This is a genomic window from Pseudomonas sp. NPDC090752 (assembly GCF_055584805.1).
In genome coordinates, this window is sequence record NZ_JBVJLI010000015.1 from 54,103 (window position 1) to 108,374 (window position 54,272).

55 protein-coding genes and 1 pseudogene (2 of these 56 only partly in view) are annotated in these 54,272 nt (G+C 63.6%); 29 read left to right on the forward strand and 27 right to left on the reverse strand.

What is annotated here, in order from left to right; all coding sequences use genetic code 11:
- Nucleotides 1-49, forward strand: the end of a protein-coding gene (locus ACZ6YA_RS19350; protein WP_465898699.1) for an HvfC/BufC N-terminal domain-containing protein. The gene continues 707 nt to the left of window position 1, outside the view; 49 of the gene's 756 nt are visible here — the last part of the coding sequence; its start codon lies off the left edge, out of view; the stop codon is at nt 47-49.
- A gap of 10 nt (nt 50-59) precedes the next feature.
- On the forward strand, nt 60-527 hold the full coding sequence (locus ACZ6YA_RS19355) for a DoxX family protein (protein ID WP_465898700.1): 468 nt from the start codon (nt 60-62) through the stop codon (nt 525-527).
- Between the two features lie 10 nt (nt 528-537).
- Here ACZ6YA_RS19355 and ACZ6YA_RS19360 read toward each other — a convergent pair whose 3' ends face one another.
- Genes ACZ6YA_RS19360 through ACZ6YA_RS19375 form a run of 4 tightly spaced genes read right to left on the reverse strand, consistent with a single transcriptional unit; the run spans nt 538 to nt 3,954 of the window.
- Nucleotides 538-1,068, reverse strand: coding sequence for a PqiC family protein (locus ACZ6YA_RS19360; RefSeq protein ID WP_465898701.1), 531 nt, complete (start codon nt 1,066-1,068; stop codon nt 538-540).
- A 24-nt stretch (nt 1,069-1,092) separates the two neighbouring features.
- Nucleotides 1,093-2,733, reverse strand: coding sequence for a PqiB family protein (locus tag ACZ6YA_RS19365; RefSeq protein WP_465898702.1), 1,641 nt, complete (start codon nt 2,731-2,733; stop codon nt 1,093-1,095).
- Entirely contained in the window at nt 2,717-3,361 is a 645-nt protein-coding gene (locus ACZ6YA_RS19370) for a paraquat-inducible protein A (protein ID WP_465898703.1), read from the reverse strand. The genes ACZ6YA_RS19365 and ACZ6YA_RS19370 overlap by 17 nt, the downstream gene beginning before the upstream one ends.
- Nucleotides 3,358-3,954: a paraquat-inducible protein A gene (locus ACZ6YA_RS19375; protein WP_465898704.1), complete on the reverse strand. Its 597-nt coding sequence runs from the start codon at nt 3,952-3,954 to the stop codon at nt 3,358-3,360. The genes ACZ6YA_RS19370 and ACZ6YA_RS19375 overlap by 4 nt, the downstream gene beginning before the upstream one ends.
- Before the next feature lie 277 nt (nt 3,955-4,231).
- Between ACZ6YA_RS19375 and ACZ6YA_RS19380 the strand changes: the two are divergent.
- Nucleotides 4,232-4,629: pseudogene (locus tag ACZ6YA_RS19380) on the forward strand (OmpP1/FadL family transporter); the annotation flags it as partial.
- A gap of 44 nt (nt 4,630-4,673) precedes the next feature.
- On the forward strand, nt 4,674-5,342 hold the full coding sequence (locus ACZ6YA_RS19385) for a DUF3313 domain-containing protein (RefSeq protein ID WP_465898705.1): 669 nt from the start codon (nt 4,674-4,676) through the stop codon (nt 5,340-5,342).
- 38 nt (nt 5,343-5,380) lie between these two features.
- On the opposite strand, the gene ACZ6YA_RS19390 is transcribed toward ACZ6YA_RS19385, so the two are convergent.
- Entirely contained in the window at nt 5,381-6,952 is a 1,572-nt protein-coding gene (locus ACZ6YA_RS19390) for a mechanosensitive ion channel family protein (protein ID WP_465898800.1), read from the reverse strand.
- 56 nt (nt 6,953-7,008) lie between these two features.
- Complete coding sequence (locus tag ACZ6YA_RS19395) at nt 7,009-8,109, reverse strand: AI-2E family transporter (RefSeq protein WP_465898706.1); 1,101 nt, start codon at nt 8,107-8,109, stop codon at nt 7,009-7,011.
- Nucleotides 8,110-8,510: 401 nt separating this feature from the next.
- On the opposite strand from ACZ6YA_RS19395, the gene mrdA reads away from it, so the two are divergent.
- Entirely contained in the window at nt 8,511-10,403 is a 1,893-nt protein-coding gene (gene mrdA, locus ACZ6YA_RS19400) for a penicillin-binding protein 2 (RefSeq protein ID WP_465898707.1), read from the forward strand.
- Here the strand turns inward: mrdA and ACZ6YA_RS19405 are convergent.
- The 6 genes from ACZ6YA_RS19405 to ACZ6YA_RS19430 all read right to left on the reverse strand — a co-directional run bounded on the left by ACZ6YA_RS19405 (nt 10,381) and on the right by ACZ6YA_RS19430 (nt 16,919).
- On the reverse strand, nt 10,381-11,775 hold the full coding sequence (locus ACZ6YA_RS19405) for an amino acid permease (RefSeq protein WP_465898708.1): 1,395 nt from the start codon (nt 11,773-11,775) through the stop codon (nt 10,381-10,383). The genes mrdA and ACZ6YA_RS19405 overlap by 23 nt on opposite strands.
- Before the next feature lie 186 nt (nt 11,776-11,961).
- Nucleotides 11,962-12,678, reverse strand: a complete 717-nt coding sequence (locus ACZ6YA_RS19410; RefSeq protein WP_465898709.1) for an ABC transporter ATP-binding protein — start codon at nt 12,676-12,678, stop codon at nt 11,962-11,964.
- On the reverse strand, nt 12,675-13,448 hold the full coding sequence (locus ACZ6YA_RS19415; protein ID WP_465898710.1) for an ABC transporter ATP-binding protein: 774 nt from the start codon (nt 13,446-13,448) through the stop codon (nt 12,675-12,677). The genes ACZ6YA_RS19410 and ACZ6YA_RS19415 overlap by 4 nt, the downstream gene beginning before the upstream one ends.
- The gene (locus ACZ6YA_RS19420; RefSeq protein WP_465898711.1) at nt 13,445-14,692 is read right to left on the reverse strand and encodes an ABC transporter permease subunit; all 1,248 of its coding nucleotides are present in this window, start codon (nt 14,690-14,692) and stop codon (nt 13,445-13,447) included. The genes ACZ6YA_RS19415 and ACZ6YA_RS19420 overlap by 4 nt, the downstream gene beginning before the upstream one ends.
- Before the next feature lie 10 nt (nt 14,693-14,702).
- Nucleotides 14,703-15,641, reverse strand: a complete 939-nt coding sequence (locus tag ACZ6YA_RS19425; RefSeq protein WP_465898712.1) for a branched-chain amino acid ABC transporter permease — start codon at nt 15,639-15,641, stop codon at nt 14,703-14,705.
- A 129-nt stretch (nt 15,642-15,770) separates the two neighbouring features.
- Complete coding sequence (locus ACZ6YA_RS19430; protein ID WP_465898713.1) at nt 15,771-16,919, reverse strand: branched-chain amino acid ABC transporter substrate-binding protein; 1,149 nt, start codon at nt 16,917-16,919, stop codon at nt 15,771-15,773.
- A gap of 325 nt (nt 16,920-17,244) precedes the next feature.
- Between ACZ6YA_RS19430 and ACZ6YA_RS19435 the strand changes: the two genes are divergently transcribed.
- From ACZ6YA_RS19435 to ACZ6YA_RS19450, 4 genes are all read left to right on the forward strand, one after another.
- Nucleotides 17,245-17,970: a FadR/GntR family transcriptional regulator gene (locus ACZ6YA_RS19435; protein ID WP_465898714.1), complete on the forward strand. Its 726-nt coding sequence runs from the start codon at nt 17,245-17,247 to the stop codon at nt 17,968-17,970.
- Between the two features lie 79 nt (nt 17,971-18,049).
- The gene (locus ACZ6YA_RS19440; protein WP_465898715.1) at nt 18,050-19,357 is read left to right on the forward strand and encodes a substrate-binding domain-containing protein; all 1,308 of its coding nucleotides are present in this window, start codon (nt 18,050-18,052) and stop codon (nt 19,355-19,357) included.
- A 160-nt stretch (nt 19,358-19,517) separates the two neighbouring features.
- Nucleotides 19,518-20,555 (forward strand): TerC family protein, encoded by a 1,038-nt coding sequence (locus tag ACZ6YA_RS19445; protein ID WP_465898716.1) that lies wholly within the window; start codon nt 19,518-19,520, stop codon nt 20,553-20,555.
- Between the two features lie 127 nt (nt 20,556-20,682).
- The gene (locus ACZ6YA_RS19450; protein WP_465898717.1) at nt 20,683-22,038 is read left to right on the forward strand and encodes an SPFH domain-containing protein; all 1,356 of its coding nucleotides are present in this window, start codon (nt 20,683-20,685) and stop codon (nt 22,036-22,038) included.
- A 48-nt stretch (nt 22,039-22,086) separates the two neighbouring features.
- Here ACZ6YA_RS19450 and ACZ6YA_RS19455 read toward each other — a convergent pair whose 3' ends face one another.
- Nucleotides 22,087-23,316 (reverse strand): acyl-CoA dehydrogenase, encoded by a 1,230-nt coding sequence (locus tag ACZ6YA_RS19455; protein WP_465898718.1) that lies wholly within the window; start codon nt 23,314-23,316, stop codon nt 22,087-22,089.
- A 139-nt stretch (nt 23,317-23,455) separates the two neighbouring features.
- Here ACZ6YA_RS19455 and ACZ6YA_RS19460 point away from each other — a divergent pair, with 139 nt between their 5' ends.
- Nucleotides 23,456-24,382: a LysR family transcriptional regulator gene (locus ACZ6YA_RS19460; RefSeq protein WP_465898719.1), complete on the forward strand. Its 927-nt coding sequence runs from the start codon at nt 23,456-23,458 to the stop codon at nt 24,380-24,382.
- Between the two features lie 156 nt (nt 24,383-24,538).
- Nucleotides 24,539-25,693, forward strand: coding sequence for a cysteine desulfurase family protein (locus ACZ6YA_RS19465; protein ID WP_465898720.1), 1,155 nt, complete (start codon nt 24,539-24,541; stop codon nt 25,691-25,693).
- A gap of 23 nt (nt 25,694-25,716) precedes the next feature.
- On the opposite strand, the gene nfsB is transcribed toward ACZ6YA_RS19465, so the two are convergent.
- A complete protein-coding gene (gene nfsB / locus ACZ6YA_RS19470; protein WP_465898721.1) occupies nt 25,717-26,370 on the reverse strand; it encodes an oxygen-insensitive NAD(P)H nitroreductase in 654 nt (217 codons plus the stop codon).
- 105 nt (nt 26,371-26,475) lie between these two features.
- Here nfsB and ACZ6YA_RS19475 point away from each other — a divergent pair, with 105 nt between their 5' ends.
- The 3 genes from ACZ6YA_RS19475 to ACZ6YA_RS19485 are packed head-to-tail and all read left to right on the forward strand — an operon-like array spanning nt 26,476 to nt 28,898.
- Nucleotides 26,476-27,375 carry a LysR family transcriptional regulator gene (locus ACZ6YA_RS19475; protein WP_465898722.1) on the forward strand — a complete coding sequence of 300 codons (900 nt, stop codon included), beginning with the start codon at nt 26,476-26,478 and terminating at the stop codon, nt 27,373-27,375.
- Between the two features lie 57 nt (nt 27,376-27,432).
- Nucleotides 27,433-28,263, forward strand: a complete 831-nt coding sequence (locus tag ACZ6YA_RS19480) for an AraC family ligand binding domain-containing protein (RefSeq protein ID WP_465898723.1) — start codon at nt 27,433-27,435, stop codon at nt 28,261-28,263.
- A gap of 50 nt (nt 28,264-28,313) precedes the next feature.
- The gene (locus ACZ6YA_RS19485) at nt 28,314-28,898 is read left to right on the forward strand and encodes a LysE family translocator (protein ID WP_465898724.1); all 585 of its coding nucleotides are present in this window, start codon (nt 28,314-28,316) and stop codon (nt 28,896-28,898) included.
- A gap of 54 nt (nt 28,899-28,952) precedes the next feature.
- On the opposite strand, the gene ACZ6YA_RS19490 is transcribed toward ACZ6YA_RS19485, so the two are convergent.
- Both ACZ6YA_RS19490 and calA read right to left on the reverse strand, forming a co-directional pair.
- On the reverse strand, nt 28,953-30,152 hold the full coding sequence (locus tag ACZ6YA_RS19490) for a sugar transporter (protein WP_465898725.1): 1,200 nt from the start codon (nt 30,150-30,152) through the stop codon (nt 28,953-28,955).
- Nucleotides 30,153-30,317: 165 nt separating this feature from the next.
- The gene (calA, locus tag ACZ6YA_RS19495) at nt 30,318-31,370 is read right to left on the reverse strand and encodes a vanillin reductase (protein WP_465898726.1); all 1,053 of its coding nucleotides are present in this window, start codon (nt 31,368-31,370) and stop codon (nt 30,318-30,320) included.
- 180 nt (nt 31,371-31,550) lie between these two features.
- On the opposite strand from calA, the gene ACZ6YA_RS19500 reads away from it, so the two are divergent.
- Nucleotides 31,551-32,456, forward strand: coding sequence for an AraC family transcriptional regulator (locus ACZ6YA_RS19500; RefSeq protein ID WP_465898727.1), 906 nt, complete (start codon nt 31,551-31,553; stop codon nt 32,454-32,456).
- A 26-nt stretch (nt 32,457-32,482) separates the two neighbouring features.
- Here ACZ6YA_RS19500 and ACZ6YA_RS19505 read toward each other — a convergent pair whose 3' ends face one another.
- Nucleotides 32,483-33,079 (reverse strand): TetR/AcrR family transcriptional regulator, encoded by a 597-nt coding sequence (locus ACZ6YA_RS19505; protein ID WP_465898728.1) that lies wholly within the window; start codon nt 33,077-33,079, stop codon nt 32,483-32,485.
- 93 nt (nt 33,080-33,172) lie between these two features.
- Between ACZ6YA_RS19505 and ACZ6YA_RS19510 the strand changes: the two genes are divergently transcribed.
- The 4 genes from ACZ6YA_RS19510 (at nt 33,173) to ACZ6YA_RS19525 (ending at nt 37,831) form a co-directional block, all read left to right on the forward strand.
- Nucleotides 33,173-33,784: an NAD(P)H-dependent oxidoreductase gene (locus ACZ6YA_RS19510; RefSeq protein WP_465898729.1), complete on the forward strand. Its 612-nt coding sequence runs from the start codon at nt 33,173-33,175 to the stop codon at nt 33,782-33,784.
- Between the two features lie 39 nt (nt 33,785-33,823).
- Entirely contained in the window at nt 33,824-34,330 is a 507-nt protein-coding gene (locus ACZ6YA_RS19515) for a sigma-70 family RNA polymerase sigma factor (RefSeq protein WP_465898730.1), read from the forward strand.
- Nucleotides 34,327-35,316 (forward strand): FecR family protein, encoded by a 990-nt coding sequence (locus tag ACZ6YA_RS19520; RefSeq protein ID WP_465898731.1) that lies wholly within the window; start codon nt 34,327-34,329, stop codon nt 35,314-35,316. Before ACZ6YA_RS19515 ends, ACZ6YA_RS19520 begins: the two co-directional genes overlap by 4 nt.
- A 79-nt stretch (nt 35,317-35,395) precedes the next feature.
- Nucleotides 35,396-37,831 carry a TonB-dependent siderophore receptor gene (locus ACZ6YA_RS19525; protein ID WP_465898732.1) on the forward strand — a complete coding sequence of 812 codons (2,436 nt, stop codon included), beginning with the start codon at nt 35,396-35,398 and terminating at the stop codon, nt 37,829-37,831.
- Between the two features lie 6 nt (nt 37,832-37,837).
- Here ACZ6YA_RS19525 and thpR read toward each other — a convergent pair whose 3' ends face one another.
- Nucleotides 37,838-38,383, reverse strand: a complete 546-nt coding sequence (thpR, locus tag ACZ6YA_RS19530) for an RNA 2',3'-cyclic phosphodiesterase (RefSeq protein ID WP_465898733.1) — start codon at nt 38,381-38,383, stop codon at nt 37,838-37,840.
- A gap of 157 nt (nt 38,384-38,540) precedes the next feature.
- On the opposite strand from thpR, the gene lpxO reads away from it, so the two are divergent.
- The 3 genes from lpxO (at nt 38,541) to ACZ6YA_RS19545 (ending at nt 40,504) form a co-directional block, all read left to right on the forward strand.
- On the forward strand, nt 38,541-39,440 hold the full coding sequence (gene lpxO, locus ACZ6YA_RS19535; RefSeq protein ID WP_465898734.1) for a lipid A hydroxylase LpxO: 900 nt from the start codon (nt 38,541-38,543) through the stop codon (nt 39,438-39,440).
- 71 nt (nt 39,441-39,511) lie between these two features.
- Complete coding sequence (locus tag ACZ6YA_RS19540) at nt 39,512-39,856, forward strand: carboxymuconolactone decarboxylase family protein (RefSeq protein ID WP_465898735.1); 345 nt, start codon at nt 39,512-39,514, stop codon at nt 39,854-39,856.
- Between the two features lie 78 nt (nt 39,857-39,934).
- Nucleotides 39,935-40,504 (forward strand): GNAT family N-acetyltransferase, encoded by a 570-nt coding sequence (locus tag ACZ6YA_RS19545; protein WP_465898736.1) that lies wholly within the window; start codon nt 39,935-39,937, stop codon nt 40,502-40,504.
- Between the two features lie 6 nt (nt 40,505-40,510).
- Here the strand turns inward: ACZ6YA_RS19545 and ACZ6YA_RS19550 are convergent, their stop codons facing one another.
- On the reverse strand, nt 40,511-41,413 hold the full coding sequence (locus tag ACZ6YA_RS19550; RefSeq protein WP_465898737.1) for a LysR family transcriptional regulator: 903 nt from the start codon (nt 41,411-41,413) through the stop codon (nt 40,511-40,513).
- A gap of 121 nt (nt 41,414-41,534) precedes the next feature.
- On the opposite strand from ACZ6YA_RS19550, the gene ACZ6YA_RS19555 reads away from it, so the two are divergent.
- The gene (locus tag ACZ6YA_RS19555; RefSeq protein ID WP_465898738.1) at nt 41,535-42,605 is read left to right on the forward strand and encodes an AbrB family transcriptional regulator; all 1,071 of its coding nucleotides are present in this window, start codon (nt 41,535-41,537) and stop codon (nt 42,603-42,605) included.
- On the opposite strand, the gene dddP is transcribed toward ACZ6YA_RS19555, so the two are convergent.
- Both dddP and ACZ6YA_RS19565 read right to left on the reverse strand, forming a co-directional pair.
- Entirely contained in the window at nt 42,602-43,948 is a 1,347-nt protein-coding gene (gene dddP, locus ACZ6YA_RS19560; protein WP_465898739.1) for a dimethylsulfonioproprionate lyase DddP, read from the reverse strand. The two genes, ACZ6YA_RS19555 and dddP, sit on opposite strands and share 4 nt — an antisense overlap.
- A 133-nt stretch (nt 43,949-44,081) precedes the next feature.
- Nucleotides 44,082-44,561 carry a VOC family protein gene (locus ACZ6YA_RS19565; protein ID WP_465898740.1) on the reverse strand — a complete coding sequence of 160 codons (480 nt, stop codon included), beginning with the start codon at nt 44,559-44,561 and terminating at the stop codon, nt 44,082-44,084.
- A 242-nt stretch (nt 44,562-44,803) separates the two neighbouring features.
- Here ACZ6YA_RS19565 and ACZ6YA_RS19570 point away from each other — a divergent pair, with 242 nt between their 5' ends.
- Nucleotides 44,804-46,153, forward strand: coding sequence for a hypothetical protein (locus ACZ6YA_RS19570; protein WP_465898741.1), 1,350 nt, complete (start codon nt 44,804-44,806; stop codon nt 46,151-46,153).
- 173 nt (nt 46,154-46,326) lie between these two features.
- Entirely contained in the window at nt 46,327-46,977 is a 651-nt protein-coding gene (locus tag ACZ6YA_RS19575) for a TIGR04211 family SH3 domain-containing protein (protein ID WP_465898742.1), read from the forward strand.
- Nucleotides 46,978-47,027: 50 nt separating this feature from the next.
- Here the strand turns inward: ACZ6YA_RS19575 and ACZ6YA_RS19580 are convergent, their stop codons facing one another.
- A complete protein-coding gene (locus ACZ6YA_RS19580; RefSeq protein WP_465898801.1) occupies nt 47,028-47,291 on the reverse strand; it encodes a hypothetical protein in 264 nt (87 codons plus the stop codon).
- A gap of 93 nt (nt 47,292-47,384) precedes the next feature.
- Entirely contained in the window at nt 47,385-48,305 is a 921-nt protein-coding gene (locus tag ACZ6YA_RS19585; protein ID WP_465898743.1) for a LysR family transcriptional regulator, read from the reverse strand.
- A gap of 124 nt (nt 48,306-48,429) precedes the next feature.
- On the opposite strand from ACZ6YA_RS19585, the gene ACZ6YA_RS19590 reads away from it, so the two are divergent.
- Together ACZ6YA_RS19590 and ACZ6YA_RS19595 are read left to right on the forward strand one after the other, a co-directional pair.
- On the forward strand, nt 48,430-49,164 hold the full coding sequence (locus ACZ6YA_RS19590; RefSeq protein WP_465898744.1) for an SDR family NAD(P)-dependent oxidoreductase: 735 nt from the start codon (nt 48,430-48,432) through the stop codon (nt 49,162-49,164).
- Nucleotides 49,165-49,182: 18 nt separating this feature from the next.
- Entirely contained in the window at nt 49,183-49,389 is a 207-nt protein-coding gene (locus ACZ6YA_RS19595) for a tautomerase family protein (RefSeq protein WP_403127545.1), read from the forward strand.
- 7 nt (nt 49,390-49,396) lie between these two features.
- Here the strand turns inward: ACZ6YA_RS19595 and ACZ6YA_RS19600 are convergent, their stop codons facing one another.
- Nucleotides 49,397-50,278: a LysR family transcriptional regulator gene (locus ACZ6YA_RS19600; RefSeq protein WP_465898745.1), complete on the reverse strand. Its 882-nt coding sequence runs from the start codon at nt 50,276-50,278 to the stop codon at nt 49,397-49,399.
- 117 nt (nt 50,279-50,395) lie between these two features.
- Here ACZ6YA_RS19600 and argC point away from each other — a divergent pair, with 117 nt between their 5' ends.
- Entirely contained in the window at nt 50,396-51,337 is a 942-nt protein-coding gene (argC, locus tag ACZ6YA_RS19605; RefSeq protein WP_465898746.1) for an N-acetyl-gamma-glutamyl-phosphate reductase, read from the forward strand.
- A gap of 81 nt (nt 51,338-51,418) precedes the next feature.
- Entirely contained in the window at nt 51,419-52,105 is a 687-nt protein-coding gene (locus tag ACZ6YA_RS19610; protein ID WP_465898747.1) for a GNAT family N-acetyltransferase, read from the forward strand.
- A 113-nt stretch (nt 52,106-52,218) separates the two neighbouring features.
- Here ACZ6YA_RS19610 and ACZ6YA_RS19615 read toward each other — a convergent pair whose 3' ends face one another.
- The 3 genes in view from ACZ6YA_RS19615 to ACZ6YA_RS19625 are tightly spaced (each overlapping or abutting the next) and all read right to left on the reverse strand, a layout consistent with a single transcriptional unit that may run on beyond the window.
- Nucleotides 52,219-52,974 carry an ABC transporter permease gene (locus tag ACZ6YA_RS19615; protein WP_465898748.1) on the reverse strand — a complete coding sequence of 252 codons (756 nt, stop codon included), beginning with the start codon at nt 52,972-52,974 and terminating at the stop codon, nt 52,219-52,221.
- Nucleotides 52,974-54,179: an ABC transporter substrate-binding protein gene (locus ACZ6YA_RS19620; protein WP_465898749.1), complete on the reverse strand. Its 1,206-nt coding sequence runs from the start codon at nt 54,177-54,179 to the stop codon at nt 52,974-52,976. The genes ACZ6YA_RS19615 and ACZ6YA_RS19620 overlap by 1 nt, the downstream gene beginning before the upstream one ends.
- Nucleotides 54,166-54,272, reverse strand: partial view of an ABC transporter ATP-binding protein gene (locus ACZ6YA_RS19625; protein WP_465898750.1) — the 3' end only. It continues 715 nt past the right edge of the window; 107 of the gene's 822 nt are visible here — the last part of the coding sequence; the start codon falls outside the window, past its right edge — the gene reads right to left on this strand; its stop codon occupies nt 54,166-54,168. The genes ACZ6YA_RS19620 and ACZ6YA_RS19625 overlap by 14 nt, the downstream gene beginning before the upstream one ends.

Sequence of the window (54,272 nt, forward strand, 5' to 3'; positions counted from 1 at the left end):
CGGTCGCCTGCTGCAAGACCAGGTTTTTCGCCCACTCTCGTTCGCATGAAGGAATGGCCATGGACACCCTGCGCTCCACTGCCCCGGCAATTAGCTTGCGCCAACGCTGGAACGGCCTGGCCGACCGCCTGCAACGGCTGCTCAACGACAACCTGTTGTGCCTGGTCGCACGACTGGGCATCGCCTCGGTGTTCTTCATGTCAGGCCGCACCAAGGTCGAAGGCTTTCTGAGCATCACGCCCAGTACCTATGAGTTGTTCCAGAGCGAATATGCGCTGCCCTTGGTGTCACCGTGGCTCGCCGCCCATTTGGCGACCTATGCCGAACACCTGTTCCCGCTGCTGCTGGTGCTTGGCTTGTTCACCCGACTTTCGGCGCTGGCCCTGCTCGGCATGACTACAGTGATCGAATTGTTCGTCTACCCTGACGCCTGGCCGACCCACCTGTCCTGGGCGGGCCTGCTGCTGTTGCTGCTGGCCAAGGGTGGCGGTGCGTTGTCGCTGGACCATCTGTTGCGGCTGCGCTGAGTGGTATTGTTCAGGACCTTGGGCAACCCGAGGCACTCCCTCGCACGGCGCGGGCAAGCTTCTGCAGGTTAACCTGCTGAGCGCCGACCAGGCTGCCGACGCTGTTCTGCGCGGGGGTCTGCACCGACGTTCGACAGGTCATCTCGTTTTGCCCCGGGCGCTGCAGGCGCCACACCGCTTCCAGCAGCGCGTACTGCCCAGGCACCGAGTCGAAGCGCTGCACCTCCACCCGCAACACAGCGCGCGGCGTGCCGCCAACCGGCCCTCCCAACTGGTCCTGCAAGGCACTGCGGAACTCATCGACCAGGTTGGCGCCCCACCATTCGGTCTCAAGGATCACAAGGCCACTGGTGCCTTGGCGTATCACCAATTGCGGGCGATCCACCTGGGGTGGCAGGCTGACCCGCTCGACCAGAATCGTCTCACCCGCACCACGGTTCGGCTGCGCAGCCACCAGGGTGTGGTAATTGTTCGGCGCGCTGCGGCAGCCCGCGGTCAGCACCACCAGCGTGGCCAGCAACAGGGTAGGCAGCGTGCGCATCGGCTCTCACTCCTTGGGGCGTGGTCAGGGTTGCACGTCGTCCGCGCCTGCGGCTTTCGGCCGCCCGCGAATCAGCGATTCGGGATGACGGCCGAGGTAATCTGCCAGGTCGCGCAGCGAGCGTGACATGCGCTCCAGCTCCTGCAGCGTGTCTCCCAGCTTTTCCCTTTGCGGCGAGTTTTCGTCGATCGCCGAATTGGCCGTGCGCAGGGTCTTCTGCAGTTCGCTCAGCGTGTTGGTTACCCCCGGCAGCGTCTGCCCATCGACGCGCTTGAGCGTGGCGCGTAACTCACGCAGCGTACCGTCGAGGTTGCCGGCAATACTTTCCAGCGGCAGCTTGCCGATGCGTTCCACCACACCCTGCAACTGCTCCTGGAGTTTTTCCAGGCTGCCGGGCACGGTGGGGATGACGATGGGGTCGGCACTCATGTCGAAGGCGACCTTGGGCGCGTCCGGATAGAAGTCCAGAGATATGAACATCTGGCCGGTGATCAGGTTGCCGCTGCGGGCCTGGGCGCGCAGGCCGTGCTCGACGAATGAGCCGATCAGCTGTCGGGCCCCGGCGGCGTCGCCCTCGGTATGGTTGAACACCTTGAGCATTTTCTGGTGCACCGGGCCCAGGCGCTTGGGGTAGATGGCCGCATCGACCACCACCGGGAAGATCTGTTTTTTCGGGTCGTAATCCAGGGTCACCGAGGTCACCCGGCCGAATTCCACACCCTTGAATTCGACCGGTGCGCCGACCGCCAGCCCGCGCATCGACTGGTCGAAGCGCAGGCGTAGGTATTGCGGGCTACCGGTCGGCGGTGCCAGGGCCGCATCGCGGTCGGCGAACAGTTCGAAGGCCTGTTGATCAGCCGCAGGTTCGGCGACGGCGGCATATTCGGGGGTGCCGAAGGCCAGCCCACCCATGAGGATCGACGACAGCGACTGGGTCTCGACTTTCAACCCGTTAGCGCCGATCTGCATGTCGATGCCGCTGGCATTCCAGAAGCGTGTATCCAGCGTGACGAAGGCGTCGTAGGGCGACTGCACGAAAATATCGATGTCCACCCCCCTGCCATCGGGCTTGATGGCGTAGGACACCACCTCGCCCACCGGGATTCTGCGGAAGTAGATCGATGAACCGATATCCAGCGAGCCCAGGTCATTGGCGCTGAGCACAAAGCGCTTGCCCTTCTCGCCATAGGTGATCGGCGGTGGCGACTCAAGCCCGACGAAGTTTTTTTCGGGCTTTTTCGACTCCCCGGCATCGGCGCCGATAAAGCTGCCCGAGAGCAAGGTATCGACCCCGGAGATGCCCCCGGCGCCGATGCGCGGGCGCACCACCCAGAAGCGCGCACCTTCGGTGGCGAACGACTCCGCCTCTTTCGACAACTCGACCTTGGCATCTACGCTCTTGTGGTCTGCGGCCAGCTCCACCGACGTCACTTCGCCGATCACCACGCTGCGGTAGCGCACCTGGGTCTTGTTCGCCACCAGGCCCTCACCACTGCGAAACGAAATGCTGATCACCGGCCCCTGTTCCATCCAGTTGCGCACTACCAGCGAAGCGCCGACCAGCAGCGCCAGGATCGGCACCACCCACACCAGCGAGACATTCAAGCGCCGTGTGCGGACCTGGGCCTGGCCGGGGCCAGCGCGGTTGTCAGTTTCCAGCGCCATCGCCATGCTCCCCGTGGTGTGGTTGGTCGTCCCAGATCAGACGTGGGTCGAAGCTCATGGCCGAGAACATGGTCAGCACCACCACCATGCCGAAAAACAGGATGCCTGGGCGTGGCTCGATGGTGCCCAGCCCACGCAGCTGGACCAGCGCCGCCACCAACGCCACCACCATGACGTCGAGCATCGACCAATAGCCAATCAATTCGACGCAGCGAAACAGTTGCGAACGTTGGCGGCGCGCCCATTGGCTGCGGCGCTGGGCGGTGAAGAGCAACAGCCCAAGGGACACGAACTTGATCGCCGGCACGCCGATACTGGCGATGAAGATGATCAACGCGATATCCCAGGCGCCCGCCTCCCAGAATTCCAGCACCCCGCCGACGATGGTGCTGTCGCTGCCCTGACCGAGCATTTCGGTGTTCATCACCGGCAATGCGTTGGCCGGGATATAGAAGATCAACGCGGCAAACAGAAAGGCCCAGCCGCGGGTGATGGCGTTGGCCTTGCGTCGGTGCAACGGCGCGCCGCAGCGGTCGCAATGGTGCTGATCAAGGCGCAGGGCGCAGGCCTGGCCACAGCCGTGGCACAGGCACAGGTTCATCTGGTCGGCCAACGCCGGCGCGCTCATACCTGCGCCCACAAATCGCGGATGTCGCGACCCGCGATGAAAATCAGCAACACACTCAGCGCCGCCAGGGCGATCAGGCCGATACCCGGGATCACGTCGAGCAGGCCGGCCAACTTGATCACTGCGACCATGGCGCCGAGCAGGCATACCTCCAGCATGCTCCACGGCCGCAGGCCTTCCAGCGCGCGCATGCAACTGGCAAAGCCAGGGGCGCGACGCCCGCCCACCGCGAAGCCCAACACCCAGCACAACAGGGCAATCTGCAGCACCGGGGCGAAGATGATCGCCAGCGCCAGCACCAGGGCGATGAAGGTGATGCTGCCGTGGCTGAGGATCAGTACCGAATCCCACAACGTTGCCGAATTGCTGATGCCGCCCATGCTGATGGTCATCACCGGGTAGGCGTTGGCAAACGCCAGCAGCACGCCACCGGTCACGCACAGGGCCAGGCGCCGTTGTACGTTCAAAGGGTTGTGGCGGTACAGCACACCGCCGCAGCGCAGGCACAGTGCACTTTGGCGACGTTGCAGGGGGGCGCGCTGATAAACAGCGTCGCAGTATTCGCAAATGACCACATCATTCGCCTGGGCCATGCATATCCCCACCGGAAATGGCGCTTGCCTGGCAGGCAATACTAGTCAACTGCCAGGCAACCTGCTTTTTTTTCGCTGTGCAGGCGTGCGTGTTTGTTGCCTGGCCCGGCCAAACTTGCGCGACAAGGTGCGTCGTCTAAAGTATCAAGTCTGATAAACAGCGGTCGCTGGTCAGGAGCGTGTGAAATGAGCTACCGCCCGCGTGAGCTTGGCAAGCACGCCCTTGTTATGGCCTTTACAGCGCTGCTTTATGGCAATGACGCGTGGGCGGGCGGCATCCTCATTTGGCGACGTCGGCGTCGAGGTCGACAGCAATGCCGGTGGCACCAGCCGCACCGTCGACCGCAAGTACAAGGACACCTGGCACGCCTCGCTAGGTGCGCAATACCAGGCAACCCCACAGTGGCGCTGGAGCATGGGGCTGGGCTACGACAGCTCGGCGGTCGATGACAAGGACCGCACGGTCGACAACCCCATGGGCGAAGCCTGGCGGTTCGCGGCTGGGGTCAACCACCAGGTCGACGAGGGCCTCGATCTGCACCTGGCCTATACCCTGGTCTGGCTCGGCGACATGGACGTCGAGCAGACCAAGGCGCGCTCTGGCAATTCGTTGTCCGGCAGTTAGACAACAGCGCTCTGCACATCGTCGGCGGCGGCGCGACCTGGCGTTTCTGAAGTGACCCCGCACGGCACCGATCATTGTGAGAAGGAGAAGCTGCATGAACACCAAGTCGTTGGCTGCATCGCTGTGCCTGGCAACGCTCATGCTGCAGGGCTGCGCTAGCAAGTATGTGGAGTCCGATCAGTATTCGGGCTTTCTCAAGGACTACAGCGTCCTGAAAGAGGACAAATCGCCCTCGGGTGCACCGGTCATGCGCTGGATCAAGCCTGGCGTGGACGCCAAGCACTACCGCAGCGTGTACATTGAGCCCAGCCAGCTCTATCCCAAACCGCAACCGACCGAGAAAGTCCCGCAGTCGACGTTGCAGGGCATCACCGGCTATTACGACCAGACCCTCAAGAACCACTTCTCGCAGGTCTTGCCGCTGGCCACCAGCCCTGGCCCTGGGGTATTGGTGGTGCGCCCGGCGATCACCGCCGTGAGCGCCAAGACCAAAAGCCTGCGGCCGTATGAAGTGATCCCGATTGCGCTGGTGGCTGCGGGCATCAGCACCGCGACCGGGATTCGTGACCAGGACACCAGCATCGCCACCGAGGCCGCTTTCCTGGACGGTGACACCAATGAGGTGGTCGCCGAGGTTGTGCGCAAAGGGGCTGGTACCGAACTGGAAAACTCGTCACAAGTCATGCAGGCCAAAGACGCCAAGGCCGTGCTCGACGGCTGGGCCAAAGACATGGTCAGTTCGTTCCAGGCCTTGAGAAAATAACCCCCCTACCACTGCAGGGTCGCCCCTGCAGTGGTTACTCAAGGCTCATCCGCGCTTTGCCCTTTCGCCGGTGCCGTGTACCACTTGTCCCGGGGCACCCATTTCTCCTGTGCGGGGTCACCCAGGTAATGTGGCGACATGATCTGCACGCCGTATTCGTTGAACACGTCCTGAATGTTGGCATGCAGCAGGCTCAATAGCTCCGCGCGCGGCCGCGGCTCGCTGGGCACGGCCTGGGCTACCAGGCGGTATTCGGGGTAGAAGTCCGACAGCCCGGTCTGAAACACCTGCGGCTTGGGCGTGTCGAGAATGCCCTCGGTGCGCTGGGCCGCCGCCACCAGCATCGCTTCTACCTGCCGCCAGGGCGTGTCGTAGCCGATGGTCACCACGGTATCGACGATGTAGCCACGGCCCTGCACCGCTCGTGAATAGTTGCGCGTGACGGAACCGGTGATCATCGAGTTGGGCAAGGTCAGCACCTCGCCCAGGCCGGTGCGGATGGTGGTGTTGAACATCCCTACTTCGGTCACCGTCCCCTCGTTGTCGCCGACCCGCACGTACTCGCCGGTTTTCAAGGTGCGCGAATAGGTCAGGATCAACCCCGCCGCCGCCTGCCCGACCATGCTGGAGGCGCCCAGCGAGATCATCAGCCCGAGCAATACAGACAGGCCTTTGAACGCGTCGGTCCCCGAGCCTGGGAGGTACGGGTAGGCCATCACCAGCGCGAACAGCCAAATAGCTAGCGACGTCAGCCGCACGGTTGGCTGCAGGGTTTCTTCGGTCAGCCAGTTGAGGGTGCCCGGCCGTGCCATGCGCTCCAGCACGCGCCGGCTAAAGCCACTGATGCCGCGGGCGATGAAAAAGATCAGGATGGCTACGGCAATCCCCGGGATGGCCTGGAGGATGCCATCGAGCAGGTATCGCAGCAGGTCGAGCAGGTGCACGTTGAGTCTCTCGCCCCACGGCCGGGTATAGGGGAACTGCGAGAGCACCAAACTCAGCCACTGGTAGCCCAGCAACAACACCACCACCCAATAGAACAGGCCCAGCAGGCGGTCGATGATCCGGTAGACGTATTGCATGTCGAACAGCGGCATCTGGCCGACGCGAATCTGTCGGGCCCGCTCGCGCATCAACTGCGGCAAACGCCCGCGCAGCTTGCGTCGGGCCAGGTTGGCGGCCTTGACCAGCACCAGGAAAATCAGCGTGGCCAGGGCCGACAAGCCAAAGGCCTTGAGCAGAAAATGCAGGTTGCGCGCCTCGCCAGACTCGTCGACCACCTGGCGCAGCACCGCAGCGGCCTGCTCGGCGGCATCGCGGGTGTCGGCGCCGCTCAGCTCCAGGTCCTGCGGCGCGATGATGAAGGCGCGCCGGTTGCCCAGCAGCACCAGATAACTGCTTTGCAGCGGGTCGAGGCTGACGTTCAGTTCGTCGGTGCCCCGCAGCGCTTCTTCGATCACCGCTGTGGCCCGCTGAGCCCGGGCAGCCGGGGTTTCCCCAAGCAAGGTGGCGTGGAAGGTGAATATGCTGCGGTTGGCGATCGTCAGCTCCGCGGGCTCAGCGGGTAAGCCAGCGGGGGTAAGGGTGGCGGCGTCGTTGCCCTGCCCCATCGCAGGCAGCAGGGCCAACAGCACCCACAACACGCGAAGCAACGCTGGCCCCATGATCAATCTGGCTCGACCGGTGCCACGGGAGCGCTGGCTGGCCCGTCATCGACCCACTGCCAGAACAGCATGTAGCCAACCGCCAGGATCACCGGCCCGATGAACAGGCCAATGATGCCGCCAGCGACCATGCCGCCCAAGGCGCCGATCAGCACCACCGGCATCGGTACGTTCACCCCGCGCCCCAGCAGCAAGGGTTTGAGGATGTTGTCGGCCATGCCCGCCAATATGCTGTACACGGCGAACACCACACTGGCGACGCTGACGCCCTCGGTGAAGAACACGAAGCACACCACCGGCAAGGTAATCAGCAGCACCGGCAGTTGCATGATCCCCAACAGCAGCACTACCAGTGCCAGCAGACCGGCGCCGGGGATGCCCATGACCACGAACCCGACACCCACCAGCACCATCTGCACGAAGGCGATGCCGACCACACCCTGGGCCACCGCACGGATGGTCGCAGTGCACAGTGCGGCGATCTCTGGGCCGCGCTGCGGCCCGGAAATCCGCGTGCCGATACGCACTGCGCTGCGTTCGCCGTTGTCGCCGTAGGCCATGACGATGCCCGACAGTATCAGCGCACCGAGAAACAGCAGAAAGCCCGTGCCCACGCCGGCCAGCTTGCCCAGTACGACCATGCCAAAGCCTTTGAGGTGGGGTGCTACGCTTTGCGCCAGGCTGCTGACATCGGTCGCCGCCTGCTGCCACAGGGCGAACAGCTGGGGCCCGATCAATGGCCAGGTCTGTACGTCTGGGTTGGCCGGTGGAATGTGCCACGCGCCACTTTCGAAAAGCTCCAGGCCCGCACGCACCGACTCGCCGATGGACACCGCCAGCAGGTAGACCGGCACCATCAGAATCAACAGGGTCACCACCACGATAAGGGTAGCGGCATGCCCGGGCTTGAGCCCCAGACGATGGCGCAGCCGGCCGTGCAAGGGATAGAAGGTGATCGCCAGGATCACCGCCCAGAGCATCAGGCCAAGGAAGGGGTGGAAGACTTCGTAACAGGTGACCACCAGTGCCGCGACCAGCCCGGCACGAATGAACACGTCCAGCAGCGCACGGGAGAAATCCCGTCTGACAGGAATAGGTACCATCGGATTCTCCAGGTAGGCCTATTACCGCTCCATGGGGCCTGTGGGTGCCAGGCCCTTGGGCGCACGGTGGATGCAGCACTGCTTCACCCTAGTACAGGTCGAGCGCTTTTGCGCTACAGCAGCGGTTGGCTACCTCGTACAGGGCGCATGAACAAATCTTCATATTCACGGTGAACGCCCTTATCGCGGGGTGAAACGCCGGGCGCGGCGACTGCGGCGGCGGCGCTTGCCTTGAGGGCCGGCGCCAGCCCGCGTAGCATCGCCGCCCCGCATCCTTGTGGGAGCCGGCTTGCCGGCGATTCGAGTGCATTGCACTCGTCTACATCCATGTTGGCTGGCCTGGCGTATCGCCGGCAAGCCGGCTCCCACAGCTTTCGCGTTCAGCCGACACACCACTGCCCATGCCCCAACCGATCCCCCTCAAGGACCACGAAAAGGAAAAGACCCTGGTCAACCGCCGGCTGCTGGCCTGCGCAGCCCTGGTCTTCAGCCTGGTCGCCGTCCTGGTCGGCCGCCTGTACGTGCTGCAGGTGCTGCAACACGACCAGCAGACGGCGGTGTCGGAAAACAACCGCGTGCACGTGCTGCCCATCGCCCCCGAGCGCGGGCTGATCTACGACCGCAACGGCGTGGTGCTGGCCGACAACAAGCCCAGCTTCGACCTGACCATGACCCGCGAGCGCGCCGGTGACTCGGCCAAGGTACTCGATGAACTGGCGCACGTACTGAGCCTGGGCGATGACGACCGCAAGCAGTTCGACAAGGACCTGCGCCGCGGTCGCAAGCCGTTCGAGCCGGTGACCCTGATGGTCGGCCTGACCGAGGAACAGATCGCCCTGGTGGCGGTGAACCAGTTCCGCCTGCCCGGGCTGGACGTCGAGCCGCAGTTCATCCGCGAATACCCCCTGGCCGAGCACTTTGCCCACTCGGTCGGCTATGTCGGGCGCATCAACGAAAAAGAAGCCAAGACCCTCGACAGCACCGAATACCGCGGCACCCAGTCGATCGGCAAGACCGGCATCGAACACTTCTACGAAGCCCAGCTACACGGCCATGTCGGATACGAAGAAGTCGAAACCAACGCCCAGGGCCGGGTGATGCGCGTGCTCAACCACCAGGCGCCGATCCCCGGCAAGGACATCATCCTGAGCATCGACAGCCACCTGCAAGTGGCCGCCGAGAAGGCCCTGGGCGACCGCCGGGGTTCGGTGGTGGTGCTCGACCCGGCCAACGGCGACGTACTGGCGATGGTCAGCAACCCCAGCTTCGACCCCAACCTGTTCGTCAAGGGCATCAGCTTCAAGCAGTACGCCGCCCTGCGCGACTCGATCGACCGGCCGCTGTTCAACCGCGTGCTGCGCGGGCTGTATGCACCGGGTTCGACGGTGAAACCGGAAGTGGCCATCGCCGGCCTCGACAGCGGCGTGATCACCCCCGGCAACCGGGTGTTCGACCCCGGCTACTACGAGCTGCCCAACTACGACCACAAATACCGCAACTGGAACCGCAGCGGCGATGGCTGGGTAGACATGTACACCGCCATCATGCGCTCCAACGACACCTACTTCTACGACCTGGCGCACAAGCTCGGCATCGACCGCCTGCACGACTACATGTCCGAATTCGGCCTGGGCCAGAAGGTCTCGCTGGACATGAACGAAGAGGCCGCAGGGCTCATGCCTTCGGCCCAGTGGAAGCGCGCTACCCGCCGCCAGGCCTGGTTCCCCGGCGAAACGCTGATCCTCGGTATCGGCCAGGGCTACATGCAGGTCACCCCGCTGCAGTTGGCGCAAGCCACCAGCCTGCTGGCCAGCAAAGGCGTGTGGCACCGCCCGCACCTGGCCATGAGCGTGGGCGGCGAAACCCCGGTCGACCCCAACCCCATGCCTGACATCGTGCTGCACGACCGGCATGCCTGGGACCAGGTCAGCCAGGGCATGCAGATGGTCATGCACGACCCGCGCGGCATCGCTCGCGCCGCCGCCGCCGGCGCCCAGTACCGCATTGCTGGCAAGAGCGGCACGGCGCAGGTGGTGGCGATCAAGCAAGGCGAGCGCTACAACCGCAACAAGACCCTGGAGCGCCACCGCGACAACGCCCTGTTCGTCGGCTTCGCCCCCGCCGACCACCCCAGCGTGGTGGTGGCGGTGATGATCGAGAACGGTGAGGCCGGTGGCCGAGTGGCTGGGCCGGTGGTGCGCGAGGTGATGGATGCCTACTTGCTGGATGAACAGGGGCATTTGAAGCCGGAGTATGCCGGTGGCGCGCAGGTCAAGCCCGTTCCGCATACCTAGGGCTGTGCACCAGCCCCAGTCGGCGCCGGGTCACGCACACCAATAAAATGAACCCGGTCACGCCCCCCGTCATCAGCGCCTCGTAACGATAGGCATCGCTGAACAGCATGTAACCCAGCACCAGCAATATGGCGCTGATCACCAACCAGGTCAGCCAGGGGAACAGCCACATCTTGAAGGCCAACGGCATGCCTTCACGTTCCGCCCGTGCACGCATGCGCAATTGGGAAACGGCGATCACTAGATAAACCAACAGCGCGATCGACCCTGTAGTTGAGAGCAAGAAGCTGAACACCTTGCCCGGGAAGACATAGTTGACCAGGCAGCCAGCGAACCCGGCCAAAGTCGACAGCAGCACCGCCGCCACCGGCACGCCACTGGCCGACACCCGCTTGGTCAACGGCAGCGCTTCACCGCGTGCGCCAAGGGAATAAAGCATGCGTGACGCCGTGTACAGCCCGGAGTTCATGCAGCTGGTCACGGCCACCAACACCACCAAATCGATCACCAACTTGGCGCCCGGCACGTTGAGGATTTCCAGCACCCGCTGGAACGAGCCCACGGTGTTCAACGCCGGGTCATTCCAGGGCACCAGCGCGACCACCAGGAAGATCGAGAGCAGGTAGAAAATCGCAATGCGGTACACCACCAGGTTGGTCGCCCGGCGGATTTTCTCTTTCGGGTTGGCAGTCTCGCCGGCAGCGATGGTCACCACTTCCGCGCCGAAGAAGCAGAAGATGGTGATCAGCACACCGCCCAGCACCGCCCCCCAGCCGTTGGGCACGAAGCCACCGTTGGCCCACAGCTGACTGACGCCCGAGACATTCGCCAATGGCCAAAAACCCAGCACCGCCAGGCCGCCCACGGCGATGAAGGCGGCGATTGCCAACACTTTGATCAGTGCGAACCAGAATTCGAACTCACCGAAGTTCTTCACGCTGACCAGGTTGCTGCAGGCCAGCAGCGCCATGATCAGGAACGCGAACAGCCAGGACGGTACCGCAGGGAACCACGCGTGAAGGATATCGGCACCGGCAATGGCCTCGACGGGGATGATCAGCACCCAGAACCACCAGTACAGCCAGCCAATGGTAAACCCGGCCCAAGGCCCGATGGCTTCGCCGGCATAGGTGGAAAATGAACCGCTGTTCGGGTTGGCCACCGCCATCTCGCCGAGCATGCGCATGACCAGCAGCACCAGCAGGCCGGTCAAGGCATAGGAAATGAGGATGGCCGGGCCAGCCGAGGCAATCGCCTTGGACGAGCCGATGAACAGCCCGGCACCGATGATGCCGGCGATGGAGATCATGGACACCTGGCGCGAAGTCAGGCCGTGTTGCAATGCGGATGGTGAGGTTTTTTGAAGCGACATCGAGTAAACCTTCTTGGAGACTCGGCCGGGGCTGCCGGCCTCTTCGCGGGCAAGCCCGCTTCCACAGGGACCATGTAGTCCTCAGGATCACACTGTCCCTGTGGAAGCGGGCTTGCCCGCGAAGAGGCCAGTGAAGCCTGCCGAGCATTCAGCATAACCCCCTCGCCCGCAGGCCAGGAGCATGAATCACTCGCCCAGGTAGGCCTTCTTCACCTGGTCATCGTGCAGCAGGGCATTGGCGCAGCCTTCCAGCGAAATGCGCCCACCGTCGATCACGTAGGCGCGCTCGCAGGTCTGCAGTGCCAATCGGGCGTTCTGCTCGACCAGCAGCAAGGTCACTCCGCCCTTGACCACCTCGACGATGGTCTCGAAGATCTTCTGCACGATGATTGGCGCCAGGCCCATGGACGGCTCGTCCAGCAACAGCAGCTTGGGCCTGCCCATCAATGCGCGCGAGATCGCCAGCATCTGCTGTTCACCGCCGGACATCGTCCCGGCCAACTGGAAGGCGCGCTCCTTCAGGCGCGGGAAGATGCCGTACATGCGCTCGATATCGGCATCGATCGCGTCCTTGCCGTCGCGCCGCGAGTAGGCGCCCATTTCGAGGTTTTCGTGCACCGTCAGCTTGGGGAAGATACCCCTGCCCTCCGGCACCAGCGCCAGCCCTTCGCGGATCAGGTCATGGCCCTTGATCGCCGCGTGCGCCTTGCCGTCGAAGGTGATCTTCCCGGCGTTGGGCTTGAGCAGCCCGGCCAGGGTCTTGAGGGTGGTGGTCTTGCCAGCGCCGTTGGCTCCGATCAGCGCGACCATCTCGCCCTCGCCCACCTTCAGGTCGATGCCCTTGATCGCCTGGATGGCGCCATAGGCCACCTTCAGGTCATGCACTTCGAGAATGTTCTTCATGCCACTGCCTCCGCGCCGAGGTAAGCCTCGATCACCTTTGGGTCCTTGCGCACATCGGCAGGCAGGCCGTCGGCGATCTTGCGGCCGAATTCCAGCACGGTGATGTGGTCGCACAGGCCCATGACCAGTTTCACGTCATGCTCGATCAGCAACACCGTCTTGCCGTCGCCCTGCATCTTGCACATCAGCTGGCGCAGGCCCTCGGTTTCCGAGGCGTTCATGCCGGCCGCCGGCTCGTCGAGGGCGATCAGCTTGGGCTCGGTGGCCAGCGCGCGGGCGATTTCCAGGCGGCGCTGGTCGCCGTAGGAGAGGTTCCTGGCCAGCTCGCCGGCCAGGTGCGCGATGCCTACGTAATCCAGCCAATGGCGCGCGGCCTGGCGAATCTCGCGTTCCTCGCGCACGCAGGCCGGGGTGCGCAGGATGGCGCCGAACACACCACTACGGGTGCGCACATGGCGGCCGATCATCACGTTTTCCAGGGCGGTCATGTTGTGGAACAAGCGGATGTTCTGGAAGGTGCGCGAGATACCAGCCTCCACCACCTTGTGCGGCTTGCTGATGCGCAGCGGCTTGCCGTCGAACACCACCCGCCCCTGCTCGGCCCGGTACAACCCAGTGAGCACGTTGAACAGGGTGGTCTTGCCGGCGCCGTTGGGGCCCAGCAGGCCGCGAATCTCACCACGGCGGATGCTCAGGTCGATGCCGTGCAGGGCCTGTAGGCCGCCGAAAAATTTGCTGACCTGGTGCAACTCGAGAAGGATGTCGCTCATGCCTTGTCCGCCTGTTGGCTCGGGAGTTCGAAGGAAGGCTCGCTGACCGGTGCCTGCACGGCGGTGCTCAGTGCTGCAGCGACCGGCGCCGGTTGTGGATCGCCGTCGTGCAGCTCGGCCCGGCGCCGGTCGGAAGGCCATAGGCCTTCGGGGCGAAAGCGCATGACCAGGATCAACGCCAGGCCGAACACCAGCATGCGTAGGGTCGAGGCATCCAGCACGTTGCGCAGGATGTCGCGGCTGATGAAGGTGACGTTGTCCATCACCCACGGCTGTACCCAGTTGACCAGGTCGCGGAACAGCTCGGGCATCACCGACAGAATCAACGCGCCCAGCACCACGCCGCGAATCGAGCCCATGCCGCCAAGCACTACCATCGCCAGCACCATGATCGACTCCATCAGGGTGAACGACTCGGGGCTGACGAAGCCCTGGTAGCTTGCGAACAGCACGCCCGACACGCCACCAAAGGTGGCGCCCATGGCGAACGCCAGCAGCTTGAGGTTGCGCTTGTTCAGGCCCATGGCCTCGGCGGCTACTTCGTCCTCGCGCAGGGCCATCCAGGCCCGGCCGATGCGCGACACCTCGAGGCGCTTGGAGAGCACGATGCAGAGGATGACGATGGCCAGGAAGAACAGGTAGTAGCTGATCACCGGCGACACCTGCAGGCCGAACAGGCTCCAGCTCTGCTGCAACGACAACAGCGGCGCTGCGCCCTCGCCCGCCGCATGCATCCACGGCCCGCCATCCACATGCAGCGGGGCGATGTCGCTGATGCCCTGGGGGCCGTTGGTGAGGTTCACCGGCTGGTCCAGGTTGTTCATGAAGATGCGGATGATCTCGCCGAAGCCGAGGGTGACGATGGCCAGGTAGTCGCCGCGCAGCTTGAGCACCGGCGCACCGATCAACACCCCACAGATCGCCGCAGCCACTGCGGCCAGCGGGATGATCACCCACAGCGGCCAGTCCAGCACACCGTTGGCAAGGCCGGCCATATGCAAGTGCGGCGAGGCCAGCAATGCATACAGGTAGGCACCGATGGCGTAGAAGCCGATGTAGCCCATGTCGAGCAGGCCGGCGTAGCCGATGACGATGTTCAGGCCCAGCGCCAGCAGCACGTAGAGCATCGCGAAGCCAAGGATGCGCACCCAGGTCGGGCCGAGCATGGGGATGGCCTCGACCAGGAACGGCAAGGCGATGAAGCCGAGGATCAACAGCAGGTAGTGACTCTTGAGGTTTTTCATGGCAAGCCCCTCAGGCGCGGTCGGCCTGGCGTTCGCCAAGCAGGCCGTTGGGCCGCATGAGCAGCACCAGGATCAGAACCGCGAAGGCGAAGATGTCCTGGTAGTTGGCCCCCAGGAAACCGCCGGTGAGTTGCCCGGTGTAGCCTGCTGCCAGCGATTCGATCAGCCCCAGCAGCAAGCCGCCGGCCATCGCCCCGAACAGGTTGCCGATACCGCCGAGCACCGCCGCCGAGAACGCTTTTAGGCCCAGCAGCAGGCCCATGTAGGCGTCGGCCTGGCCGTAGTTGACCGCGCGCATCACCCCGGCGATGGCGCCCAGGCTGGCGCCGATGAGGAAAGTCGCACTGATCACCCGGTTGATGTTGATGCCCATCAGCCCGGCCACTTCCTGGTTCTGCGCGGTGGCGCGCATGGCCTTGCCCAGACGGGTCTTGTCCACCAGCAGCCAGAGCCCGAGCATGATCACCACGGCGATCAGCATGATCGACAACTGCACGTTGGTGACCGTGGCACCGAACACGTCCACCGGGTGGGTTTCGACCACTTCCGGGAAGGTCTTGTAGCCGCGTCCCCAGATCATCATCGCCAGGTTCTGCAGGACGATGGAGATGCCGATGGCAAGGATCAGCGGGGTCAGCCGCGGGGCCTTGCGCAGCGGCCGATAGGCATACTTTTCCATGCCCTGGGCGAGCAGCATGCACACCACCACGGCGGCCATGATTGCCAACAGCAAGGTGATGATGCCGGGGGCAAAGCCTGCGCCGGCGAGCATCGTCAGTACCGAAATGGTCACCATGGCGCCGACCATCACCACTTCGCCATGGGCGAAGTTGATCAGGCCAATGATGCCGTAGACCATGGTGTAGCCCAGGGCTACCAGGGCGTAGATGCTGCCCAGCACCAGGCCGTTGAGGACCTGTTGCAACAAGATATCGAAATTACCGTCCACGAGCTGAATCCTCGAAACTGCGTTGTCGTCGGCGCGCGACGCCAGAGCGCCACACGCCGACTGGCCTGGCAGGTGGGAAAAGTCTTCTTGTTATGTCGCGGGCTGTGCCCGCTTGTTATGGGGTGCTGCTCAGTCGCGTTCGACCGACAAGGTCTTCCAGCCGCCGTCGGCGAACTGGAACACGGTCGCCGCCGGGCTTTTCAGGTTGCCCTGTTCGTCGAAGGCGATGGTGCCAGTCACGCCGTCGTAGCTTTCGCGCTTGAGTACCGGCAGGTACTGCTTGGGATCGGCGGAGCCGGCCTTGACCATGGCAGTGATCGCCGCCCAGGTGGCGTCGTAGGCGGCCGGCGACGACTGCACCACGCCAACCCCGAACTTGTCCTTGAGCTTCTGCTCGAAGGCCGCGCCCTTGGGCATTTCCAGCAGCGGTGTGCCGTAGTTCCAGGCATAAGTGCCTTCGGCGGCGCTGCCAGCCATCTGCTTGAAGGAGTCGTTGGGCAGGTTGCCGATGTTCATGAAGCGCGCCTTCAGGCCCAGGTTCTTCATCTGCTTGGCCATGGGCGCGGCCTGGTAGTCGAGGGCAGCGAAGAACACTGCATCGGCTTTCTGCGCCTTGGCGGTGGTGAGAATGGCATTGAAGTCGGTGGACTTGTCGTTGGTGTATTCGCGCACCACTACATTGCCGCCTGCAGCCTTGACCGCCTTGGTCACCTCGTCGGCCAGGCCCTGGCCGTAGGCGGTGCGGTCATCGAAGATGGCGATGCGCTTGGCGTCGAGCTTGCCGACCAAGTAGTTGCCGGCGTAGCGGCCCAGGGTCGCGTCGTCGTTGACCACGCGGAACACTGACGCAATACCTTGGCGAGTCAGCGCCGGGTTGGTGGCCGAAGGCGAGATCTGCGGGATACCGGCTGCGGCATAGATTTTCGAGGCAGGGATGCTGGTGCCGGAGTTGTAGTGGCCTATCACCACCGCCACTTTCGAGTCCACCAGGCGCTGCGCCACGGCCGTGCCGGTGCGCGGGTCGGCGACATCGTCCTCGGAAACCAGCTTGAACTGGACGGGTTTGTCACCGATTTTCAGTTGCTGTTGATTGGCCTCCTCTACCGCTATCTGGATACCGTGTTCGACGTCCTGTCCCTGGTGCGCCGAAGGCCCGGTCAATGGACCGGCGAAGCCAATCCTGACCACTTCAGCATCTGCTGCGTTCGCCGTTCCCATGGCCATCAGCAAGGTTACCGCGGTCGCGAGGGCTACAGGCCCTGCGTTGTTCTTATTCATGCTCAGCTCCCAGTTGTATTTGGACGAACCTCGACATCGCTTACCGCTTGCGAATTGGCCGATACGCCATCGCACTTGTAAGATAACAGTCAGCAGGCAACTGTCAATGGCTGTATACTACGGGAGTCGTGAAAACAACGCGGCTCGGCAAACGTGCACTACAGGGCAATAAGCAAGCGCCTGATCAGCAGGTCAGATATTTGATAACCTATGGCTACAACTCACCGCTGGTTGGCTACGGATCCCGCAAAGGGGCTATCGGGCTGCGCTCAACCTGCCGGAGAACACCCGTGATGAGCCAATCAGTTTCAGGAGCAACTTTTCTATGAATGCGTCGTTAGGCACGCGCCGCGCCAACCTGGCGGAAACCGTTATCCAGGAGCTGTCCAGCCGGATCGACAACGGCACCTACGGGCCGGGCGCCAAGCTGCCGTCCGAGCAGGAGCTGTGCAAGGAATTCAACGTCAGTCGCCCGGTGATCCGAGAGGCAGTGGCCTCGCTGCGCCTGGGCGGGCGCCTGATCGCTCGCCAGGGTGTGGGCGTGTTCGTGGTCGAGCAGGACGTCAAGCGCATCGGCTTCGCCCTCGACAGCGCGGTCGATGACGTGCGCGCCGCTGCGCAGATTCTGGAACTGCGCCTGGGGATCGAAACCGAATCGGTGGCTCGCGCCGCCGAACGCCGCAGCCCCGCCAGCATGGCGCAGATCACCGAAGCCTTCGACCGCTTCAACTCGCTGGACGGCGCCACCGAAGAGGAGGAAGCCAAGGCCGACTTCGAATTCCACCTGGCTATCGCCCGCGCCACCAACAACCCGCACTTCACCCAACTGCTCGAAGCGCTGGGGCCGGACATCATCCTCGACCTGAACCTCAAGCATGGCCAGGTCACCGGCAAGAATCGCCAGGCGCATATCAAGAAGATCGGCCGCGAGCATGGCGCTATCCTCTCGGCGATCAGCATGGGCGATGTGTCCAGCGCTCGCACGGCATTGCGCAAGCACTTGGAAGAGAGCCTGTCGCGCTATCAGCGGTTGCTGGACAGCAAAGGCTGAGCGCGCCGCCTTACCGTCACATTTCGGTCACGCTACCGTCGTAATCTGCCGGGCAACCCTGTGCCAAAGGTTGCCCGGCATGCTTCGCCTGATGCTCTTGCTGCTTCCCCTGCTTCCCCTGACGGCCCTGGCCGAGCCGGTGCACCTGCGCGTGCAAGGCTCCAACACCATCGGCGCCGCCCTGCTGCCGGCCCTGGTGCAGGGCCAGCTGTGGGCACAGCAGGCAACGGCCATCGAGCAGCTGCCAGGGTCGGTTGCGAATGAAACCGTGATCAACGCCCGCGATGCTCAAGGCCAGGTGCTGAGCATCGACATTGCGGCGCACGGGTCGAGCACCGGTTTTGCCGCGTTGGGCCGTGGCGAGGCCGACCTGGCCGCCGCCTCCCGCCCCATCAGCGATGCCGAAGTGCGCCAGCTCAAGGCGCTGGGTGACCTTCGCGCAGCCAGTTCCGAACAGGTCATCGGCCTGGATGGCGTGGCGGTGATCGTCCATCCCGACAACCCTTTGCCGCAGCTGACTATCGCGCAACTGGCGCAAATTTTCTCTGGACAGATCGAGCGTTGGGAACAACTGGGTGTGGCGGGTGGCGCGATCCACCTGTATGCCCGCGACGATCGCTCCGGCACCTTCGAAACGTTCAAGGCGCTGGTGCTCGAACCGCACCATGGCGAACTGGCCGACCGCGCCCTGCGCTACGAATCCAGCGATACGCTGGCCGAAACAGTCAGCGCCGATCGCCAGGCCATTGGCTTCAGCAGCCTGGCCGCCGTGCACGGAGCTAAGGTACTGGCGATTGCAGAAGGCGATGCACCGGCCATGCTCCCGGACCGCTCGCTGGTGGCCAGCGAAGACTACCCGCTGTCACGCCGGCTGTACTTCTATCTGCCCGCCAATGCCAAACCCCAGGCCAAGGGCCTTGCTGAATTCGCCCAGAGCCCGGCCGGCCAGGCCATCGTCGCCGAGCAGGGGTTCGTTTCGCAGCAGGTCAAGTCCCTATCCGTAGCGGCGCAGGCCGACATGCCGCCGCGCTACCGCAATCTGGCACAGCAAGCGCAGCGCCTGAGCGTCAACTTCCGCTTCCAGGAAGGCAGCGCGAGCCTGGACAACAAAGCCCTGCGCGATGTGCAGCGGGTTGCCGACTATTTGCGCCAGGCCAACAAGCTGCAAAGCAAGGCGGTGTTGGTGGGCTTTGGCGACCCCAAGGAAACACCAGGCCGTGCTGCACTGCTTTCGCGCTTGCGGGCCCAGGCGGTTCGCCGTGAGCTGGCCCGTGACGGGGTCGAGGTGCTGGAAGTGACGGGCATGGGCGATGAATTGCCCGTGGCGGGGAATGATCTGGAACAAGGGCGGTTGCGTAACCGGCGGGTCGAAGTGTGGGTTTATTGATCCGCGCGCCCTGGCAAAGAAATGTAACAGCTCACCATTCGGCATCACCCGCAAACGGGTCTAGGCTCAAAATCATGTGATACCGGGCCCCTCTGACGGCTACCGCGCCGCCATGTCGGATCACTGTTGCCATGCAACGTCGACAATCAAGGAGGGGCTCATGACGGCTCTACACGCATTCCTCACCCATCCATTCCTCGGCACCAGCACCTGGTTGTGGCTGGTATTCCTGGCGATCGTCATCGGCCTGCTGGTCCTCGACCTGGGCGTGCTGCATCGTCAGGACCGTGAAATCGAAATGCGCGAAAGCCTGCTGCTGTATTCAGGCTATTTCAGCGTGGGCGTGCTGTTCGGCGCGTGGGTCTGGTACGAACTGGGCGCCCAGTCGGCGCTGGAGTTCTACACCGGGTTCCTGGTCGAGCAATCGTTGTCGATGGACAACGTGTTCGTCATGGCGATGATCTTCGGCTTCTTCGCCATCCCCCGCCGCTACCAGCACCGCGTGCTGTTCTGGGGCATCCTCGGCGTGGTGTTCCTGCGCGCGATCATGATCGGCGTGGGCGCGACACTGGTGCAGAATTTCGAATGGGTGTTGTATATCTTCGGCGCGTTCCTGCTGTTCACCGGGGTGAAGATGGCCCTGTCGAAGGAAGATAGCCACGTGGACCTGGCCAACAACCCGGTGCTGAAGTTCGTCAGGCGACACATGCGCGTGACCGACCAGATTCATGGCTCGCACTTCTTCGTTCGACTGACCCCGCCGGACGAGAGCAAAGCCTTGCGTTACGCTACGCCGCTGTTCCTGGCCCTGGTGCTGATCGAGCTGGCTGACCTGGTGTTTGCGGTCGACAGCGTGCCGGCAATCTTTGCCATTACCCAGGATCCGTTCATCGTCTATACGTCGAACATCTTTGCCATTCTGGGGCTGCGCTCGCTGTACTTTGCCTTGTCGGCGTTGATGCACCGATTTGTCTATCTCAAGTACGCGTTGGCGCTGGTGTTGATCTTCATTGGCTGCAAAATCTTCTACCACGGCATGGTGGGCAAGGTGCCGGCGTTGCTCTCACTGGGGGTCACCTTCGGGTTGTTGCTGGGCGGGGTGCTGGTTTCGCTTATCAAGACGCGGGGAAAAAACCCGACGGAAGAAAAGGCGCATGTGGATCAAGGTCCAAATAGCAAACAGGTGAGCGGCAAGTAGGGGCAAGAGCCGGAAGTATATTTCATCACACCAAAATTCTTTATTCCTACATCGCAAGTCGATTCTGCAGACTTTCCGTAGACTACGAGCTCAGCCAGCATGGGTATTCCCCGGATAAGGAATTCCCATGCAAAAGCTTCCATTACCCGACTTCACCCAATTCCGCATCAACCGTAAAGTAGTAGCCGCAGTGGCTATTCCCGCTCTCGTGATAGGCGGTTTCGCAGCATTGTTCAATCAGGTCATGTTCTACAACGAAGCGGGCCAGATGACCCACGTGCGCACGATTTTCGGCGAAGAGAAAGTGGTTGAGGACGTGGGCTATGCCACCCAGTGGTTCGGCCGCAGCACCGTATGGCGCCGTACCATCGGTGTGCAGTCTTCCCTGCAGATGGACGGCGGGGACGAAGCCCGTAGAGGCCACCCGTCGATAACACTGGAAAATTTGCCGATCGTGTTCCTCGGTAATGTCGACGCCAAAGCCGAATTCAGTACTCAGTTTCGCCTGCCGTCGGGTGACGATTTTCTGAAGATCGCTCAGGAATACCGCACGCCGGACAACTTCCTGCAACGTGCGCTACTGCCGGCAGTCAAGGAAACCCTGCAGGCCACTGCTTCGTTGATGAGCGCCGATGACTACTACGCGGGTAACCGCAGCCATTTCGGCGCCGAATTCGAGAATCAGCTGCGCAATGGCTTGTATCTGACCAGCCGCAAAGAAATTCGCGTACAGCGCGATAATTTCCCAGCGCAGACCGCCATCCTTCAGGCCGGCACGGAACAGGGCAGCTTCGGCGATAACTCTGCCACCCGTTTCATCATCGAGAAGAAGCTCGACAAGAACGGCCAGGAGTTGCGCAAGCAGCAACAATTCCGGCTGTTCGGCGTTGAAGTCGTCGATGCTCGAGTAACGCATATCGACCCCAATCCGCAATATCAGCAACGGATGGTTCGAGTGCAACAGGCGTTGGCGGAGCTGGCGGTGGCGCGACAAAACCGGCTCAAGGAAGAAGAGGAAAAGCAGCTTGTCTCAGCTCGCGGCGCCAAGGATGTCGAAGCCAAGCGCCAGGAAAGCCTGCGCCAGCAGATCGAACGCACCACTGCCGCCGAGACAGAAAAGCAACTGACGCTGATCAATGCAGAGCGGGAAAAGCGGCGGGCCGAGATCGATAAGCAAACTGCCGAGCTGCTGCGTGACAAAGCCCGGGTCAATGCCGAGGCGACCCGTATAACTGCTGATGCCGAAGCCCATGCTCGTGAAGTATCGATCAAGGCCGACGGCGCCCTGCAGAGCAAGCTCGATGCATTGGTGAAGATCAATCGCTCCTGGGCCGAGGCGGCGGCACGAGCCCCGGTTCCCAGTGTAATGATGGGCGGCAGCGCAGAAACCGGCATCGGCCGTCAGGACGAAATGAGCAAGCTCATGAGCGTTCTGGCGACCAAGGCGGCCAAGGACCTGGTTCTGGATCTCAAGGCGCAGTGAATGGTTGATGGCCTTCTCGCCGCGACACCGGCGAGAAGGCCATCAGCTTCATCTGGAACTGCGCAACATCTCCACCGGCACATACTTGCCGATTTCATACTTGCCAATCGCCGCACGGTGCACCTCATCCGGCCCATCGGCCAACCGCAGGGTGCGCTGCATGGCATACATATAAGCCAGCGGGAAATCCCCGCTCACCCCTGCCCCGCCATGCATCTGGATGGCCCGGTCGATCACCTTCAAAGCCACATTGGGCGCGACGACCTTGATCTGTGCAATTTCGCTGCGCGCGATCTTGTTGCCCACCGTGTCCATCATGTACGCCGCCTTCAGGGTCAGCAGCCGGGCCATGTCGATTTCCATGCGCGAGTCGGCGATCTTGTCGACGTTGCCGCCCAGGCGCGCCAACGGCTTACCAAAGGCCGTGCGCTCCACAGAGCGTTTGCACATCAGCTCCAGCGCCCGCTCGGCCATGCCCACCGAACGCATGCAGTGGTGGATGCGGCCTGGCCCGAGTCGCCCCTGAGCGATCTCAAAGCCGCGCCCTTCGCCGAGGATCACGTTGTCGTAAGGTACACGCACATGCTCGAACAGCACCTCGGCATGACCATGCGGGGCGTCGTCGTAACCGAACACCGGCAACGGCCGGACGATCTTCACCCCCGGCGCATCGGTGGGCACCAGCACCATCGAGTGCTGCTGGTGGCGCGGACCTTCCGGGTCTGAGAGCCCCATGAAGATCATTACCTTGCAACGCGGGTCGCAGGCGCCGGAGGTCCACCACTTGCGGCCGTTGATCACCCACTCGTCACCATCACGCACCGCGGTGGCGGCCATGTTGGTGGCGTCCGAGGAGGCTACGTCCGGTTCGGTCATGGCGAATGCCGAGCGAATCTCGCCCCGCAGCAGCGGCTCCAGCCACTGGCGCTTCTGCGCCTCGCTGCCATAGCGCACCAGCACCTCCATGTTGCCGGTGTCCGGCGCCGAGCAGTTGAACGGCTCCGGCCCCAGCAGCGAACGGCCCATGATCTCTGCCAGCGGCGCGTATTCCAGGTTGGTCAAGCCGGCGCCGTACTCCGATTCGGGCAAGAACAGGTTCCACAGGCCCTCGGCGCGGGCCTTGGCCTTGAGCTCCTCCATGATCGCGGTGGGTTGCCAGCGGTCGCCCTCGGCAACCTGGCGCTCGAACACCGGTTCGGCGGGATAGACATGGGCATCCATGAACGCAGTGACGCGCTCGCGCAGTGCCTGGACCTTGGGCGAATAGGCGAAATCCATCGGGGCTACCTTCACGGTTCGAAGTACATGGGCAGAGCCTAGAGCAGCGCACCTAAATCTACCTAGTCTATTTTCTACGTGTATAAACATTCATAACCGATATATGATCGGGCAATAATTCCAACAAAGAGCGGCGCGCATGAACCTCAGCAAGGTCGACCTCAACCTGTTCATCGTCTTCGATGCGATCTACACCGAAGCCAACCTGACCCGCGCCGGGCAGATCGTCGGCATTACTCAGCCGGCGGTGTCCAACGCGCTGTCGCGTTTGCGAGAAACCTTCAACGACCCCCTGTTCGTGCGTACCGCCCAGGGCATGGTGCCCACGCCCATGGCACAGAACATCATCGGCCCGGTGCGCAACGCCCTGGCGCTGCTGCGCACCTCGGTGCAGGAAAGCCGCATCTTCAACCCGCAACAGGCTAACAAGACCTTCCGCATCAGCATGACCGACCTTACCGAGGCGGTTATCCTGCCGCCGTTGTTCCAACGCCTGCGCCGGCTGGCACCGGCCGTGTTGATCGAGAGCTTTTTGTGCAAGCGCCGCGAGACCACTAAGGAGCTGGCTGCCGGCCGCCTGGACTTTGCCGTCGACGCACCGCTGAACACCGACCCTCAGGTGCGTCACGTCAAGCTGATGCAGGACCGCTACGTTTGCGCACTGCGCCAGGGCCACCCGCTGGCCGAGGCCAAACTGACCCTCGACAGCTACCTTGGCATGACTCATATCCATATCTCCAGCCGCCGCAACGGCTTGGGCTACGTCGACCTGGCACTGGGCAAGATGGGCGTGCAACGCAAGGTCGCGCTGCGTTCGCAGCATTACCTGATGGCCTCGCAAGTGCTGCAGCAGACGGACATGGCGATGACCGTGCCGGAACGTTTCGCCCGCCGCCATCAGCTGCGCTACCACCCGTTGCCAGTAGACGTGCCGGCGCTGGAAACGCACCTCTATTGGCATGAAAGCACCGACCAGGACCCTGCCAACCGCTGGATGCGCGAACAGATCATCGAGTTGTGCGAGCGGGTGATAGCTGAGGAAGAACGTGCACTTGAGCCGGCCTAGGACAGAATTTGTTTTCTCCATTGCATCTTTATTGGAGAAAATTTATTGGGTTAGCCGGGTGAATTTGAGTAAATGGGAGAAAATCTTCTTCGACCGCGCAGGTACGCTTGCTGCATCGATCGTCGACTCCACGATGACATCTCAGGATCTGCCAGCATGCCCAGCGCCCCGCTCTATTTCGACTACGCCGCTACTACACCGGTCGATGACCGAGTCATCGAAACCATGCTCACCTGCCTTGGGCGCCAGGTTAACTTCGGCAACCCAGCATCATCGGGCCACGCCTACGGCCAGAGCGCCCGCGAGGCCGTCGAACAGGCCCGACAGCAAGTGGCTGAACGTGTCGGCGCCAACGCCGATGAACTGGTGTGGACCTCGGGCGCTACCGAATCCAACAATCTCGCACTGAAAGGCATCGCCCAGGGCCTCGGCCAGCCGGGCCACCTGATCACCAGCCAGTTGGAGCATAAAGCCGTGCTCGACACCGTCAACGAGCTGGAGCGCCTGGGCTGGGAGGTTACACGCCTGGCACCGGACGCCGCCGGCCTGATCCAGCCCTACGATGTGCAGGCCGCATTGCGCGCCGATACCCGGCTGGTCTCACTAATGGCGGTCAACAACGAGTTGGGCACCATCACCGATTTCGCCGCCATCGGCGAGCGGGTGCGCGCCCATGGCGCACTGCTGCACGTGGATGCGGCCCAGGCGGTGGGCAAGCTGGCCATCGATTTGCGGGCCATGGCGGTCGACCTGGTGTCGTTCTCGGCGCACAAGGTGTACGGGCCCAAAGGCATCGGCGCGCTGTACGTCGGCCCGCGTGCACGCGACCTGATGCGTGCGCAGATTCACGGTGGCGGGCATGAACGCGGGCTGCGTTCCGGAACGTTGCCGACCCATCAGATCGTCGGCATGGGCAGCGCCTTCGCCCTCGCCGGCCAGCCCGGTGACAGCGAACATCAGCGCATCGAGCAGCTCGCAGGGCAATTGCGCGAAGGGCTGCTGGCGTTGCCCGGAGTGCGCCTCAATGGCTGCGCCACCCAGCGCATCCCGCACACCCTGAACCTGTGCATCGAAGCCCCGGGCTTCAACAGCGCCGCGTTGGCCAACGAGCTAGCGTTATCGACCACCTCGGCGTGCAACTCGGCGAGCAATGCGGCGTCGCATGTGTTGTTGGCCTTGGGGCTGGATGAGCAACAGGCGCGCAAGAGCGTGCGGGTGAGTATTGGGCGGTTTACCAGTGAAGCCGAGGTGGACAAGGCGATCGAGGTATTTCGCCGGGTGGTGGCGGCAGCGTCGATCGCGTTGTGGTGAAGCCGTCTCAGGCAGCAGCTTGCTTAAAGGAAGGTAAACACCTTTGAAGCCGGCAAGCGTGACTTGTTCAGCCCGGCATTGAAATCCGCCTCGCTGCGATAACCCAGGCACAGTACCACCACACTGCTGTAACCCTGCTCCCGCAGACCCAGCTCGGCGTCCATGATCTTGCTGTCAAAACCCTCGATCGGCGTCGCGTCCAGGCCATGAGCCGCGGCGCCGAGCAGCGCGGTGCCCAGGGCCAGGTAGGTCTGCTTCTCCATCCAGTGCTGCAGGTCTTTCTGGTCGAAGCGGTGCAGGTTCACATAGTGGCGACGGCTCTGGTTCTGCCCGGCGCGGGCCTGATCATCGCGGAAACGTCCATCTGCCGCTTCCTGGTCGAGCACGGCGTCCAGGTGCGCTTCGCTCATTTCGGTACGGGTGCAGAACACAATCACATGGGAGGCATCAAGGATCTTCGGCGTGTTGTAGGCGTAGCCCTCAGCCGTGCTCTTGGCCAGGCGCGCCTTGCCTTCGGCGCTGTCGGCAACAACGAAATGCCACGGCTGCGAATTGACCGAGGACGGGCTGTGGCGCAACTGCTCAAGCAAGGCATCGACGGTGTGCTGGGGGATCTTGCGAGCGGCATCGTAGGCTTTGGTGGTGTAACGGCGCTTGGCCAGCGAAACGGTATCCATGCTGCAACTCCAATAAGGCTGAACGGGGTGTGAGGTGCATAGTATCTTTCCTGCAAACAAGAAAAACCGGCAAAATACAGCAACACTTTCATTGTTGGAGTGAAAATGCTGCGCATCACTGACTTGGAACTGTTCGTACGCAGCAGCGCGTTGGGTAGTTTCACTGCCGCCGCCCACGAGGCCGACCTGCTGCCCGGCCAAGTGGCTGCCGCGATCAAGCGCCTGGAGCGCGAGCTCGACGTACGCCTATTCGCCCGCACGACCCGCAGTTTGCGCCTGACCGCCGAAGGCGAGCTGTACCTGCCCACCGCCCAGCACGTATTGGCAACCTTGCGTCAGGGGCATGATCAGCTGCACGGCAGCCACAGCACCTTGCGCGGGGTGCTGCAGGTGTCGGCACCCTCGGACATCGGCCGCAACCTGCTGCTGCCCTGGCTGAGCGCATTTCGTCGTGAGCATCCCGCGCTGAGCCTGCGCTTTTTCCTCTCCGACCAGATGGCCGACTTCAGCCGCGACCCGGTGGACATTGCCATCCGTTATGGCCTCAACCAGGACGCCAACTACATCGCCTTGCCTCTGGCGCCTTGGAATCGGCGGGTGCTGGTGGCCGCTCCCAGCTACCTGGCCCGGCACGGCCGCCCGCGCACACCCGAAGAACTACGGCACCACGATTGCCTGCTGTATCTGCAGCACAACCGCGTGTACGACAAGTGGCAGCTTGGCAACCGCACCGTGCAGGTGCGAGGGCCGCTGGTCAGCGACGATGCCGACGTGGTGCGACGCTGGGCACTGGAAGGCGAAGGCATCGTCTACAAATCGTGGCTGGACGTCAGCGCCAACATCGCTGCCGGCGAGCTCGAAGTGCTGCTGCCCGAGCACCAGGGCGAGGCCACCCCGGTGACCCTGGTATGCCCGCATCGCAAACAGCTGTCGCCTGCCGTGACGCAGCTTCACCAGTGCCTGCGCGAGCACTTCTCGGCGTTGCAGCCTGCACAAATGTTCTAAACCGGCGGGTGCGTCTGGGGTAAGGTGAACTGCTCTACCCGTCTGTAGCCCCCCGCCATGCCCAACTGGATTGACCTCAAGCAAGACGCCTACACCGGCATCGAGTCGGTCCGCGCGCATTTCGTCGGCCACGCCTACGACCCGCATTGGCACGACAGCTATCTGGTCGGCTACACCGAACAGGGCGTGCAGCAATTCGATTGCCGCCGGGTGCGTCACCGCAGCACGCCTGGGCATGTTTTCCTGCTCGAACCCGGTGACATTCACAACGGCCACGCACCAACCGAGGAAGGCTTCACCTATTCCACGCTGTACCTTGAGCCAACGTGGCTGGAAGCCGAATTGCGTGCGCTGTTCGAGCAGGCACCCAGCGACAGCCTGCCGAGCATTGCCGACCCGCTGTGCCATGACCCGCGCCTGGTCGGTGCCACTGCGCGGGCTTTCCAGGCCGTACATGGCGCAGAACTGCGCATCGTCCGGCAAACCGCAACCGACGATCTGCTCAGTGGATTGACCGGCCACCTGCACTGGCGCAAGCGCCTCAACCCCGACCCGCGCCTGCCACTGACCGCGCAGCGGGCGCGGGATTACCTGCACGCCCACCTGGACCAGGACATCGGCCTCGACGACCTGGCGCACGCCTGTGGTGTCGACCGCTTCCGCCTGACGCGGGCGTTCAAGACCGCGTTCGGCCTGGCGCCGCATGCCTATCTGATCCAGCTGCGCCTGGCCCGGGCACGTCGCCTGCTTGCCCGGGGCCAGACACCGACCGAAGTGGCCATGGCCTTGGGCTTTGCCGACCAGAGCCACCTGGGCCGCTGGTTCCGCCGTGCCTACCAGCTCACGCCGGCGGACTATCGGCGCCGCTGCACAAACCTTCCAGACTGATACGCGGCAATGCCCGAGCATGGTGCTCTGTTCAATCGGAGCCGTTCAGCATGTCACACGCGTTGTTGCCCTTCATCCTCTTCGCCCTGGTCGCCAGCATCAGCCCGGGGCCGACCAACCTGTTGATCCTTGGCCATGGCGCACGCAACGGCATGCGCGCCTGCCTGGCGCCGATCCTGGCGGGCTGTGGCGCAGCGGCGGCGGTCGTGCTGCTGGTCGGGTTGGGGCTGGGCGAGTTGCTGTTGCGTCACCCACTGGCCCAGCAACTGATGAGCTGGATCGGGGTGCTGTGGTTGAGCTGGCTGGCGTGGCGCATTCTGCGCAGCGCAGGGCAGCCGTTGGACGTCAGCGCAGCCAAGCCATTTGGCGCACTCAGCGCAGCGTCGTTGCAGGTGGTGAACCCGAAGGTGTGGATGATGGCGGTGGCGGTGATTGGCGTGTTTGCGGCACCCAAGCTGCCGGTGTGGCAGCTGGCGCTGGTGTTTCTGCTGATCGCCCTGCCCTGCATGACGGCCTGGGCATTGCTTGGGGTGGGCAGTGCGCGCTGGCTGCAGGCGCCGGGACGGTTGCTGTGGTTCAACCGGGGCTTGGCGGGGTTGTTACTGGTGTCGGCCTGGGCGGCGCTGCTAGGTTGATGTGGGTTTGAGCGGCCCTATCGCCGGCAAACCGGCGATAGGGGGTAGGGTCAATCAATGACCAAGGGCTTCACGAAACCGGCGTGTACTGGCCAGCGCCAGCAGCAAACCAACCACTGCCACGCTGCCGCCGACCATCCCGATATCGGCCACACCCATCTGGCTGCTGACGATACTGCCCAGCAGCGCTCCGCCACCGATGCCGATGTTGTAGATCCCCGAGAACAGCGCCATGGCCACATCCGTCGCATCGGACGCCAGTTTCAGGGTCTTGGACTGCAGCGCCAGGCTGAAGCTGAGGATCGCGATGCCCCAGAACATGCTCAGCGCGGCGAACAGGTAGAAGTTGCCAGACAGCGGCAACAGCAACAGCAAGCAAGCCGCAAGCAGGCCGATCGAGCCGACCAGGAAGCCCTGCGGGAAACGGTCGCTGTACCGGCTGAACAACACCGAACCAAATACCCCGGCACCGCCGAACAACAACAGGAACAACGTGGTGCGCTCGCCCCCGATCTGCGCCACATGCAGGGCGAACGGCTCGATGTAGCTGTAGGCAGTGAACTGCGCCGTGATCACCAGCGTCACCAGTACATAGGTGATCACCAGGGCCGGACGCTTGAACAGGATCGGCAGGCTGCGCAACGAGCCTGAGTTCTGGCTGGGCAGCAGCGGCAGCGACTTCATCAAGCACAGCATGGTGGCGAGCGCCACCCCGGCAATGCTGAGGAAGGTCACGCGCCAACCCAGCGCCTCGCCCACCACCCGGCCCAGCGGGATGCCCAGGACCATAGCCAGGGTGGTACCGGTCGCCAGCAAACCCAGCGCCTTGGCCTGCTGGCCAGGCGGCGCCACGCGTACCGCCAGCGAAGCGGTGATGGCCCAAAACACGGCGTGCGACAGGGCAATACCGATACGGCTCACCAACAGCATGGCAAAGCTCTGCGACAGCCACGACAACAGGTGGCTGACAATGAACACCAGAAACACGAACAGCAGCAGGCGCCGCCGCTCGATGTTGCGCGTCAGCAGCATCATCGGCAGCGAGGCCAGCGCCACCACCCAGGCATAGATGGTCAGCATCAGGCCGACCTGCGCGGTGGTCATGTCGAAGCTGCTGCCGATGTCGCTGAGCAGCGCCACCGGCACGAACTCGGTGGTGTTGAAGATGAAGGCCGCCAGGGCCAAAGCGATCACGCTCAGCCAGCTGCCGCCGCCCGTAGCCGGCGGCAGGTCGGTGGGGATGGGTCCGTTCATGGGTGGAAGTCTGTTCTCCGCAGGCAAGGCGAAAGGACGCGCGTCAGGGGCCAAGTAGCGGCCGCGCTGAGGCACGGGTTTGTTATTGGAGGGAATGCCGGCATGGTACGCGTCCACATCCCGCCTCACAACCCACAATGCCTGGGGCGTCGGTACAGCCAGCGATCAACCTTGCAGCGTGGCCATGTCGATCACGAAGCGGTACTTCACATCCCCGGCGATCATGCGTTCGTAAGCCTGGTTGATGTTACGGATATCGAGCATCTCGATGTCGCAGCGGATGTCATGCTCGGCGCAGAAATCCAGCACTTCCTGCGTTTCGGCGATGCCACCGATCAACGAGCCGGCCAGCACCCGGCGCTTCATCACCAGGTTGGCGGCATGCACGGCCGGGTCGATTGGCTCGATGAGGCCCACCAGAATGTGCACGCCATCGAATTTCAATGTTTCCAGGTACGGATTGAGGTCGTGCTGCACCGGGATGGTGTCGAGCAGGAAGTCGAAGTGCCCGGCGGCCGCGCGCATCTGCTCGGCATCGGTGGACACGATCACGTGGTCAGCGCCCTGGCGGCGGGCCTCCTCGGCCTTGGCCTGGGAGCGGGTGAACAAGGTCACCTCGGCGCCCAGCGCCTTGGCCAGCTTGATGCCCATGTGGCCCAGGCCGCCCATGCCGAGGATGCCGATCTTGTGGCCGGGGCCCACGCCATGGTGCTTGAGCGGCGAGTAGGTGGTGATGCCGGCGCAGAGGATGGGTGATGCGCTGGGCAGGTCCATGCCGGCCGGGATGCGCACCACGAAGTGATCGCTGACCACGATGCTGCTGGAGTAACCGCCCATGGTGTTGCTGCCGTCGACCCGGTCAGGGGTGGCGTAGGTCATGGTTGGACCTTCCAGGCAGTACTGCTCCAGGTCCTTGGCGCAGGCTTCACAGTGACGGCAGGAGTCGACCATGCAGCCGACACCGACCAGGTCGCCGACCTTGTGCGCCGAAACCTTGTCGCCCACCGCGGTGACACGGCCGATGATCTCGTGGCCAGGCATCAGAGGGTACACGGCAATGCCCCACTCGTTGCGGGCCTGGTGGATATCGGAGTGGCATACGCCACAGTAGAGGATCTCGATGGCGACATCGTCCGGGCGCGGGCTGCGGCGCTCGAAGGTCATGGGGGCCAGCGGGCTGGTCGGAGTTTGGGCGGCGTAACCGATAGCGGTGTACATGCAGGACCTCTTGAAGACGTGAAACGATTCAGGCGACGCATTCTGCGCGCCCCTGGCTGCCGTGCCCACGGCAGATCCTCCGGCATACATGCCTGATTCTCCGGACCTGCGTTACTCCATCTAGCGCTGGCCTGCCAATCTGCGATGATGCAACTGTCTGATTCTCTACCCTGGTTCATCATGCAACTGACCCGCCACGTCGACGCCAACGCCCCGCTGTGCACGCTGATCCGCAGCCTGGCCACCCGCCCGGGCTTCGTCCCCACGCACCTGCGCCAGGTGCAGGTATTGAGCTGGGATCACTATGTGGCCAGCAGCCCGCAGATCTACGAACCAAGCCTGATGATCCTGGCCCAGGGCAGCAAACTTGCGCGCCTGGGGCCTCGGACCCTGGAGTACGGTGCCGGGCATTACCTGGTGCAGGCACTCTCGGTGCCGTTCATGTGCGAAACCTTCGCCACGCCCGACGAACCGCTACTGGGTGTCGCAGTGGATATCGACCGGGGCGTGCTCGGTGAACTGGTGCAGAGCATGGCGCTGGCACCCGACGCGGGGGTGCAGGCGCAAACGCCGCAGTCAATGACCTCGGCGGCGCTCGATGGGCCGATGCGCGACGCTGTCGAAAGGCTGCTGCGTTGCCTGCAAGACCCGGTCGACGCCAAGGTGCTGGGCCCTGCGCGGGTTCGCGAGGTCCTGTATACCGCGCTGCGCGGCCCGCAAGCCGGCGTTTTGCGGGCGCTGGTCGAACAGCAGGGGCATTTCGCCCGCATCGGCGCCGCCCTCGCCTACCTGCGCGAGCACTACAGCGAGCCGCTGAGCGTGGAGGCATTGGCCGCGTGTGCGAACATGAGCGTGTCGACCTTCCATGAGCACTTCAAACGCTGTACCGACATGGCGCCAATGCAATACCTCAAGCGCCTGCGGTTGCTCAAGGCGCAGCAGATGCTGATTGGCGAAGGGCTGGGCGTGGCGCAGGCGGCGCACCGGGTGGGCTATCAAAGCACTTCGCAGTTCAGCCGCGAGTACAAGCGCCAGTTTGCCCGTAGCCCGGGGGATGAGTTGCCGTACAAGAGTTTACCTGTCTGATTGTTGGGGCTAGTGCGCAACCCCACTCACTGTCGCCCGACCATGGCAACGATGGCGGCCTGTAACTCATCCTTGGCCTCCCCCGCCTCCAGCTCCCCCGCCGCAGCCGCCTGCGACAACGCGTCAGCCGCCCCCACCAACAGGCGCATCCCCGCTGCGCCAACATCACCGCTCGGCGCGAATGCGCCCAAAGCCGCCCGGCATTTGTCGAGAAACGGCTGCTCATAATCACGCTTGATCGCCTCCAACTCCGGCGAACCGGCCAACGCAGCCGATACCCCTGGCATCTCCCGCCCCTGAGTCATCACACAGTCCACGTAGGCCTCGGCAATCACCCTGGCACGGCTGGACAACGTCGCTTCGCACCGCCCGAGGGCCTGCTCGAGCATGAGCGACTGGCGCGCGTCGTAATCCTGATAAAGCGCCGCCAACAGTCCAGTGCGAGTTTCAAAGTGGTCGTAAACCACCGGTTTGGTCACACCGGCCTGCTCGGCGAGACGCCCCAGGCTCAGGGCTTCGGTGCCTTCTTCACGCACCAACTGCCAAGCCATGTCGAGCAACTGACGGCGGCGTTGTTCACGGGAAAGTCGCTTGCGGGGTTGACCTTGGGCATCGCTTGACATCACTTACCTACCAAAAGTAACTTACTAATCGTAACTTACCTTGAGTATATAGCGCTCAAGGCATCAACGCATCCTTGCCTTAGGAGAATCGCCATGCACGCCTTGATCGTCGTCGGTCACCATGACCCCCTTTCCCTCACCCACGCCCTCGCCGGGCAAATTGCCGAAGGCCTGGCCAGTGCCGGTCACGCCAGTGAAATCGCCGACCTGGCCAGCGAGGGCTTCGACCCGCGCTTCAGCATTGCCGACCATGCCGTGCACCGCCGCCTCGCTGCGCCACCGGCCGATGTGCTGCGTGAGCAGGCGCGCATCGAGCGCGCCGATGCGCTGGTGCTGGTCTACCCGATCTACTGGTGGTCGCTGCCGGCGTTGCTCAAAGGTTGGGTCGAGCGTGTGTTCAGCAATGGCTGGGCCTTCGAGTACGAAGGTGGCAAGACGGTCAAGAAACTGCGCGGCATGAAGGTGCACCTGGTCGGGGTTGCTGGCGCCGATGCCGGCACCTTCGCGCGCCACGGCTATGGCGAGGCGATGCGTGTGCAGATCGAGCACGGCATCTTCGACTACTGCGGCGCCGAAGTGCTCAGCTCGACCCTGCTGGAAGACAGCGAAGGCCCAGCCTCAGCGCTGCTGCTGCCCACAGCCTGGCAGCTGGGCGAGCACTTGTTCAGCGCCGCCCCATTGCGAGGCATCCAGCGACCCGGCTAATATTGAGAACGATTCACACTCACAACTGGATGCCAGGCGTTGGACAGCTCTTCGACCCGCAAGCTGGGCTTTTTCTTCAGCGACCATCACCGCTGGCTGCTTCAGCACATCCACAAGCGCCTGCGCAACCGCGCCGACGCCGAGGACACGGCCGCCGAAGCCTTCTGCCAGATGCTCGGCGCCCAGGTCGACCCCGATAGTATTCAACAGCCACGCGCTTACCTGTCGACCATCGCGCGCCGGTTGATCTTCGATCGTCACCGCCGCCGGCAACTGGAGCAGGCCTACCTCGAGCGCCTGGCGCAGTTGCCAGAGCCCGTAGCCCCTTCGGCCGAAGAGCAACTGCTGCTGATCGAGGCCCTGGTAACCATCGACCAGGTGCTCGACGGCCTGCCCGCCGTCGTCAAGGCCGCGTTCCTGTACAGCCAGCTCGACGGCATGAGCTATGTCGATATCGCCAGCAAGCTGCAGATCTGCGAGCGCACCGTCAGCCGCTACATGAAACAGGCCCTGCGCCAGTGCTACCTGTGCGAGGTGCAACCATGAGCAGCCGGCCGCTGGACGCGATCAGTGAACAGGCCATCGACTGGATGGTGGCGCTCAATGCCCGCACGCCCGACGACGCCCTGCTGCAGCGCCTGAGCCAATGGCTGCAGCAGGACCCTGCCCACCAGCAGGCCTGGGAACGCCTGCAGCGCCGCCTGGGCCGTCCCATCGCCACCTTGCGTGCGCTGGAGCAGCGCGCCCCTGGCCAAGCCGCCGAAGCGCGCCAGGTATTGCTGCAACCCACTCACTCGCGTCGCGAAGTACTGGCTGCGCTGGCCAGCGTCGGCCTGTTCGGGGGTGCCCTGTGGGGCGGCTGGCGCAGTGACACAGCGCAAAATTGGTTGGCCGACCTGCACACGGGCAGCGGCGAACGCCGCAGTTTCACCCTGGCCGATGGCAGCCGCCTGAGCCTGAACAGAGCCAGTGCCGTCGACCTGTACTTCGACGCCACGCAGCGCCTGCTGGTGCTGCGCCGTGGCGAGCTGCTGATTCAGGTCGCGGCCGACCCGCGGCGCCCCTTGCGCGTGCGCACGGCGCAGGGGCAGGTCCAGGCCCTGGGCACGCGTTTTCTGGTCTGCCAGGAGGACGCCGTCACGCGCGTGGTGGTGCAGGAGCACAGCGTACGCGCCAGCCTGCCCGATGGCCGTTGGCTCGACCTGCACCAGGGCCAGGCAGCGTTGCTGCGCAGCAACGCAATCGAGCCACTGACCGACGATCAGCAGCCGCGTACCGCTTGGTTGAATGGGCGCCTGGAGGTGCTCGACGAGCCTTTGCACAGGGTGATCGATGCGCTGCGCCCCTACCATCGCGGCTATGTGCGGGTAGCCCCCGCCATTCGCAACCTGCGGGTGCAAGGGGTATTCCCGCTCGATCACCCGCGAGAGGCGCTGGAAGCACTGGCCGAAACCTTGCCGATCAGCATCGAACAGTACAGCCCATGGCTGACCTTGATCGGCCCGAAACAGGTTCAGCAAAATAAATCATGAAAATCATTCGCAAGCGTGTCCGGTTTTCATTTCTCATCACACCTATCTCCTGACAAGCCAATACAATCGGGAGAATTCCGTGCACAACCTCTGGCCCCGCGCCCTGCCCCTGTTCGCCGCCCTCACCAGCTTCACTGCTCTGGCCCAGGCGCAAACCCTGGCGTTCAACCTGCCGCCAGCGAGCCTGGCCGCCACCCTGAACCGCATTGCCAGCCAGAGCGGGACCATCATCGCCCTGGAACCGGCACTGGTACGCGGCAAGCAAGCGCCGGCCGTAGTCGGACAGATGAGCGCCGAGCAAGCCATGCAAGCGGCCCTGGCCGGCAGCGGCCTGCAGTTGCGGGTGACCAGCAGCGGGCATTTCAGCGTGGCCCCGGCCAGCCAAGGCGGTGATGCACTGGAGCTGGGGAGCACCAGCATCACCGACCAGTACCTCGACGCCACCAGCGAAGGCAGCGGCTCGTACGCCGCCCGTGCAGTCACCTTGGGCAAAGGTACGCACACCCTCAAGGAGATCCCCCAGTCGGTGACGGTGATCACCCGCAAGCAGCTCGATGACCAGGGCATCACCGACCTGCAGGATGCGCTCAACCACACCACTGGCATCGTTGGCGCGCAGGGCATCGGCCCGGGCATGGTGGTGACCTCGCGTGGTTTCCAGATCGACGACTGGCAGTACGACGGGGTGCCGATCCAGCGCAACAACTACTCGCTGGGCAACTGGGCCACCCAGGACCTGGTGTTCTTCGACCGCGTGGAAGTGCTGCGCGGCGCCTCCGGCCTGCTGCAAGGCACCGGCAGCCCTGGTGGCGCGATCAACCTGGTGCGCAAGCGCGGCCAGGCCACGCCGACGGTCACAGTTACAGGCAAAGCCGGCTCCTGGGATCACTACGGCCTGCAACTGGACGCCGGTGGCCCGCTGACCGCCGACGGGCGCGTGCGTGGCCGCCTGGTGGCCGACGAAGACCAGAGCGACAGCTTCATCGATTACCAGTGGAGCAAGACCCACTCGCTGTATGGCGCGCTGGACATCGACCTGAACGATGCCACCACGGTCGGTGCCGGCATCAGTTACAACCGCCAGGAGTCGCGGCCGATGCTGCGTGGCCTGCCCCGCTACGCCGACGGCAAGCCGATCGACCTGCCGCGCTCGACTTACACCGGTGCCCGCTGGAGCCGCGCCGAAACCGACGTGACCACCTATTACCTGGACCTGGAACACCGTTTCAACGACGATTGGGCGTTCAAGGCCGCCGCCGTGCGCATGGACGAAACCAACACCTCCACCCACCAGCGAGTGCAAACCACCGGCCAAGGCGTCGAGCCAGACGGCAGCGGCATTACCTACGCCGACTGGATCACCGACTTTCACAACACCAAGCTGGGCTTGGACATGAACGTGGTAGGCCACTTCGACACCGGTTCCGTGGCCCATGAAATCACCGTCGGCGGCAACTACGCCAAGCTGAAGTCCGACGATGCCTACTGGCGCAACTTCGACGCGTCCGATGACAATATCTTCGACATCGACCACAACCGCCCGGAGCCCAGCCGGGACAGCATCTTCGACGGCGAGCTGGCACGGTCCAACCGGGCCAGCTATGACGTCCGCCAGAAAGGCCTGTATGGCGTGTGGCGGGTCAAACCGATCGAAGACCTGACCCTGATCGTCGGCTCGCGCGTCAGCTGGTTCGACTACAGCTGGGACTCGATCGACTTCAACAGCCTGACCGACCCGGGCACCCGCTACCCCACCAGCCGCATGACCGAGTCGGGCGAAGTCACCCCCTACGCCGGTTTCGTCTACGACCTGACCCGCGAGTGGGCCTGGTACGTCAGCTACACCGACGTCTTCGTGCCGCAGACCGAGCGCGCCGTCGGCAACGCGCCGCTCAAGCCGATCGTCGGCAGCAACTACGAGACAGGCCTCAAAGGCGAGCTGCTGGACGGCCGAGTCAACGCCTCGCTGGCGCTGTTCCGTTACGACCAGGAAAACCGTGCGGTCACCGATGTGGCGTCGGGCTTCGCCTGCGACGACTGGTACTGCTCCACCGCATCGGGCAAGGTGCGCAGCCAGGGCATCGAGGCCGAGATCAGCGGCGAAGTGCTGAGCGGCCTGCAGCTGTTCGCCGGCTACACCTACAACACCACCAAGTTCCTCGACGACCCGGATAACGAAGGCCGCGTGTTCAGCCAGTGGACGCCCAAGCACATGTTGCGCGCCTGGGCCGACTACACCTTGCCAGTGGACGGCCAGCGCTGGAGCACCGGCCTTGGCTTCACTACCCAGAGCCATACCCTGGGCTACGAGCGCACCTACACCGTGCCCGGCTATACCGTGTGGAGCGCGCGCCTGGCCTATCAGCTGACACCTGAGGTCAGCCTGGCGGTCAACGGCAACAACCTGTTCGACAAGAAGTACTGGGTGGCCGGCTTCAACCAGCTCAACGGCAGCAACAACTACGGCGAGCCGCGCAACTTCATGTTCACGGTCAAGTACACCCCGCAGTTCTGAGCCGGGTCAGCCCGTCAGTGGCCATTGCGCCAGTGGCCAGTACTGGCCCTTGCGCGACTCGTAGAGCGTGAAGTGCCGGGCTGTCATGTAGAAGTCCGGCGCCACGCTCGCCTCCGGCACTTGGCCGCGAAAGTCCCGTGACAGGGTCAGGTGCGGCCGGTACTCACGGGCCTGCTCGGCAAATCCCATGGGTAGCAGCGCCTGCTGCAACCCATAGACCAGCTGGCGTAGCGCCGCCGGCGTCTCCTGCGGTTCCAGCACCAGCGCGCTGGCGCGCGGCCAGACCTTCAGTTGGTCGAGCAGCAGGCGCAACGGCGCCGCAGGGTGGGCCAAGTTGTCCACCGCGGCGCAGATTGCCGGCACCTGCGCAGTCTCCACATCACCGAGAAACAGCAAGGTCAGGTGGAAGTTCTCGCTGGGCACCGGCTTGCCGCTGCGCAACTCAAGGCCCCGCCGCCATTGGGAAATGGCGCGGCGTTGGGCATCGGCCACAGGCAACGCGAAAAACAGCCGCTTGAAGGGGGCGCCACTCGGGCGAATATCCTGAGCCATGGGTATTCCTCAGCCTAAAACGTTTGCGCGGTCGGTAGGCCATTACACCTAAGTCGCCCGGCTTTCACGTAACAATATGTACAAACTACGCCGACGATTGTTTATGCTGGCGGGCTTATGCCATGGCGCATGGCCATTTTTCGACAAGTAATCGTCCATGAAAATAGCACTCGTACTGATCTTCGCCCTCTCGATCGCCTATGTTCACCTGCGCGGTCGAGTACGTCACAAGCTGACCCGTCAACTGGGGGATCACTCCAGCTTCCTGGCTCCGGTCAATAGCTTCCTTTACCTGTTCTCCCGGCACCCGGCCAAGCCCTACCTGCCGGTCGAAGCCTTCCCCGAGCTGCAGCCGCTGAAGGACCACTGGCAGGAGATTCGCGCGGAAGCCCAGCAGTTGCTGCATGTGGGCGAAATCAAGAAGTCCGATAACTATGACGACGTCGGTTTCAACTCGTTCTTCAAGACGGGTTGGAAGCGCTTTTACCTGAAGTGGTACGGCGAAAGCCACCCGTCGGCGATGAACCTGTGCCCGCGCACCACCGAACTGCTGCAAGGCATTGGCTCAGTGAAGGCGGCCATGTTCGCCACGCTGCCGCCAGGCGCCAAGCTGGTGCGTCACCGCGATCCGTATGCCGGTTCCTACCGCTACCACCTGGGTCTGGACACGCCGAACGACGATGGCTGCTACATCGATGTGGATGGCGAGAAGTATTCGTGGCGTGACGGCGAAGCCGTGGTGTTCGACGAAACCTACATCCACTACGCCGCCAACACCACCGAGCACAACCGCATCATCCTCTTCTGCGACATCGAACGCCCGCTGAAATACCGCTGGGCCACCGCGTTCAACCGCTGGTTCAGCCGCAAGGTGATGGCCGCGGCGGCCGCGCCGAACAATGCCAACGACAAGACCGGCGGCATCAACCGTCTGTTCACCCGCATCTACAAGATTCGGGAACGTGGCAAGGCGCTGAAGAAGCGCAACCGCATGCGTTACTACCTGGAGAAGTGGCTGGTGGTAGCAGCGCTGGTGCTGGTGTTCATCTATATCTGAGTGGCAAGGCGTGCCGCGCAGATTCGACTAGCCTGAAAGCTCCAGACGCACAACCTATCAAGGTGAAGACGATGAGCATGATGGACTGGGACGCCTACCGTAAGCAGCTGATGGCCGGCATCGGTGATCTCAAGCAGCTGTCCCCCGACACCGTGGCCGGTTACATGACCGCCAGCGGTGCCGGTGCCAAGACCAACCACCTGGACGCCAAGACCCGCGAACTGATTTCCCTGGCCGTGGCCGTCACCACCCGCTGCGACGGCTGCATCGCCGTGCATTCGCAGCAGGCGGTCAAGCAAGGCGCCACCCGCGAAGAAATCGCTGAAGCCCTGGGCGTGGCCGTGGCGATGAATGCCGGTGCCGCGCTGGTCTACTCGGCCCGCGCCATGGACGCGGTCGGCAAGGCCAACGACTGAGCCCAAGCGGCGTCTTTGCCCTTGCGCGACGGCGCCGCGCCACCCAGACTTGGCGGCCTAGCCCTAGCAGGTACCGCCATGATCCACATCCGCCCCATGACGCCCGACGACTTCGAGCTTTTCTGGCCGACCTTCCAGGCCGTTGTCCAAGCTCGCGAAACCTACGCCTACGATCCCGCCCTGAGCTTCGAGCAAGCGCGCCAGCTGTGGCTGGAGCTGCCGCTGCGCACGCTGGTGGCCGAGGACGATGGCGCATTGTTGGGCGCCTACTACCTCAAGGCGAACGCTGCCGGCCCCGGCGCCCATGTGGGCAATTGCGGCTATATGGTGGCTGAAGCAGCCCGTGGCCGTGGTGTGGCCCGGCTGATGTGCGAGCACTCGCAGAAACTGGCACGCCAGGAAGGTTTTCTGGCGCTGCAGTTCAATTCGGTGGTGGCCAGCAATGAAGTGGCCGTGGCGCTGTGGCACAAACTGGGCTTCGAGACCGTTGGCCGCTTGCCCAAGGCTTACCGCCACGCGCGTCTGGGGCTGGTGGACTGCCTGGTGATGTACAAGTGGCTGGCGGACGAGCCGGTGGTGGAAAAACCAGCGCTGCTGATCGGCCGCAAGAATATCGAGGCGCGGGTGTCGCGGCGGCGCGGACGTTAACCGCTCTCACTCCCGCTCGAAAAAGCTGCTGCCCTTGTCTTTGAGCAAGGCCACCAGTGTTCCGGCGGCAGGCGACAGGTAGCCGTCGGTGCGCACCGACACTGCGACGGTCCTGCGCATGGTGGTTTCTTTCAGCGGCACCTCGCGCAGCCAAGACATTCCCAACCCATGCTCCAGGGTTTCCCGCGCGGCAAAACTGAGCAACTGGGTGCGCGCAATCAAGCGAGGCAGCAGTGAAATCGCGTTGGTCTCGATCTGCACCTGCGGCGCCGGCAACTGGTGGGCGATGAATACATTGTCCAGCCAGCGCCGCGCGGTCACGGTCGGCCCTGCCAGTACCCAGCGGTACTGGCAGAGATCGTGCAACGCGACAGGCGCGGCGAACACCGGGTGCTCGGCACTGGCCACCACGATCGCTTCGTCTTCGAGAATTGGGTAGGTGGTGAATTCCGGGTCGATGGCGATCTGTGGCGAAATGATCACATCCAACCGCCCTGCCCGCAGTGACTCCTTGAGCACATCGTCCTGGGCGATGGACAACTTCAGGGTCACCTCCGGCGCCCGCTCCAGCAGCGACGCTGTGAGGTGTGGCAGCAGGTGATCGGCCATGCTCGCCGCGCAGCCCAGGCGGATATTGCCCACCAGCCCGCTGGCAAAGTCGCGCACTTCGCGCTCGGTTTCAGCGATGTTCAGTTGCAGCTGCTTGCCCCGCACCAGCAGCAACTTGCCAACGTCGGTGAGCTTGATGCGCCGGCCGTCACGCTGGAACAGCCGGGTACCCAACGATTCTTCAAGGCGTTGAATGCTCTTGGTCAGCGCTGGCTGGCTGCGGTTGAGTTTCTCAGCAGCACGGCCCAGGTGGCCGAGTTCGGCGATGGTTTCAAAATAGGTCAGGTCGCGCAGGTCCATGATTCATGAATTTCAGTTATGGATTCATCAAAAGTAGAAAATAGACTTGATCGATTGCGCCGTCGATAATTTTTGCGCTGGCGCTGCCAGCCCGCGATATCGCTGCGCAAGGAGTATCACGTTGCAGACTGCCCTATCAGGTTCTCCCAAAACCCTTTTCACATGGCTCGCCCTACTGACCTGCGCCGGAGCCTTAGGCCAGTTGCTGCATGCCCTGGCCGTACCGGCCGGGTTGTTCCTCGGTCCCATGCTGGTGGCCATCGCGTTTGCTGTTTCCGGTGCGCGCCTGACCCTGCACCGCCAGGTCTTCCGCTTCGGCCAAGGCTGTGTCGGCCTGCTGGTCGCCCACTCGGTAACCTGGGCGGTACTGGTGTCGATGGCGCAGTCCTGGCACCTGATGCTGGTGGCCACCTTCATCACCGTTGCCTTGAGCGCCCTCGTCGGCCTCGGCACCGTGCGCTTCGGCGGCATTCCCGGCACGACCGCCGCCTGGGGTACTGCGCCAGGCGCGGCCTCGGCCATGGTCTCGATGGCCGAGGAACACGGCGCTGACGCCCGGGTGGTGGCGACCATGCAATATGTGCGGGTAGTGTGCGTCGTAATGATCGGCTCGCTGGTCAGCCATCTGCTCGGCGCTACGCCTGGCCCAAGCGCTGCAGACAACGCCGCGGCGCTCACACAAGGCATGCACATGCTCGACACCATGCTCAGCCTTGGTGTGGTGCTACTGGGGGTGCTGGCCGGTAGCCGGATGCCCGCAGGCGCCCTGCTGATGCCGCTGTTGCTAGGCGGCGCGCTGCAACTGAGCGGTTTGCTGACGATCAGCCTGCCCGCGCCACTGCTGGCCTTTGCCTACGGCGCCATCGGCTGCTACATCAGCCTGCGCTTCGACCGGCCGACCGTGTGCTACGTGTGGAAGCGCTTGCCGACCATGATTGCCGGGGCGCTGGCGTTGATCGTGCTGTGCGCGGCCTGCGCCTGGGCGCTGGCGCTGGCCATGGGCACGGATTTTCTCTCAATGTACCTGGCTACCAGCCCGGGTGGGCTGGATGCCATGGCCATCATCGCCGTGGAGACCCACGCGGATGTCGGCCTGGTGCTGGCGATGCAAACGCTGCGCTTGTTCGGGGTGATCGTCACCGGCGCCTTCTGCGCACGCCAGATCATTCGACTGACGCAGGCGCACCCCTAATCACGCAGGAAGCTGTCCTCGAACGGGTAATGGGTCAACAGCTCATACCCGCTGTCGGTCACCAGCAACTGGTTCTCCAGCTTGATGCCATCACGCCCGCCCACCTCGCCCACATAGGCCTCGACGCACAGCGCCATGCCGGGCTGCAGTTCACCTTCATAGCCATAGGCATCGAGGTCTTCCGGATAACGGATGCTAGGGTATTCATCGCACAGCCCAACCCCATGGAACATCACACCGTAGCGCTGCGCCCGGCAGCTTTCCGGCAAGCGGTGGCCATTGCGGGTGAGTTCGGTGAAACGCACGCCGGGCTTGACCATTTCTGCGTTGCGATGAATGTGTTCATGGGCGATGCGGTACAGCCGTTTTTGCTCAGCGGAGGGCTCAAGGCCGCCGCAGATCCAGCTGCGGGACATGTCCACGCAGAAGCCGTACACGCCAATCAGGTCAGTGTCGAAGGACAGCAAGTCGCCGTCACTGAGCACACGCGGACCGGACTCCTGGTACCACGGGTTGGTGCGCGGGCCGGAGCTCAGAATACGCGTTTCTATCCACTCGCCACCCCGGCGGATATTGCCGGCATGCAATGCGGCCCAGACATCGTTCTCGGTTGCGCCAGCACGCATGGCCTGGCGCATCTCGGCGATCGAGGCTTCGCACGAGGCGACCGCGCAACGCATGGCCAGGATTTCGTCTGGACCTTTGATCAAGCGGGCAAATTCGGTGACCTCCTGGCCGTTGTGCACCTGCACGCCCAGGGCATCGAGGGCGCGCAACCCGGCGACCTCAATGCGGTCCACGGCCAAACGACGATTGTTACCGGCATGGGCACGCAGTAGTTCATCGACCTGTGCGCAGAAACGCCTGGCATGTTCGTCGGTACGGTCACCGGTCTCGAAGTAGAAGAACGAAGCGCCACTGCGCAGCTCGGTCACCAGCGGCAGGTGCGCGGACAGGTGGTCGCAGCCGTGGAAGTCCCACAGCACCACATGGCCGCTGGCCGCGACGAAGCAGGCCCGGGCCGGATTGTGGGTGGTCCACAGCTGCATGTTGGTGGTGTCGGTGGCGTAACGGATGTTCAGCGGGTCGAACAGCAGGATGCCGCCTAGGTCACGGGCGATCAGCTGTTCGCGGATGCGCTGCAGGCGGTACTCACGCATGCTTGGCAGATGCGGTGCCGCCAGGCCGAGTGCGGCCCATTCGGCGAAGGCCAGCGGCGTGGGGCCGATTTCGGTACGGTCGTTGTCATCGACCGAACCATCGGCCTTGAGCGCGGCGGCGCGCTGACGGGCCGGGTCGATGCGGCGGGCATGGGCGGGAATCGAGAACGGCGAGGTCATCATGGCTGGCGGTTTTCCCTGGTTTTATTATGGGGGAACTGCGCTTCGATGCTGCGCCATTGCCGGCCAGCCGGCGTGCACGAATTCACCCTCGCACTGCCCGAACGCGACACACGCTTCCTCCACCCGGTAACGCTCAGCCGCGTAATGCAGCCTCGATCGCGGCCACGTCGATCTTGCCCATGTCCATCATCGCATCGAACGCCCGCTTGGCTGCGGCCCGGTCCGGGTTGCCGATGGCTTCGATGAGGATCCTTGGGCAGATTTGCCAGGAGATGCCCCATTTGTCCTTGCACCAGCCACAAACACTCTCTTGGCCCCCATTGCTGACGATGGCGTGCCACAGCCGGTCGGTCTCAGCCTGATCCTCGGTGCTGACCTGGAACGAAAACGCCTCGCTATGGCTAAACGCCTTGCCGCCGTTGAGGCCCACGCAAGGAATACCCATTACGGTGAACTCGACGGTGATCACATCCCCCGCCTTGCCCGAGGGGTAGTCGCTCGGGGCCTGGTGCACCGCGATCATTTTACTGTCGGGGAAGGTGCTGGCATAGAACCTGGCGGCGTCTTCCGCGTCGTTGTCGAACCACAGGCAGATCGTGTTCTTGGCAGTCATGGCGGGGTCCCATGGACGAGTAGGGATCCTTGAGTCTAGCCCCTCGACCCAGTCTGGTCATGGGGGTAGAGGTCGCTTCATCGCCTGGACACAAGCACAGACATGGCAAGTCTGGCACTAATCAGAAAAGGACTACACATAACAGAGAATTATCCAGCCTCCGACAACTTCCCATGGCCAACAGACTGGCACGATCATTCCCAGGGTGCGTCATTACCGACTTAACACAGGGAGATCCAACTTTGTCGGACTTCGAAGCAAAACTGCAGCACCTCACAGCTGTACAGATCGAAGCGCTGTACAGCGAATACATCGGCGGTGAACGAATTGCGCTACTGCTCGAGCGTTACGCCATCGACGTGCCCCCCAGCAGCTTGATCAAAGCCTTCCCGCCGGTGCCTTGCGCCAACTTGAGTTGCCCATATTGCCAGGCCAGCCTGTATGAGCGCCGCAAAAGCAAGACTGCCAACAGCCGCCAGGAACACATGGCGTTCTGCAAAACCTGTGCGCATCGCCATTACTTTGCGGGGCGCTCCCGCTGGCGGCGCGATTGCGCGTGCCAGCCATGCCGGGTAGCGCGTGAACAGGCCATTGTGGATCAGCAAGCGCGGCAGCGTACGCGCATCAAGGAACACTGGTCGCTGGCCAAGCGGGCCCCGCTATCGCTACAGAGCCTGTCAATCACCCGCAAGCTGCAACTGCTGGCCATGCTCGAAGTGCGCATGGATAGCCAACGCGAGCGCTTGATCCCGGCGGAGCGGCCCACGGGTGACGCACGGGTCAGCCCTTCCACGGCCATGGATGCGGCCATCCTGCAGGCGTTGCACGAGGACTTGGTGCTGTTGCCCGACCCCGATTCGCCGCAGGAAGCCTTCAGCGACGACCCCACACCCAAGGCCTGGCGGGACAAAGTGTACTGGGTGGCCAATATCAGTCTGGACGGGCGGCAACGCGCCAACCTGTCGTCGCTGCACCGCGCACTGCTCGAGGTACTGTCCAGCGGACCGCAACCGCAATGGCGCGACGAATTGACCGAGGCCATCGAAACACTGTCGATCGAAGAGGTCTGCTCGTGTATCGCCTCGCGATGCGTCGAGCATGGCTTGCCCTTCGAGGCGAAGAAAAAGGCCGCGGAGGTCGCCATCCAACTGCTCGGCATGCATTCGCTGCGGCACATCAGGTCACTGGCCAGCACGGCGGTACGGGGCGCGCTGGCATTCATTGCGCGCAGCCAGGTCACCCGGCTTCATGCCAGCAACACCATACCCGGTAACATGCTGGCAATGGCCGAACGGGCCGTCAGAGAGCAGTGGCAATTCAAGGCATCCGGCTACGACAACAACGCTCCGCGATGCAGCCTCAACCACGTGCTGTTCGATGTGACACTGAAACAGGATGATCACGGTTTTGACTGCAAGATCGCCGAGTACGTCGAGCAACTGCCCCACCCCAAGTCCGTTACTGCAGCCTGCACCCGCACGCTGTTGTGCGCACGCTGTGGCTCAAGCCTGGTACATGTGCAGAGCGGCGACAAGGAAACCATCGTCAACTGCAAGGACTGCATGGCGCGCACAAAACAACCCGTTCGCTGAGGTGCTCTAGCCCGCCGCCTGCAACATTCTGCAGACAATTCCTACGCCAAGTAGTGAACCTGCCTACAAAAATGCGGTCTTTCGCTGGCGGTCAATTCACCGACCGGTTCGCCGGCCCTCCCACGACGCCGAGTCTGGAGGGCCTATTTTTCCTGTTGCAGCGAAGACCCAACATGCCTGAATCCCGCCCAGCCTCCCTCGCCCTCCCTGCCCTGCGCGGCAGCCTGATCGCCGCCCTGGTGGCCCTTGCCGCCCCCGTGCATGCCGAAGAGCCGGCCAGTGATGCGCGCTGGGTCAGTGACAGCCTGAGCACCTACGTGCGCAGCGGCCCGACCGACGGCCACCGCATCGTCGGCACCCTCAAGTCGGGGCAGAAGCTGACCTTGGTCGGCAGCCAGGGCAACTACAGCCAGGTGCGCGGGCAGAGTGGCGACTTGGTGTGGATCCTCTCCAGCGACCTGCAATCGGTGCCGGGCCAGAATGAACGCCTGCCGCAACTCGATGCGCAGGTGGCCGAGCTGTCCGGGCAGCTCAAGACCATCGACGACAGCTGGAAGAATCGCGTGCAGGGCATGCAGGAAACCCTCGACTCGCGCAAACAGCTGGTCGACGAACTGGAAGCGCGCAACAAGGCGCTGAACGAACAGCTCGACCAGACCCAGTCAACCTTGCGCGACACCCAGGCGCGCCTGGGCGACGAGAACAAGCAAGTGATGATGCGTTACATGGTCTACGGCGGCAGCATCGCTGGGGCGGGGTTACTGATGGGGTTGATCCTGCCGGCACTGACCCGTGGGCGGAAGAAAAACGATCGCTGGTTCTGAGGTCGGCTACGCCGGCTTTCTCGAGACCGAAAAAGCCGGCACTCACACTGCTATTTGCTGCGCGCCTTGTTGTAGATGCTGATAGCTTGGTCTGCAGCAGACTGGCACTTGGTGAAATCTCCCGCATCCCGTGCCTTCTTGGCTTCTTCCCATTTCACTTTGAAGTCATGGGCCATGCCGCCATGCATCGCCTGGCCGCTGGCCTTGTGGTCATTCTCCAACTCGTTGATCTTCGCATCGCAGTTGGTCTTCGGGTCGGCATGGGCGGCAACACTCAACACAGACGCTAATACCAGCAGGGCTATGGATTTCATGGAGCGTTCTCCTGGGAAATCGGAAGGGTCATCGAGAAACATCGGCTCGATGCAGCAACCAGCATAGTCGTCCAAACGTCCCCGCGCCTCAGGTCATCCCGGTGATCTTCCCCCCTCGGCCATCAGGAAATCGATGAACACCCGCACCCGCTGCGGCATGTGCCGCGCCTGGGGGTAGATCAGCAGGAACGGGCGCGAGGTGCCGCCGTATTCGCCCAGCACCTCCACCAACTCGCCGCTGGCCAACGCGTCCTGCACGGTGAAGCGGTAGGCCTGCATCAGGCCGCCGCCATGGCGGACCAGGGTCGTGGTGGCGAGAAAATCGCCCAGGCAAGTGAAGTTACCTTGGGTCTCGATTTCGATGTCGCGGCCATCACGGTGAAAACTCCACGGCGGGCGGCGGCCCGTACTGGCCAGTTCGAACTGGATGCAGTCATGCTCGGCCAGGTCTTCCGGCACTTGCGGCATGCCCTTGCGAGCGAGGTAATCAGGGGTTGCCACTACCACCAACGGGGCATCCTCCAGGCGCCTCGCCACCAGGCGTGAGTCTGCAGGCTCGCGGCCCCGTATGGCGAGGTCGAAGGGCTCTTCGGCGAAGTCGACGTTACGATTGCTGACATGCACGTCCACCTGCACCTGCGGGTAGCGCTGGCGAAAAGCCGGCAGCAACGGCAGCAGGCGGTAATGGGCATAGGGCGTGGGCGCGCTGATGCGCAGGCGGCCGCTGGGGGCGGACTGCCTGCCCGTGACCTGGCGCTCGGCCTCGACCAGTTGCCCGAGTGCCTGGCGACACTCCTGGTAGTACGCCTGCCCTGCTTCGGACAGGCGCATCTGCCGGGTGGTGCGCACGAACAGGCGTACCCCCAGGCGCTCTTCCAGGCGCGCCACGCTGCGGCTTACCGCAGCTGGCGTGACGCCTGCCTCGGTGGCGGCGGCGGTAAAACTGCCGGTGTCGGCGGCCAGGCAGAACAGCTCCAGGCTACCTAGCTGCAGGTCATCGAAATGGCGGGTCATGGTGGCTCTATTGATTACATGATGTATGGATTGAAATGCTATACGCCTCATTTTTCAAGCCTGCGTTGCAGCCTAAAGTGGCTATCACTGCGAGCCGCCGGCTCACTTTTCGGAGAACGCAAGCATGATCCAGCCAAGAACCGTCATCATCACCGGGGCCTCCAGCGGCCTGGGCTTTGCCCTTGCCGAGGCCTTCCTCGAACGTGGCGACAACGTGGTCGGCAACGCCCGCAGCCAGGCACGCCTGGACCAGGCTGCCGCCCGCCTCGGTCAACCCCACCGCTTCATTGGCGTCGCCGGTGACATCGCCGAAGCCGACACCGCCAAGCGGCTGTTTGCCGCCGCCATCGAGACTTTCGGTGGCGTAGACATTTTGATCTCCAACGCCGGGATCTTCATTCCCAAACCGGTCACCGACTACACCGAAGCGGATGTCGACGCACTGGTCGGTACCAACCTCAAGGGTTTCTTCTACCCGGCCCAGGCAGCGGCGCGGATCATGGCCGAGCAAGGCCACGGGCACATCGTCGCCATCACGGCGTCCATCGCCCTGCAGCCGGATACCCGCGTCCCGGCGCTGCTGCCGGTGCTGGTCAAAGGTGGGCTTAACCAGGCGGTCAAAGGCCTGGCCCTGGAACTGGCCGCCAGCGGCGTGCAAGTCAATGCGGTGGCCCCGGGCATCATCGATACGCCATTGCACAGCGGCAATGTCGAAGGCCTGGGCGCGCTGTCGCCGAGCGGCCGCACCGGCAGACCGCAGGATGTGGTGGACGCCGTGCTGTACCTGACCGATGCGCGCTTCGTCAGCGGCGTTATTCTTCCCGTGGACGGCGGCAGCACTGCCGGCACCTGGCACTGAGCAGAGGAGCGAACAGCCATGCCTTATGTCCATATTCGCGTGACCGATGAAGGGGTCAGCGCCGAGCACAAACGCCAACTGATCGAAGGCACCACGCAGTTGCTGCAGCAGGTGTTGGGCAAGCCGCCAGCCAGTACCTTCGTGGTGATCGAGGAAGTGCCGACGGACAACTGGGGGGTGGGTGGCGAGACGGTGACCGCTGTGAGGCAGCGCGAGCGCGGTTGAGGTCCCGCTACTGCCGCAACCGCTCTAACGCCTGCAGCACGAACCTGGTGGCCCGCTCGGCCTGCCCTTCCCTGCAGGCAATACCGAGCTGCCGCCACAACGCCGGGCGCAGCGGCCGGCGGGCGATGCGTGGGTCCAGCTCGGCTACCTCACCTTCCTGGGGCAGCAAGGTGGCGCCATAGCCCGCGCCCACCAGGCTCTTGATGGCATCGTTGTAGTTCAATTCGATCCGCGGCGCGGGGTACAACCCCGCCGCCGCGAACCATTCACCGGTCACCCGCGACAGCTGGGTGCTGCTGTCATTGAGAATCAGCGCCCGCTGCCCGAGCCAGGCCGGGCTGACCCTGGCCGGCGGATGCCAGTCGGCGGGCACGTAGGCGAGGATCGGGTCGCGCCGCCAGGGGCTGAGCTTGATGCCTTTGCCCGCCACCTGCGGCAAGGCCACCAGGCCAATATCCAGAGTACCTTCGCGCAACCGCGCCAGGGACGCCTGGGAGGTCAGCACCTGGACCTGCACATCGATGCCCGGGTGGGCTACGCGCAAGTGCTCCAGCGCCCTGGGTAGCAGGTGGGCGATGGCACCGGTCGAGGCGCCAAGGCGCACGTGACCGGTCAGGCCTTCGACCTGTCGGCGGACTTCATCCAGTGCCAGGTCGGCATCGGCCAGCAGGCGCCGGGCACGGGCCAATAGCGTTTCGCCGATGGCCGTCGGACGTGCCTGATTACGATTGCGGGTGAGCAGCGGTGCACCGACCCGCGCTTCCAGTTCGGCGATGTGCAGGCTGATGGTCGGCGGCGCTAGGTTGAGCTGGCGGGCGGCCTCAGCGAATGAGCCCAGGTCGGTGATGACCACCAGGGTTCGGAGGCGGTCGAGGCTGATTTCGCGCATGAGTTGAGTCCAGGTGTTTAAGTTCAGAAAAGCTGAATTACAGCATCATGATATTCAAATTTCCTTTATTACCGCCATAGGTGAGCATAGGCCACCCACCCTGATCGGACCCTGACCATGCGTACTCCTGTTGTCTTCATCGATGGCGACCAAGGCACCACCGGCCTGCAGATCCATGCCCGCCTGCACGGCCGTAACGACCTGTGCCTGCTGACCCTGCCCGAGGCCGATCGCAAAGATCCGCAACGCCGCCGCGAAGCGATCAACAGCGCCGATATCGCCCTGCTCTGCCTGCCCGACGCCGCTGCCCACGAGGCCGTTGAGGCAATCCACAACCCGGCCGTGCGGGTAATCGATGCAAGTTCTGCACACCGCACCGCCCCCGGCTGGGTGTATGGCCTGCCGGAGCTGGATGAGCAGCAAGCCGAACGCATCGCCCTGGCCAAACGCGTCAGCAATCCCGGCTGTTACCCAACGGGTGCCATTGCCTTGTTGCGCCCGTTGGTCAAGGCTGGCCTGGTACCGGCGGACTATCCGCTGAGCATCCATGCCATCTCCGGTTATTCCGGTGGTGGCCGCGCGGCAGTCGAGCGGCATGAGCAGCCCGACGCACAAATGGCGCCAACCTTGCAGATTTATGGGCTTGAGCTTGCTCATAAGCACGTGCCGGAAATCCAGCTGCACGCTGGCTTGTCGGCCCGGCCGATATTCCTGCCCGGCTATGCGGCCTACCGTCAGGGCATCGTCCTGAGCATCCCGCTGCAATTGCGCCTGCTGCCTGGCCAGGTCAGCGCCGAACAGCTGCAGACATGCCTCGAACGGCACTATCAGGGGGCCCGCCACGTACAAGTCATGCCGCTGCACCAGCATGGCCCCGCGACACCGCTCGATCCCGAGGCACTGAACGACAGCAACGACCTGCGCCTGGCCCTGTACGCCAACCCCGAGCACGGCCAAGTACTGCTCACGGCCGTGTTCGACAACCTGGGCAAGGGCGCCTCGGGCGCGGCAGTGCAAAACCTAGACCTGATGCTCGCGGCGATGCAGGCACAAGGCTGACCGCGCAAAAAGGGTTTAGACTGTGCACCCCGCGCCAATCCGGCGCGGAGTGATTCCACCGCAGCCGGAGCCCGTCCACCGATGTTCATCCTGAGCCACCTCGACAGCGTGCCGCCCGAGTCCTTCCAGAACCAGATCCGCGAACTGGTGATCCATCACGTCGGCGAACTGAGCAGTGTTGCCATTCGTGCCGACAACCCGCTGTACCCGCTTTACCAGTACGGTGTCGGCATGGAGGTGCATCAATACCTGCAAGCCATGGACGGCACCCGCGGCCTGGCCGTGCAGCTGACCCTGGCCCTGGACGCCGATGCGCCGGACCAGATGCTCGGCTTTGCCCTGACCCTGCCGGCCCAGGACAACCCGCACGCCTGCGCATTGGCGTTTCTCGCCGTGGTGCCCGGGCATCGCCGCCAAGGCGTCGGCCGTGCCCTGCTGGCGGATGTACAGGCTCGTTTTGCCAGCGTCGAGCTGAACGCGCCCATCAACCAGGTGCCTTGGTTCGAAGCGATGGGTATGCAAGTGGTGGCCGCCAATGGGCCGCAGGTGTTGATGAGCAGCACCGGGCAGGCCAGCGGTGCGCTGATAGGACGGTTGGATATCGCGCCGATCTATCAGACCACCGAGGTGCTTCAAATTCATACCTACCTGCTCAACCAGCAGGGTGAGGATGCGATGATCGATGCTGAGCAGCAGCGGGATGACTGGCTGGATGAGTTGGCGGAGTTGGCGCGGGAATGCGTGCGGCAGCGCAAGACGGTGCATTGATCTGATGGCCTCTTCGCGGGGCAAGCCCGCTCCCACAGGAAGGCTACAGCACTCAGCAACGGTGCTGTTCCTGTGGGAGCGGGCTTGCCCCGCTAAGGCTCCACATTAGCCCTTCAGCCATGCACCCAACGCCGATGCAACCCACGCGCCAGGGCGTCGAGCATGAACCCCAGCACGCCGATCAGCAGCACCATCGCCATCAGTTCCGAGTAAGCCAGGCGGTCACGGGTATCGAGAATGAAATACCCAAGCCCCGCACTCACCCCCAGCATCTCGCACGGCACCAGCACGATCCAAAGTATGCCAATGGCCAAGCGCACACCGGTCAGCACATGGCCAATCACCCCGGGGATGATCACCTTGCACAAGGTTTCCCAACGCGTGGCGCTCAGGCTGCGGCTCAGTTGCAACCAGCGCGGGTCCAGCTGGCGTACGCCAGCGGCGGTGTTGAGCAGGATCGGCCACAACGCCGCGAACGCCAGCAGGAAGTAGATTGGCTGATCGCCCACGCCCATCAGCATCACCACCACCGGCATCCACGACAAGGGCGAGATCATCCGCAGGAACTGGAAGGCCGGCGTGGTCGCCGCCTCCAGGTGCCGGTAGCTTCCCACCAGCAGGCCCAGCGGCACTCCGATCAACAACGCCAGCATTAGGCCGATGAGAATGCGCTTGAGGCTGACCCAAATATGCCCGTAGACCTCGCCCTGCCCCAACAACTCGGCGAGGCTGACCAAGGTCGCCTGTGGCGAGAAGCGTGCCGACAGGCTATCGACCTCGCCAAACAGCCGCACCCCGGCCCACCACAACACCATCAACCCCAGCAACCCAGCCAGACCCAGGCCTGCATGTACGACGTGCTTGCGCATCAGGCCACGAACTCTTCGCTGCGCTCGAAGTTGTCGGCGATGCCGAACACCGACGGGCCACCGACGGCGGCAATGGCATTGCGCACGAAGCGGTCGTCAACCAGGTCGCGGGCAGTGTGCGCCGGGTCCAGGCCGGCAAGAAAACCGCTCTCGCCTTCGATCAGCGTGCCTTTCAGGCGCTTGACCAGTTCCTCGGTGTAGCTGGGGAACGGGTACGGCTGGAAGTCGATGCGTTTCTCGTCCCACTGCTGGTGCTGGATGGCACCGCTGGCGATGTAGCCGGCACGGTCTTCGGCGGCCGGGGCCAGGACCTTGGCCAGCACTGCCGGCTCGTGCGGGGTGTACTTGTTGGGGCCAGCCTTGGACAGCAGCGCCGCGGCTTCGGCGCGGTGGTCGCGGGTCCAGTGCTGGGCCTTGACGATGGCGTTGACCACCTTCTGCGACCACTCTGGGCGGTTGTTCAGATCATGTTCGTGCATGAACACCACGCAACAGGCATGGTTGCGCCAGACATCGCCGGTAAAGCGCTGCACCCGGCCGACCTTGAGGTTTTCGGCCAGGGCGTTGAACGGTTCGGCGACGATGTAGCCGGCAATACGTTTGCTGGCCAGGGCCGGTGGCATGTCCGAGGGTGGCAGCACCAGCAGGTTGACCTCGTTGGCGGCCAGCGCTGCGTTGACAGGCTTGGACACGGGCGTGAGGCCGTTGTCGTTGAGCATCTGCTGCAGCACTACGTTGTGGATCGAGTACCAGAACGGAATGGCCACGGTCTTGCCGCCCAGCTGCTTCATGTCGGTAATGTCTGGCGCCACGGTCAGGCCCGAGCCGCCGACATGGTTCCACGCCACCACCTTGGCCGGCACCTTGCTGCCATAACGCGCCCACACGGTCATCGGCGACAGCAGGTGAATGACGTTGACCTGCCCAGAGATGAACGCCTCGATCACCTGGGCCCAGCTGCGCAGCAGCACCGGGCGCTCGGCCTTGATGCCTTCGGCCTCGAACAGGCCGTTGTTGTGCGCCACCAGCAACGGCGTGGCGTCGGTGATCGGCAGATAGCCGATGCGCACCGGCGCGTCCGGCTCGGCGGCCGCTCGCGCTTGCAGGCTCGACAGCAGCGGCAAAGCGCCGGCGGCGGTGAGCATGGCACTGAGCTTGAGGAAATCGCGACGCGAAGAAGTGGAGCAGCAGTCATCCATGCACATGGACAGCCTCCGAGGGCAACGAGGGAGAGGAAGGTTCGGCTGTGCGGCTTGCCCGCCGAAGGGTTTTGAGGATGTCGATTCGTAGCGCGCCCA

Excerpts from the sequence above, each read along its gene's own strand:
- ACZ6YA_RS19590 (WP_465898744.1), top strand. The coding sequence starts at position 48,430 with ATGATCCAGCCAAGAACCGTCATCATCACCGGGGCCTCCAGCGGCCTG.
- calA (WP_465898726.1), bottom strand. The coding sequence starts at position 31,370 with ATGTACACCGCTATCGGTTACGCCGCCCAAACTCCGACCAGCCCGCTG.
- thpR (WP_465898733.1), bottom strand. The coding sequence starts at position 38,383 with ATGGCTCAGGATATTCGCCCGAGTGGCGCCCCCTTCAAGCGGCTGTTT.
- ACZ6YA_RS19370 (WP_465898703.1), bottom strand. The coding sequence starts at position 3,361 with ATGAGCGCGCCGGCGTTGGCCGACCAGATGAACCTGTGCCTGTGCCAC.
- ACZ6YA_RS19490 (WP_465898725.1), bottom strand. The coding sequence starts at position 30,152 with ATGAACGGACCCATCCCCACCGACCTGCCGCCGGCTACGGGCGGCGGC.
- lpxO (WP_465898734.1), top strand. The coding sequence starts at position 38,541 with ATGAAAATAGCACTCGTACTGATCTTCGCCCTCTCGATCGCCTATGTT.
- ACZ6YA_RS19420 (WP_465898711.1), bottom strand. The coding sequence starts at position 14,692 with ATGAAAAACCTCAAGAGTCACTACCTGCTGTTGATCCTCGGCTTCATC.
- ACZ6YA_RS19385 (WP_465898705.1), top strand. The coding sequence starts at position 4,674 with ATGAACACCAAGTCGTTGGCTGCATCGCTGTGCCTGGCAACGCTCATG.
- ACZ6YA_RS19415 (WP_465898710.1), bottom strand. The coding sequence starts at position 13,448 with ATGAGCGACATCCTTCTCGAGTTGCACCAGGTCAGCAAATTTTTCGGC.
- ACZ6YA_RS19360 (WP_465898701.1), bottom strand. The coding sequence starts at position 1,068 with ATGCGCACGCTGCCTACCCTGTTGCTGGCCACGCTGGTGGTGCTGACC.
- ACZ6YA_RS19455 (WP_465898718.1), bottom strand. The coding sequence starts at position 23,316 with ATGGATTTCGCCTATTCGCCCAAGGTCCAGGCACTGCGCGAGCGCGTC.
- ACZ6YA_RS19355 (WP_465898700.1), top strand. The coding sequence starts at position 60 with ATGGACACCCTGCGCTCCACTGCCCCGGCAATTAGCTTGCGCCAACGC.
- ACZ6YA_RS19600 (WP_465898745.1), bottom strand. The coding sequence starts at position 50,278 with ATGCGCGAAATCAGCCTCGACCGCCTCCGAACCCTGGTGGTCATCACC.
- mrdA (WP_465898707.1), top strand. The coding sequence starts at position 8,511 with ATGCCCCAACCGATCCCCCTCAAGGACCACGAAAAGGAAAAGACCCTG.
- ACZ6YA_RS19620 (WP_465898749.1), bottom strand. The coding sequence starts at position 54,179 with ATGTGCATGGATGACTGCTGCTCCACTTCTTCGCGTCGCGATTTCCTC.
- ACZ6YA_RS19460 (WP_465898719.1), top strand. The coding sequence starts at position 23,456 with ATGAACCTCAGCAAGGTCGACCTCAACCTGTTCATCGTCTTCGATGCG.
- ACZ6YA_RS19475 (WP_465898722.1), top strand. The coding sequence starts at position 26,476 with ATGCTGCGCATCACTGACTTGGAACTGTTCGTACGCAGCAGCGCGTTG.
- ACZ6YA_RS19575 (WP_465898742.1), top strand. The coding sequence starts at position 46,327 with ATGCCTGAATCCCGCCCAGCCTCCCTCGCCCTCCCTGCCCTGCGCGGC.
- ACZ6YA_RS19395 (WP_465898706.1), bottom strand. The coding sequence starts at position 8,109 with ATGGTACCTATTCCTGTCAGACGGGATTTCTCCCGTGCGCTGCTGGAC.
- ACZ6YA_RS19565 (WP_465898740.1), bottom strand. The coding sequence starts at position 44,561 with ATGACTGCCAAGAACACGATCTGCCTGTGGTTCGACAACGACGCGGAA.
- ACZ6YA_RS19500 (WP_465898727.1), top strand. The coding sequence starts at position 31,551 with ATGCAACTGACCCGCCACGTCGACGCCAACGCCCCGCTGTGCACGCTG.
- ACZ6YA_RS19440 (WP_465898715.1), top strand. The coding sequence starts at position 18,050 with ATGCTTCGCCTGATGCTCTTGCTGCTTCCCCTGCTTCCCCTGACGGCC.
- ACZ6YA_RS19390 (WP_465898800.1), bottom strand. The coding sequence starts at position 6,952 with ATGGGGCAGGGCAACGACGCCGCCACCCTTACCCCCGCTGGCTTACCC.
- ACZ6YA_RS19550 (WP_465898737.1), bottom strand. The coding sequence starts at position 41,413 with ATGGACCTGCGCGACCTGACCTATTTTGAAACCATCGCCGAACTCGGC.
- ACZ6YA_RS19585 (WP_465898743.1), bottom strand. The coding sequence starts at position 48,305 with ATGACCCGCCATTTCGATGACCTGCAGCTAGGTAGCCTGGAGCTGTTC.
- ACZ6YA_RS19580 (WP_465898801.1), bottom strand. The coding sequence starts at position 47,291 with ATGAAATCCATAGCCCTGCTGGTATTAGCGTCTGTGTTGAGTGTTGCC.
- ACZ6YA_RS19510 (WP_465898729.1), top strand. The coding sequence starts at position 33,173 with ATGCACGCCTTGATCGTCGTCGGTCACCATGACCCCCTTTCCCTCACC.
- ACZ6YA_RS19505 (WP_465898728.1), bottom strand. The coding sequence starts at position 33,079 with ATGTCAAGCGATGCCCAAGGTCAACCCCGCAAGCGACTTTCCCGTGAA.
- ACZ6YA_RS19610 (WP_465898747.1), top strand. The coding sequence starts at position 51,419 with ATGTTCATCCTGAGCCACCTCGACAGCGTGCCGCCCGAGTCCTTCCAG.
- ACZ6YA_RS19410 (WP_465898709.1), bottom strand. The coding sequence starts at position 12,678 with ATGAAGAACATTCTCGAAGTGCATGACCTGAAGGTGGCCTATGGCGCC.
- nfsB (WP_465898721.1), bottom strand. The coding sequence starts at position 26,370 with ATGGATACCGTTTCGCTGGCCAAGCGCCGTTACACCACCAAAGCCTAC.
- ACZ6YA_RS19615 (WP_465898748.1), bottom strand. The coding sequence starts at position 52,974 with ATGCGCAAGCACGTCGTACATGCAGGCCTGGGTCTGGCTGGGTTGCTG.
- ACZ6YA_RS19430 (WP_465898713.1), bottom strand. The coding sequence starts at position 16,919 with ATGAATAAGAACAACGCAGGGCCTGTAGCCCTCGCGACCGCGGTAACC.
- ACZ6YA_RS19465 (WP_465898720.1), top strand. The coding sequence starts at position 24,539 with ATGCCCAGCGCCCCGCTCTATTTCGACTACGCCGCTACTACACCGGTC.
- ACZ6YA_RS19435 (WP_465898714.1), top strand. The coding sequence starts at position 17,245 with ATGAATGCGTCGTTAGGCACGCGCCGCGCCAACCTGGCGGAAACCGTT.
- ACZ6YA_RS19595 (WP_403127545.1), top strand. The coding sequence starts at position 49,183 with ATGCCTTATGTCCATATTCGCGTGACCGATGAAGGGGTCAGCGCCGAG.
- ACZ6YA_RS19545 (WP_465898736.1), top strand. The coding sequence starts at position 39,935 with ATGATCCACATCCGCCCCATGACGCCCGACGACTTCGAGCTTTTCTGG.
- ACZ6YA_RS19540 (WP_465898735.1), top strand. The coding sequence starts at position 39,512 with ATGAGCATGATGGACTGGGACGCCTACCGTAAGCAGCTGATGGCCGGC.
- ACZ6YA_RS19520 (WP_465898731.1), top strand. The coding sequence starts at position 34,327 with ATGAGCAGCCGGCCGCTGGACGCGATCAGTGAACAGGCCATCGACTGG.
- ACZ6YA_RS19405 (WP_465898708.1), bottom strand. The coding sequence starts at position 11,775 with ATGTCGCTTCAAAAAACCTCACCATCCGCATTGCAACACGGCCTGACT.
- ACZ6YA_RS19365 (WP_465898702.1), bottom strand. The coding sequence starts at position 2,733 with ATGGCGCTGGAAACTGACAACCGCGCTGGCCCCGGCCAGGCCCAGGTC.
- ACZ6YA_RS19445 (WP_465898716.1), top strand. The coding sequence starts at position 19,518 with ATGACGGCTCTACACGCATTCCTCACCCATCCATTCCTCGGCACCAGC.
- dddP (WP_465898739.1), bottom strand. The coding sequence starts at position 43,948 with ATGATGACCTCGCCGTTCTCGATTCCCGCCCATGCCCGCCGCATCGAC.
- argC (WP_465898746.1), top strand. The coding sequence starts at position 50,396 with ATGCGTACTCCTGTTGTCTTCATCGATGGCGACCAAGGCACCACCGGC.
- ACZ6YA_RS19480 (WP_465898723.1), top strand. The coding sequence starts at position 27,433 with ATGCCCAACTGGATTGACCTCAAGCAAGACGCCTACACCGGCATCGAG.
- ACZ6YA_RS19375 (WP_465898704.1), bottom strand. The coding sequence starts at position 3,954 with ATGGCCCAGGCGAATGATGTGGTCATTTGCGAATACTGCGACGCTGTT.
- ACZ6YA_RS19485 (WP_465898724.1), top strand. The coding sequence starts at position 28,314 with ATGTCACACGCGTTGTTGCCCTTCATCCTCTTCGCCCTGGTCGCCAGC.
- ACZ6YA_RS19450 (WP_465898717.1), top strand. The coding sequence starts at position 20,683 with ATGCAAAAGCTTCCATTACCCGACTTCACCCAATTCCGCATCAACCGT.